This is a genomic window from Arthrobacter sp. AFG20, from assembly GCF_002892795.1.
Taxonomy (GTDB): Bacteria; Actinomycetota; Actinomycetes; order Actinomycetales; family Micrococcaceae; genus Arthrobacter.
Genome location: NZ_PJMC01000006.1, coordinates 55,522 through 112,806 on the forward strand (window position 1 = coordinate 55,522; position 57,285 = coordinate 112,806).

50 protein-coding genes, 2 tRNA genes and 1 riboswitch (2 of these 53 cut by a window edge) are annotated in these 57,285 nt (G+C 65.6%); of the genes, 41 read left to right on the forward strand and 11 right to left on the reverse strand.

Annotated features, from left to right (window positions below; all coding sequences use genetic code 11):
- Nucleotides 1-2,233: the 5' portion of a valine--tRNA ligase gene (gene valS, locus CXZ05_RS08995; RefSeq protein ID WP_102972270.1), read on the reverse strand. It extends 389 nt beyond the left edge of the window; 2,233 of the gene's 2,622 nt are visible here — the first part of the coding sequence; its start codon is at nt 2,231-2,233; the stop codon falls past the left edge of the window.
- An 83-nt stretch (nt 2,234-2,316) separates the two neighbouring features.
- Between valS and CXZ05_RS09000 the strand changes: the two genes are divergently transcribed.
- Together CXZ05_RS09000 and CXZ05_RS09005 are read left to right on the forward strand one after the other, a co-directional pair.
- Nucleotides 2,317-2,691 (forward strand): DUF488 domain-containing protein, encoded by a 375-nt coding sequence (locus CXZ05_RS09000; RefSeq protein WP_102972271.1) that lies wholly within the window; start codon nt 2,317-2,319, stop codon nt 2,689-2,691.
- 43 nt (nt 2,692-2,734) lie between these two features.
- Nucleotides 2,735-3,526 carry an SDR family oxidoreductase gene (locus CXZ05_RS09005; protein WP_102972272.1) on the forward strand — a complete coding sequence of 264 codons (792 nt, stop codon included), beginning with the start codon at nt 2,735-2,737 and terminating at the stop codon, nt 3,524-3,526.
- Between the two features lie 18 nt (nt 3,527-3,544).
- Here CXZ05_RS09005 and CXZ05_RS09010 read toward each other — a convergent pair whose 3' ends face one another.
- Complete coding sequence (locus CXZ05_RS09010) at nt 3,545-4,663, reverse strand: endonuclease/exonuclease/phosphatase family protein (protein ID WP_102972273.1); 1,119 nt, start codon at nt 4,661-4,663, stop codon at nt 3,545-3,547.
- A 328-nt stretch (nt 4,664-4,991) separates the two neighbouring features.
- On the opposite strand from CXZ05_RS09010, the gene ileS reads away from it, so the two are divergent.
- The 4 genes from ileS to ndk are packed head-to-tail and all read left to right on the forward strand — an operon-like array spanning nt 4,992 to nt 10,602.
- Complete coding sequence (gene ileS / locus CXZ05_RS09015) at nt 4,992-8,312, forward strand: isoleucine--tRNA ligase (protein WP_102972274.1); 3,321 nt, start codon at nt 4,992-4,994, stop codon at nt 8,310-8,312.
- Nucleotides 8,313-8,315: 3 nt separating this feature from the next.
- Nucleotides 8,316-9,677, forward strand: coding sequence for a folylpolyglutamate synthase/dihydrofolate synthase family protein (locus CXZ05_RS09020; protein ID WP_102972275.1), 1,362 nt, complete (start codon nt 8,316-8,318; stop codon nt 9,675-9,677).
- Nucleotides 9,677-10,141 carry a DUF4233 domain-containing protein gene (locus CXZ05_RS09025; RefSeq protein ID WP_102972276.1) on the forward strand — a complete coding sequence of 155 codons (465 nt, stop codon included), beginning with the start codon at nt 9,677-9,679 and terminating at the stop codon, nt 10,139-10,141. Before CXZ05_RS09020 ends, CXZ05_RS09025 begins: the two co-directional genes overlap by 1 nt.
- Before the next feature lie 41 nt (nt 10,142-10,182).
- Nucleotides 10,183-10,602: a nucleoside-diphosphate kinase gene (ndk, locus tag CXZ05_RS09030; protein WP_003803412.1), complete on the forward strand. Its 420-nt coding sequence runs from the start codon at nt 10,183-10,185 to the stop codon at nt 10,600-10,602.
- A gap of 147 nt (nt 10,603-10,749) precedes the next feature.
- Here the strand turns inward: ndk and CXZ05_RS09035 are convergent, their stop codons facing one another.
- Nucleotides 10,750-11,433, reverse strand: a complete 684-nt coding sequence (locus tag CXZ05_RS09035) for a vitamin K epoxide reductase family protein (protein WP_102972277.1) — start codon at nt 11,431-11,433, stop codon at nt 10,750-10,752.
- A gap of 457 nt (nt 11,434-11,890) precedes the next feature.
- Between CXZ05_RS09035 and CXZ05_RS09040 the strand changes: the two genes are divergently transcribed.
- The 18 genes from CXZ05_RS09040 (at nt 11,891) to CXZ05_RS09125 (ending at nt 30,985) form a co-directional block, all read left to right on the forward strand.
- On the forward strand, nt 11,891-15,226 hold the full coding sequence (locus CXZ05_RS09040) for an Rne/Rng family ribonuclease (protein WP_102972278.1): 3,336 nt from the start codon (nt 11,891-11,893) through the stop codon (nt 15,224-15,226).
- A gap of 240 nt (nt 15,227-15,466) precedes the next feature.
- Nucleotides 15,467-15,563, forward strand: a riboswitch (TPP riboswitch).
- Nucleotides 15,546-17,129, forward strand: a complete 1,584-nt coding sequence (locus CXZ05_RS09045) for a bifunctional hydroxymethylpyrimidine kinase/phosphomethylpyrimidine kinase (RefSeq protein WP_180987332.1) — start codon at nt 15,546-15,548, stop codon at nt 17,127-17,129. (Overlaps the previous riboswitch by 18 nt.)
- Before the next feature lie 327 nt (nt 17,130-17,456).
- Nucleotides 17,457-17,765, forward strand: coding sequence for a 50S ribosomal protein L21 (gene rplU, locus CXZ05_RS09050; protein ID WP_102972279.1), 309 nt, complete (start codon nt 17,457-17,459; stop codon nt 17,763-17,765).
- Between the two features lie 57 nt (nt 17,766-17,822).
- Nucleotides 17,823-18,086 carry a 50S ribosomal protein L27 gene (gene rpmA, locus CXZ05_RS09055; RefSeq protein WP_003803426.1) on the forward strand — a complete coding sequence of 88 codons (264 nt, stop codon included), beginning with the start codon at nt 17,823-17,825 and terminating at the stop codon, nt 18,084-18,086.
- A 117-nt stretch (nt 18,087-18,203) separates the two neighbouring features.
- Nucleotides 18,204-19,793 (forward strand): GTPase ObgE, encoded by a 1,590-nt coding sequence (gene obgE, locus CXZ05_RS09060; protein WP_102972280.1) that lies wholly within the window; start codon nt 18,204-18,206, stop codon nt 19,791-19,793.
- 64 nt (nt 19,794-19,857) lie between these two features.
- Complete coding sequence (proB, locus tag CXZ05_RS09065; protein ID WP_102972412.1) at nt 19,858-20,955, forward strand: glutamate 5-kinase; 1,098 nt, start codon at nt 19,858-19,860, stop codon at nt 20,953-20,955.
- Between the two features lie 26 nt (nt 20,956-20,981).
- Nucleotides 20,982-22,331 carry a glutamate-5-semialdehyde dehydrogenase gene (locus CXZ05_RS09070; RefSeq protein WP_102972281.1) on the forward strand — a complete coding sequence of 450 codons (1,350 nt, stop codon included), beginning with the start codon at nt 20,982-20,984 and terminating at the stop codon, nt 22,329-22,331.
- 100 nt (nt 22,332-22,431) lie between these two features.
- The gene (locus tag CXZ05_RS09075) at nt 22,432-22,656 is read left to right on the forward strand and encodes a hypothetical protein (RefSeq protein ID WP_102972282.1); all 225 of its coding nucleotides are present in this window, start codon (nt 22,432-22,434) and stop codon (nt 22,654-22,656) included.
- A 40-nt stretch (nt 22,657-22,696) separates the two neighbouring features.
- The gene (nadD, locus tag CXZ05_RS09080) at nt 22,697-23,326 is read left to right on the forward strand and encodes a nicotinate-nucleotide adenylyltransferase (RefSeq protein WP_258006512.1); all 630 of its coding nucleotides are present in this window, start codon (nt 22,697-22,699) and stop codon (nt 23,324-23,326) included.
- Between the two features lie 7 nt (nt 23,327-23,333).
- Nucleotides 23,334-24,614, forward strand: coding sequence for a hypothetical protein (locus CXZ05_RS09085; protein ID WP_102972284.1), 1,281 nt, complete (start codon nt 23,334-23,336; stop codon nt 24,612-24,614).
- A gap of 48 nt (nt 24,615-24,662) precedes the next feature.
- Complete coding sequence (gene rsfS / locus CXZ05_RS09090) at nt 24,663-25,064, forward strand: ribosome silencing factor (RefSeq protein ID WP_102972285.1); 402 nt, start codon at nt 24,663-24,665, stop codon at nt 25,062-25,064.
- Between the two features lie 130 nt (nt 25,065-25,194).
- Nucleotides 25,195-25,267, forward strand: a tRNA-Ala gene (locus CXZ05_RS09095).
- 189 nt (nt 25,268-25,456) lie between these two features.
- Nucleotides 25,457-25,532: transfer RNA gene (locus tag CXZ05_RS09100), tRNA-Ala, on the forward strand.
- Nucleotides 25,533-25,666: 134 nt separating this feature from the next.
- Nucleotides 25,667-26,197, forward strand: coding sequence for a hypothetical protein (locus CXZ05_RS09105; RefSeq protein ID WP_102972286.1), 531 nt, complete (start codon nt 25,667-25,669; stop codon nt 26,195-26,197).
- A 236-nt stretch (nt 26,198-26,433) separates the two neighbouring features.
- Nucleotides 26,434-27,081, forward strand: a complete 648-nt coding sequence (locus CXZ05_RS09110; protein ID WP_102972287.1) for a hypothetical protein — start codon at nt 26,434-26,436, stop codon at nt 27,079-27,081.
- 191 nt (nt 27,082-27,272) lie between these two features.
- Nucleotides 27,273-28,403, forward strand: a complete 1,131-nt coding sequence (locus CXZ05_RS09115) for an NAD(P)-binding domain-containing protein (protein WP_102972288.1) — start codon at nt 27,273-27,275, stop codon at nt 28,401-28,403.
- Between the two features lie 57 nt (nt 28,404-28,460).
- On the forward strand, nt 28,461-29,609 hold the full coding sequence (locus CXZ05_RS09120; RefSeq protein WP_102972289.1) for a class I SAM-dependent methyltransferase: 1,149 nt from the start codon (nt 28,461-28,463) through the stop codon (nt 29,607-29,609).
- A gap of 122 nt (nt 29,610-29,731) precedes the next feature.
- A complete protein-coding gene (locus tag CXZ05_RS09125) occupies nt 29,732-30,985 on the forward strand; it encodes an ROK family transcriptional regulator (protein WP_258006513.1) in 1,254 nt (417 codons plus the stop codon).
- Nucleotides 30,986-30,988: 3 nt separating this feature from the next.
- On the opposite strand, the gene CXZ05_RS09130 is transcribed toward CXZ05_RS09125, so the two are convergent.
- The gene (locus tag CXZ05_RS09130) at nt 30,989-31,186 is read right to left on the reverse strand and encodes a hypothetical protein (protein WP_102972413.1); all 198 of its coding nucleotides are present in this window, start codon (nt 31,184-31,186) and stop codon (nt 30,989-30,991) included.
- Between the two features lie 91 nt (nt 31,187-31,277).
- Entirely contained in the window at nt 31,278-32,360 is a 1,083-nt protein-coding gene (locus CXZ05_RS09135) for a hypothetical protein (RefSeq protein ID WP_102972291.1), read from the reverse strand.
- A gap of 684 nt (nt 32,361-33,044) precedes the next feature.
- Between CXZ05_RS09135 and CXZ05_RS09140 the strand changes: the two genes are divergently transcribed.
- Both CXZ05_RS09140 and metE read left to right on the forward strand, forming a co-directional pair.
- Nucleotides 33,045-34,010, forward strand: a complete 966-nt coding sequence (locus CXZ05_RS09140) for a methylenetetrahydrofolate reductase (protein WP_102972292.1) — start codon at nt 33,045-33,047, stop codon at nt 34,008-34,010.
- Between the two features lie 116 nt (nt 34,011-34,126).
- On the forward strand, nt 34,127-36,457 hold the full coding sequence (gene metE, locus CXZ05_RS09145) for a 5-methyltetrahydropteroyltriglutamate--homocysteine S-methyltransferase (protein ID WP_102972293.1): 2,331 nt from the start codon (nt 34,127-34,129) through the stop codon (nt 36,455-36,457).
- Between the two features lie 66 nt (nt 36,458-36,523).
- Here metE and CXZ05_RS09150 read toward each other — a convergent pair whose 3' ends face one another.
- Together CXZ05_RS09150 and CXZ05_RS09155 are read right to left on the reverse strand one after the other, a co-directional pair.
- Nucleotides 36,524-37,033 (reverse strand): DUF2004 domain-containing protein, encoded by a 510-nt coding sequence (locus CXZ05_RS09150; RefSeq protein WP_102972294.1) that lies wholly within the window; start codon nt 37,031-37,033, stop codon nt 36,524-36,526.
- 45 nt (nt 37,034-37,078) lie between these two features.
- Complete coding sequence (locus CXZ05_RS09155) at nt 37,079-37,996, reverse strand: LysR family transcriptional regulator (protein ID WP_102972295.1); 918 nt, start codon at nt 37,994-37,996, stop codon at nt 37,079-37,081.
- A 126-nt stretch (nt 37,997-38,122) separates the two neighbouring features.
- Here CXZ05_RS09155 and CXZ05_RS09160 point away from each other — a divergent pair, with 126 nt between their 5' ends.
- The 11 genes from CXZ05_RS09160 (at nt 38,123) to CXZ05_RS09210 (ending at nt 49,297) form a co-directional block, all read left to right on the forward strand.
- Complete coding sequence (locus tag CXZ05_RS09160; RefSeq protein ID WP_180987333.1) at nt 38,123-39,505, forward strand: NAD(P)/FAD-dependent oxidoreductase; 1,383 nt, start codon at nt 38,123-38,125, stop codon at nt 39,503-39,505.
- On the forward strand, nt 39,502-40,227 hold the full coding sequence (locus CXZ05_RS09165; RefSeq protein ID WP_102972296.1) for a DUF1365 domain-containing protein: 726 nt from the start codon (nt 39,502-39,504) through the stop codon (nt 40,225-40,227). Before CXZ05_RS09160 ends, CXZ05_RS09165 begins: the two co-directional genes overlap by 4 nt.
- Nucleotides 40,224-41,582 (forward strand): cyclopropane-fatty-acyl-phospholipid synthase family protein, encoded by a 1,359-nt coding sequence (locus CXZ05_RS09170; RefSeq protein WP_258006514.1) that lies wholly within the window; start codon nt 40,224-40,226, stop codon nt 41,580-41,582. Before CXZ05_RS09165 ends, CXZ05_RS09170 begins: the two co-directional genes overlap by 4 nt.
- 453 nt (nt 41,583-42,035) lie before the next feature.
- The gene (gene nrdH, locus CXZ05_RS09175; RefSeq protein WP_076802586.1) at nt 42,036-42,281 is read left to right on the forward strand and encodes a glutaredoxin-like protein NrdH; all 246 of its coding nucleotides are present in this window, start codon (nt 42,036-42,038) and stop codon (nt 42,279-42,281) included.
- 54 nt (nt 42,282-42,335) lie between these two features.
- Nucleotides 42,336-42,842 (forward strand): class Ib ribonucleoside-diphosphate reductase assembly flavoprotein NrdI, encoded by a 507-nt coding sequence (gene nrdI, locus CXZ05_RS09180; RefSeq protein ID WP_258006515.1) that lies wholly within the window; start codon nt 42,336-42,338, stop codon nt 42,840-42,842.
- 26 nt (nt 42,843-42,868) lie between these two features.
- On the forward strand, nt 42,869-45,025 hold the full coding sequence (gene nrdE, locus CXZ05_RS09185) for a class 1b ribonucleoside-diphosphate reductase subunit alpha (RefSeq protein ID WP_102972297.1): 2,157 nt from the start codon (nt 42,869-42,871) through the stop codon (nt 45,023-45,025).
- 96 nt (nt 45,026-45,121) lie between these two features.
- Nucleotides 45,122-46,096: a class 1b ribonucleoside-diphosphate reductase subunit beta gene (nrdF, locus tag CXZ05_RS09190; protein WP_102972298.1), complete on the forward strand. Its 975-nt coding sequence runs from the start codon at nt 45,122-45,124 to the stop codon at nt 46,094-46,096.
- 171 nt (nt 46,097-46,267) lie between these two features.
- Nucleotides 46,268-46,936 (forward strand): nicotinamide riboside transporter PnuC, encoded by a 669-nt coding sequence (gene pnuC / locus CXZ05_RS09195; protein WP_102972299.1) that lies wholly within the window; start codon nt 46,268-46,270, stop codon nt 46,934-46,936.
- A gap of 1 nt (nt 46,937) precedes the next feature.
- Complete coding sequence (locus CXZ05_RS09200; protein WP_102972300.1) at nt 46,938-48,047, forward strand: AAA family ATPase; 1,110 nt, start codon at nt 46,938-46,940, stop codon at nt 48,045-48,047.
- Nucleotides 48,044-48,790 carry an NUDIX domain-containing protein gene (locus CXZ05_RS09205; protein WP_102972301.1) on the forward strand — a complete coding sequence of 249 codons (747 nt, stop codon included), beginning with the start codon at nt 48,044-48,046 and terminating at the stop codon, nt 48,788-48,790. The genes CXZ05_RS09200 and CXZ05_RS09205 overlap by 4 nt, the downstream gene beginning before the upstream one ends.
- A gap of 42 nt (nt 48,791-48,832) precedes the next feature.
- The gene (locus CXZ05_RS09210) at nt 48,833-49,297 is read left to right on the forward strand and encodes a DUF5956 family protein (RefSeq protein ID WP_102972302.1); all 465 of its coding nucleotides are present in this window, start codon (nt 48,833-48,835) and stop codon (nt 49,295-49,297) included.
- A 414-nt stretch (nt 49,298-49,711) separates the two neighbouring features.
- On the opposite strand, the gene CXZ05_RS09215 is transcribed toward CXZ05_RS09210, so the two are convergent.
- Complete coding sequence (locus CXZ05_RS09215; protein WP_146033078.1) at nt 49,712-50,164, reverse strand: hypothetical protein; 453 nt, start codon at nt 50,162-50,164, stop codon at nt 49,712-49,714.
- Nucleotides 50,165-50,694: 530 nt separating this feature from the next.
- On the opposite strand from CXZ05_RS09215, the gene CXZ05_RS23390 reads away from it, so the two are divergent.
- Nucleotides 50,695-50,826 (forward strand): hypothetical protein, encoded by a 132-nt coding sequence (locus tag CXZ05_RS23390; protein WP_258006516.1) that lies wholly within the window; start codon nt 50,695-50,697, stop codon nt 50,824-50,826.
- Nucleotides 50,827-50,864: 38 nt separating this feature from the next.
- On the opposite strand, the gene CXZ05_RS09220 is transcribed toward CXZ05_RS23390, so the two are convergent.
- Nucleotides 50,865-51,866, reverse strand: coding sequence for an alpha/beta fold hydrolase (locus CXZ05_RS09220; RefSeq protein WP_102972304.1), 1,002 nt, complete (start codon nt 51,864-51,866; stop codon nt 50,865-50,867).
- A complete protein-coding gene (locus tag CXZ05_RS09225) occupies nt 51,863-53,257 on the reverse strand; it encodes a DJ-1/PfpI family protein (RefSeq protein ID WP_180987334.1) in 1,395 nt (464 codons plus the stop codon). The genes CXZ05_RS09220 and CXZ05_RS09225 overlap by 4 nt, the downstream gene beginning before the upstream one ends.
- A gap of 174 nt (nt 53,258-53,431) precedes the next feature.
- Here CXZ05_RS09225 and CXZ05_RS09230 point away from each other — a divergent pair, with 174 nt between their 5' ends.
- The gene (locus tag CXZ05_RS09230; RefSeq protein ID WP_102972306.1) at nt 53,432-54,388 is read left to right on the forward strand and encodes a helix-turn-helix domain-containing protein; all 957 of its coding nucleotides are present in this window, start codon (nt 53,432-53,434) and stop codon (nt 54,386-54,388) included.
- 102 nt (nt 54,389-54,490) lie between these two features.
- Entirely contained in the window at nt 54,491-55,747 is a 1,257-nt protein-coding gene (locus tag CXZ05_RS09235; RefSeq protein ID WP_102972307.1) for a hypothetical protein, read from the forward strand.
- Here the strand turns inward: CXZ05_RS09235 and CXZ05_RS09240 are convergent.
- A complete protein-coding gene (locus CXZ05_RS09240; RefSeq protein WP_180987335.1) occupies nt 55,744-56,769 on the reverse strand; it encodes a GTP pyrophosphokinase family protein in 1,026 nt (341 codons plus the stop codon). The two genes, CXZ05_RS09235 and CXZ05_RS09240, sit on opposite strands and share 4 nt — an antisense overlap.
- A 187-nt stretch (nt 56,770-56,956) precedes the next feature.
- Here CXZ05_RS09240 and CXZ05_RS09245 point away from each other — a divergent pair, with 187 nt between their 5' ends.
- Nucleotides 56,957-57,285: the 5' portion of a ChaB family protein gene (locus CXZ05_RS09245; protein WP_102972309.1), read on the forward strand. It continues 97 nt past the right edge of the window; 329 of the gene's 426 nt are visible here — the first part of the coding sequence; its start codon is at nt 56,957-56,959; the stop codon falls past the right edge of the window.

Sequence of the window (57,285 nt, forward strand, 5' to 3'; positions counted from 1 at the left end):
TGGTGGCCAGGGCAGCGAGCACGGAGGCCTGCTCGGTCTCGCCGGCGGCACCGTAGGCGCGGTCCTTGATCAGCTCGACGTAGTCGTCGGTGAACTGCCAGAAGAACGATTCGCTGATCTGCAGTGCGCGGGCGTAGTCGTAGTTGTCGAACGCCTTGGTGGCCTGGGCCACGACGTCCGAGAGCTGGGCCAGCAGGGCGCGGTCCAGCGGGTTGGTCAGGACGGACAGGTCCGTGGACACAACGGAGTTCTCCGTGGCGCCAAGGTTCAGGACGAACTTCGAGGCATTCAGCAGCTTGATGGCCAGGCGGCGGCCGATCTTCATCTGCGCGATCTCGTACGCGGTGTCCGCACCAAGCTTGGCAGAGGCGGCCCAGTAGCGGACGGCGTCGGAGCCGTACTCGTTCAGGACATCCGTCGGCACCACCACGTTGCCCTTGGACTTGGACATCTTCTTGCGGTCCGGGTCCAGGATCCAGCCGGAGATGGCCGCGTGTTTCCACGGCGCGACGTCCTGCAGGGCGTCGGCACGGACGGCGGAGGAGAACAGCCAGGTGCGGATGATGTCGTGCCCCTGCGGGCGCAGGTCGAACGGGAACACCTTGGCGAACAGGTCCTCGTCCCGGCTCCAGCCGCCAACGATCTGCGGCGTCAGGGAGGAGGTGGCCCAGGTATCCAGCACGTCAGCGTCACCGGTGAAGCCGTTGGGCTGGTCGCGCTGGGACTCGTCGTAGCCCGGTGCGGCATCGGCCGCCGGATCCACCGGCAGCAGGTTGTCAGACGGCAGGACAGGGTTGTCGTAGTCCGGGTTGCCCTGGGCATCCAGCGGGTACCAGACCGGGATCGGCACGCCGAAGAAGCGCTGCCGGGACACCAGCCAGTCCCCGTTGAGGCCGGCGATCCAGTTCTCGTACCGGGAGCGCATGAAGGACGGGTGGAAGTCGATGTCCTGCCCGCGGCCGATCAGGCGTTCGCGGCGGTCCTCGTCGCGGCCGCCGTTGCGGATGTACCACTGCCGGGACGTGACCACCTCGAGGGGCTTGTCACCCTTTTCGAAGAAGTTCACCGGGTGGGTGATCTTCTTGGGCTCGCCGTCGAGCAGGTCCGCTGCCGTGAGCAGCTCCACCACGGCCTCCTTGGCGGAGAAGACGGTCTTGCCGGCGATCGCGGCGTAGGCCTCGCGGCCGGCATCCGTGGTGATCCACTCCGGGGTCTCGGCGAGGATGCGGCCGTCACGGCCCACGATCGCGCGGGTGGGGAGCTGGAGTTCGCGCCACCAGGTCACGTCGGTCAGGTCGCCGAAGGTGCAGACCATTGCGATGCCCGAGCCCTTGTCCGCCTTGGCCAGCGGGTGGGCCTTGACCTCGAGTTCGACGTCGAACAGCGGGGACTTCACGGTCTTGCCGAACAGCGGCTGGTACCGCTCGTCGTCGGGGTTTGCCACCAGGGCGGCGCAGGCCGCGAGCAGTTCGGGGCGGGTGGTTTCGATGAAGATCTTCTCGCCGTCGGCGGTGAAGAACGGGTAGCGGTAGTACGCGCCCGGCACGTCGCGGTCCTCGAGCTCGGCCTGGGCCACGGCGGTGCGGAACGTGACGTCCCAGAGGGTGGGGGCCTCGGCCATGTAGGCGTCGCCGGCGGCCAGGTTGGCGAGGAACGCGCGCTGGGACACGGCGCGTGAGGTGTCGTCGATGGTGCGGTAGGTGAGGTTCCAGTCGACGGACAGGCCGAGGGTCTGGAACAGGTTCTCGAAAACCTTTTCGTCCTCGACCGCGAGTTCCTCGCAGAGTTCGATGAAGTTCTGGCGGGAGACGACGTCGAAGTCCCGCTGGTTTTTCGCCGGCTGGGCCGGCGGCTGGTAGTCCGGGTTGTACGGGATGGCGGGATCGCAGCGGACGCCGTAGTAGTTCTGGACGCGGCGCTCGGTGGGCAGGCCGTTGTCGTCCCAGCCCATGGGGTAGAAGACGTTCTTGCCGGTCATGCGCATGTAGCGGGCCTGCACGTCGGTCTGTGTGAAGGAGAACATGTGGCCCACATGGAGGGAACCGGAAGCGGTGGGCGGGGGAGTGTCGATCGAGTAGACCTGGTCCCGGGTGGTGTCCGGGTCGAACCGGTAGGTTCCTTCCTCGAGCCAGCGCTGCGTAAGGGCAGCCTCCAGGCCCTCCAGAGCCGGCTTGTCGGGAACGTTGATGGGGGCGGTGGCGGGCGTGTCTGTACCCTGCGTTGATTCAGCCATGGGCCAATTGTTTCATGCCGGGCATTTGTTTCCTGCCGGGAGGTGCCTGCCCGCTGCCGGAGGCCGGGAGTAGCATGCGGCCTATGGGCAAAGCAGGCGCTTCCTTTGCGATCAAGCGCATCTATGAGGAACCCGCGGACGACGACGGCTGCCGGGTTCTGGTGGACAGGCTCTGGCCGCGCGGGGTCAGCAAGGACCGGGCCAAGCTGGAGCTGTGGCTCAAGGAAGTGGCGCCGTCGCCGCCGCTGCGGCAGGAATTCGCCCACATGCAGGAGCGGTTCGAGGACTTCCGTACCCAGTATGAGGACGAGCTGGCGGACAATCCCGCGGTGGATCAGCTCCTGGAACTGGCGGCCAGGCACCGGAAAGTAACGCTGCTGTACGCGGCCAGGGATCCGGAGGTGAACCATGCAAAGGTACTGCTGGAGTTCCTGGCAGCACGGGGTTCGCGGGAGTAAACATTAGGCTGGCCCACCCTGCGGTTGGCGCTAGGGTGGTGCCATGACTGAGGTTTCCGCAAGCTCTGACGTGTCCACCAGCAAGTCCACCAAGAAGGCAGCCCTCGTTACCGGTGCCAGCTCAGGCATTGGCGAGGCCACCGTCCGTGCGCTCCGTGCAGACGGCTGGACCGTGTACGCCGTCGCCCGCCGCCAGGAACGGCTGGCCGCGCTGGAAGCCGAGACCGGCGCCGTCGCCCTCGCTGGCGACATTTCCGAGGACGGGGACGTGGCCCGCCTGCTGGCAGAGGTGACCTCCGCCGGCGGGATCGACACGCTGGTCAACATCGCCGGCGGCGCCCGCGGGGCGGACCGGGTGGGGCAGGCCGTGACAGAGGACTGGGAGTGGATGTACCGCGTGAACGTCCTCGGCACCATGAAGCTCACCCGCGCCTTCCTGCCGATGCTGCGCGAGAACGGCGAGGGCACCGTCCTGAACCTGACGTCCACGGCCGGGCTGGATGCCTACGAGGGCGGGGGCGGCTACAACGCCGCCAAGTTCGCCCAACATGCCCTGACCGGGGCGCTGCGGCTGGAAGAGGCCGATCACAACGTCCGGGTCATCGAGATCGCCCCCGGTCTGGTCCAGACCGAGGAGTTTGCCCTGAACCGGCTTGGTGACGCGCAGGCGGCCGGCAAGGTCTACCAGGGCGTGGAGAAGCCGCTGACCGCCGGGGACGTGGCCGATGTGGTGCGCTACGCCGTAAGCGCACCGCACCACGTTAACCTCGACCAGATCGTCATCCGCCCGGTGGCGCAGGCCTCGACCTTCAAGCTCATCCGCAAGCAGGCCTGAGCAGGCTAACCGTAGCCTTTACCCTGCCGTCGGAACCTCCAGCGTGGCCAGTACGGCCGCGTGGTCCGTCCCGGGGACGCGGTGCACGGCGTAGCCCGAGGCCGGAATGCGCGGGCTGGTGACCAGATGGTCGATGGTGATGCCGGGTAGCGCCTGGCCGTCCATCGGCCACGTGGGCATGAACCGCGCCCCCGACGCCGTGCCGACGTCCACCAGCTTCCGGCCGCCCGGGCCGCCGTCGAGAAGCCTTCGGAACTCCGCGTGGTCATAGGTGGCGTTGAAATCCCCGAGCAGGAGTTGGTTGCCCGTCATTTGGTTGCCTTGGCCGTCCGCCCAGTTGCGGGCAACCAGCCGGCCCAACGATTCCAGGTCGCTGCGCCACTGCCCCACGCGGACGTCCACCGGCGGGAGGGTATGCACGTTGGTGACCTCGAGCGTGGCGGCTGCTCTGCCCGGGCTTGTGTTGCCCGCACGCGCACTGCCGGCAGCCGCAACGGGCACCGTCAGCCGGAAGCTAGGCATCTGAAATGGTGTGTCGGGAATCAGCCCGATGGCTTGCATGGGGTGTTTTGAGTACGTTGCGCTGCCGGAGCCGTTCTCGGTTGGGCTGCTGATCCTGTTGGGCAGGAGACTCCCCAGCCTTTCCGCCGCCAGCCGGTCCTCCAGCGCCTGGGTGTGCTCCTGAATCGCGAGAACGTCCACCCCGTTGTTCCGGACCAGCCGGACGATTTCGGCGGCGTCGGCCCTGCCGAAGCGGGAATTGATGCTCATCACCGTCAGCGGAACGGTGCTGCTGGTACCGGAGGCTCCGGAGTCCGCCCGGCCTGCACCAGCTTGTCCTGCGTCTGCTGTCCCCTTATCCGCCCGACCAGCGTCCGGCGCCCAGAGCCAGAAAAGCTGGGCTCCCAGGAGCAGCACGGCAGCGGCCGTGACCAGGTTCCGCCGGCCCAGCAGCGCAAGGGCCAGCGCAAGGGCGGCAGGCATCACCAGCCACGGGGTGAAGGACAGCAGCTGGACCACCAGCGTGGGCCACTCGGCCGGGATGGCACGGAACACCGAAAGCGAAGCGACCGGCAGGAGGATGGAGAGTGCCAACACCAGCCAGACGGTTTGCGCGCGGCGGGCCGAAGCAGTCATGGATCGAGTCTAGGCTCTGGCCGCCGGATGGTTGTGGCCGCCCCGGCCTCAGCAGTTAGACTGGAGCCAACAGCTTTGACCCGGCCATCACCGGTGAGCTTCCGGAAGAACACCTTCCCGCGGTGCGGACAACCGATCGAGGGGACCAGGCCAGTAGAACCGGACGGGTAAGCCCGTCACAGCAGCAATGAGCGGCCGTTCGTCGAACTCCCTTGGAGTTGGGCAGCGGTAAGTGAGGTGGTACCGCGGTGCCGGTGCAGTCGCAGGACTGTACGCGCGCCGTCCTCGCATCCTGAATTTGTTCACCAGCTCAACCCAGGATGTCGAAATGACGTATTACCCCAAGGCCTCAGCAGCCCCGTCCGGTCCGGGCTCCTCTGCAGGAGTGTCCGCCTCCGTGAAGTTCCCGGAGATCGAAGAGCGGATCCTCAAATACTGGGACCAGGACGGCACTTTCCAGGCAAGCATCGACCAGCGCAGCGCCGACCTTCCCGGCGGCGCCCCCGGCAGCAACGAATTCGTCTTCTACGACGGCCCGCCCTTCGCCAACGGCCTGCCGCACTACGGCCACCTGCTGACCGGCTACGCCAAGGACCTCGTGGGCCGCTACCAGACCCAGCGCGGCAAGCGAGTGGAGCGCCGCTTCGGCTGGGACACCCACGGCCTTCCCGCCGAGCTGGAAGCCATGAAGCAGCTGGGCATGACGGACAAGACCCAGATCGAGGCCATGGGCATCGACAAGTTCAACGACGCCTGCCGCGCCTCCGTGATGAAGTACGCCAACGAGTGGCAGGCGTACGTCACCCGCCAGGCCCGCTGGGTGGACTTCGACAACGACTACAAGACGCTCAACGTCGAGTACATGGAGTCCGTGCTCTGGGCGTTCAAGCAGCTGCACGAGAAGGGCCTGACCTACAACGGCTACCGCGTGCTGCCGTACTGCTGGAAGGACGAGACGCCGCTGTCCAACCATGAGCTGCGCATGGACGACGACGTCTACAAGAACCGCCAGGACCAGACCGTCACGGTGACGTTCCCCGTCAAGGCGGGGGAGTCGGAACTGTCGAAGCAGTTGGCCGGTGTGCAGGCGCTCGCCTGGACCACCACGCCCTGGACGCTGCCCACCAACCTGGCGCTCGCCGTCGGGCCTTCCATCAGCTACGCCGTGCTGCCCGCCGGACCGACCGGCGTCAAGGCTGCCTCGGCGGAGTCGCCCGTCACCGGCAGCTTCCTGCTGGCCGAGGACCTGCTGGGCAGCTACGCGAAGGACCTGGGGTACGAGGACGCCGCCGCGGCAACCGCCGCCGTGGTCTCCACCCACACGGGCGCCGAGCTCGAAGGACTCACCTACGAGCCGCTCTGGCACGACTTCGCCGACACGGAAAAGTACGGCACCCAGAACGCCTGGCAGTTCCTCGTGGCGGACTACGTCACCACCACCGACGGCACCGGCATCGTCCACCAGGCCCCGGCCTACGGCGAGGACGACCAGAAGGTGTGTGAGGAAGCCGGCATCCCCGTGGTCCTGTCCGTGGACGAGGGCGCCAAGTTCCTGCACCTCTTCGCCCACGGCGACCTGCACGACATCGTCGGGCTGCAGGTCTTCGAAGCCAACAAGCCCATCACCCAGGTGCTCCGGGCCCAGGGCCGCCTGGTCCGCCAGGCCAGCTACGAGCACAGCTACCCGCACTGCTGGCGCTGCCGCAACCCCCTGATCTACCGCGCCGTCTCCTCCTGGTACGTGGAGGTCACCAAGTTCCGCGACCGGATGTCCGAGCTGAACCAGGAGATCAACTGGATCCCCGGCAACGTCAAGGACGGCCAGTTCGGCAAGTGGCTGGCCAACGCCCGGGACTGGTCCATCAGCCGCAACCGCTACTGGGGCAGCCCCATCCCGGTATGGCAGTCCAGCGACCCCGAGTACCCGCGCACGGACGTGTACGGCTCCCTCGCGGAAATCGAGGCCGACTTCGGCCGGCTGCCGCTGAACAAGGACGGCCAGGTGGACCTGCACCGGCCGTTCATCGACGAGCTGACCCGGCCCAACCCGGACGACCCCCGCACCCCCGAAGAAGGCCAGTCCGTCATGCGCCGCGTGGAGGACGTGCTGGACGTCTGGTTCGACTCCGGCTCCATGCCCTACGGCCAGGTGCACTACCCGTTCGAGAACGAGGCCTGGTTCGACACCCACAACCCGGCTGACTTCATCGTGGAGTACATCGGACAGACCCGCGGCTGGTTCTACATGCTGCACATCCTGTCCACCGCGCTGTTTGACCGCCCGGCCTTCCGTAACGTCATCAGCCACGGCATCGTGCTGGGCTCCGACGGCCAGAAGATGTCCAAGAGCCTGCGCAACTACCCGGATGTCTCCGAGGTGCTGGACCGCGACGGCTCCGACGCCATGCGCTGGTTCCTCATGTCCAGCCCCATCCTGCGCGGCGGCAACCTCGTGGTCACCGAACAAGGCATCCGCGACGGCGTGCGCCAGGTCATCCTGCCTCTCTGGAACGTGTACAGCTTCTTCACGCTGTACACGAATGCCGCGAAGGGCGGCAACGGGTACGACGCGCAACTGCGGTACGACGGCTACATGGACACGCTGGACCAGTACCTGCTGGCCAACACCGGCGACCTCGTCCGGAACATGACCGCCCAGCTGGACACCTATGACATCTCCGGCGCCTGCGATGAACTCCGCAGCTACCTGGACATGCTCACCAACTGGTACGTCCGCCGCAGCCGCCAGCGCTTCTTCGACGAGAACGCCGACGCCTTCGACGCCCTGTACACCGCCCTCGAGGCCGTGTGCCGCGTGGCCGCCCCGCTGTTGCCGCTCGTCTCCGAGGAGATCTGGCGCGGCCTGACCGGCGGCCGCTCCGTGCACCTCGCCGACTGGCCGGACCCGGAGCTGTTCCCGTCCAACGCAGCCCTGGTCGAGGCGATGGACCGCGTGCAGCAGATCTGCTCCACCGGCTCCTCGCTGCGGAAGGCCGCCAACCTGCGCGTGCGCCTGCCGCTGCAGGAACTCACTGTCGTGGCACCCGGTGCAGATACGCTGGAAGGCTTTGCCGCCGTCGTCGCCGACGAACTGAACCTGCGCTCGGTCCGCCTGCTGGACGCCGCCTCTGCCTCCCCGGAGGAGTTCGGCATCGAGCAGAAACTCGTGGTCAACGCCCGGGCCGCGGGTCCGCGCCTCGGCAAGAACGTGCAGCTGGCCATCAAGGGCTCCAAGTCCGGCGACTGGTCAGTCTCCGACGCCGGCGTGGTCACCGCGGGCGGCCTTGAGCTGGAACCGCAGGAATACACGCTGGAGACGGTGGTGGCCGAGTCCGAAGGCGGTTCGGCTTCCGTCGCAGTTCTGCCGGGCGGAGGTTTCGTCGTGCTCAACACCGAGGTCACCCCGGAGCTTGAGGCCGAAGGCCTGGCCCGTGACATGGTCCGTGCCATCCAGCAGGCGCGCAAGGACGCCGGGCTGAACGTCAGCGACCGGATCCGGACCAGCGTCACGGCGTCGATGGATGTTGTCGAGGCCGTGAAAGCGCACGAAAACCTTGTGGTCACCGAGACGCTCACCGTGGAACTTGGCTTGTACTCCAGCGGCGACGACACCGGGCTGCAGATCACTGTCGAAAAAGTGGGGGCCTGAGCAATGACCGACGAATTCTCCGTGGAGAGCGTCTACGCCGAGCTGCTGGGCCGGGCGCCGGAAAACAAGATGGAGCCCCGGCTTGCGCCGCTGTTCCGCGCCATGGATGTGCTGGGCGAGCCGAACAAGGCCTACCCGATCATCCACATCACCGGGACCAACGGCAAAACGTCCACGGCCCGGATGATCGAGGCCGGCCTGCGCGCCCACGGCCTCAGCACCGGTCGCTACACCAGCCCGCACCTGTCCAAGGTCACGGAGCGGATCAGCCTGGACGGCGAGCCCGTCTCCGACGAGACGTTCGTGCGCATCTGGGACGAGATCCGGCCGTACCTGCAGATCGTCGACGACGAACTCACCGCCGAGGGCCAGCCCCGGCTGACGTACTTCGAGTGCCTGACCATCCTGGCCTTCGCCGTGTTCGCCGACCAGCCGGTCAACGTGGCCATCATGGAGGTGGGCCTCGGCGGCATCACCGACGCCACCAACGTGGGCGACGGCCAGGTGTCCGTGGTGACTCCCATCTCCCTCGACCACACCGACCTGCTGGGCGACACCACCGAGGACATTGCCTACGAGAAAGCCGGCATCATCAAGCCCGGCGGCTTCCTTGTCAGCGCAGTCCAGCCGCTGGATGCCGCGCAGGTCCTGCTGGAGAAGGCCAAGGAGGTGCAGGTGCCGTTCCGCTTCGAAGGCGTGGAATTCGGCGTCGAATCCCGGCAGGTCGCCGTCGGCGGTCAGGTGGTGACCGTCCAGGGCCTCGCCGGACGCTACCCGGACCTCATGATCCCGCTGCACGGTGCCCACCAGGCCGAGAACGCCGCCGTGGCCGTGGCCGCCCTGGAGGCGTTCCTTGGGGGCGGGGAAAAGGAGCTGTCCCTGGAGGTCCTGCAGGAGGCCTTCGCCACCGTCTCGTCCCCGGGGCGTCTGGAAGTTATGCGCACAGCCCCCACCATCATCGTGGACGCTGCCCACAACCCGGATGGCATCCGGGCGTCCGCCGAGGCGATCCAGGAGGCCTTCAGCTTCAGCAAGCTGGTGACCGTCGTTGGCGTGCTCAAGGAAAAGGACGCCGAGGAGATCCTGCGCCAGCTCAAGGAATCCCTGGGCGGCCTCGCGGAGGAGTTCTGCTTCACCCAGTCCAACTCCCCGCGGGCAGTGCCTGCAGCGGAACTGGCGGAGCTCGCCGTCGACCTCGGCTTTGGCGAGGAAAACGTGCACATCGCCGAAAAGCTGGACGATGCGCTGGAGTGGGCTGTTGAACGCGCCGAAGCGAACGACGACCTCGCTGGCGGCGTACTGGTGACCGGCTCCATCACGCTGGTGGCGGACGCCCGCATCCTGCTTGGCAAGGCAACCGCCTGATGGCCCGGCTGACCAAGGCCCAGCGTGAATGGCGCCCGGGCATGCCCAAGAAGCGGCGGTCCACCAAGGTCATGTTCGCCTCTACGGTCCTGCTGCTGGAAGCCTTCGTGGTCTTCTTTGCCACGCTGGCGGTGTTCGGCCTGCGCCGCGCCGAGATCTCCCCGGCGCTGATCCTCTCAGTGGGCATCGGACTGAGCGTGGTCCTGATCCTGGCCTGCGCCGTCCTGTCCAAACCGTGGGGCGTGGCGCTGGGCTGGATCCTGCAGCTGGTGCTCATCCTGAGCGGCTTCGCGGAACCCCTGATGTTCCTCGTGGGCGCGCTCTTCGCCGTTGCCTGGTGGTACGGCATCCGTGCCGGCATCCGGATTGACCGTGAATCTGCCAAGCGGGACCGCGAGCAGGCGGAATGGGATGCCGCGCACCCGGAGGCCGCCGGCAATGAAGGCACTGCCCAGACCCCGTAGACTTACCGTCGAAACCCACAACCAACCTCATTGGAGCAACTGTGAGCATTGAGCGCACCCTTGTCCTGATCAAGCCGGACGGCGTCACCCGCAACCTGACCGGTGAAATCCTCAAAAGGATCGAAGCCAAGGGCTACACCCTGGCCGAACTCAAGAAGACCAACGCCAGCCGGGAACTGCTCGAGCAGCACTACGAGGAGCACGTGGGCAAGCCGTTCTACGAGCCGCTCGTGGAGTTCATGCTCAGCGGCCCCGTGGTGGCGGCGATCTTCGAGGGCCACCGCGTGATCGAGGGCTTCCGGTCGCTGGCCGGCACCACGGACCCGACGACGGCGGCCCCCGGCACCATCCGCGGCGACTTCGGCCGCGACTGGGGCCTGAAGGTCCAGCAGAACCTCGTCCACGGCTCGGACTCGGTGGACTCGGCGGAGCGCGAAATCAAGATCTGGTTCCAGGCCTGACCCTCCCGGCAGGCTAACCGCGCCGGCAGGCTAGGCGCGAACGTACAGTTGTGGCCCCTCACTCCTCGGAGTGGGGGGCCACAACTGTTCGTTCGCGCAAACGAGCGGGGCTTAAGTGTACGTTCGCGCTGTTAGAAGTTCGAGCTGCTAGAAGCCTGACGTGCCGGCGAACACCTGGATGAACGCGAAGAAGATCGTGGCAACCACGGCTACGTAGAGCAGCGCCGTGATGATCCAGCCGGAATCGCCCAGGATGCGGGCCAGGCCTGCCGGTGCCGGGATCACGCCATGGACCACGTTCCGCACGGTGACCCAGACGAAGAGCGGGATCATCGCAGCCCAGACCACCATGCAGAACGGGCACAGGATGTGGATGGAGTACAGCGCCTGCGACCACAGCCACACCACGAAGATGAAGCCGAGGGTGATGCCGGCCTGCAGCCCGAGCCAGTACCAGTGCGCGAACCGGGCGCCGGCAAGCAGCGCCGTTCCCACTGTGGCCGTGATGGCGAAGGCGACAATTCCGATGAACATGTTCGGGAAGCCGAAGACCGAACTCTGCCACGTCTGCATGACCTGCCCGCAGGAAATCCAGGGGTTTACGTCGCACACGGTGGCATGGTTGGGATCTTTGAGGACCTCAAGCTTTTCCAGCACCAGAATGCCGGATGCCAGCCAGCCCACAACGCCGGTGATGACCAGCAGCCAGCCGAAGGGGCGGTCGCGCGTCATGGCCGGTACTGCGGCACCGGCCGAAGCCGCGGCGGCCCGGGCACCGTCCTGCTGGTCCTGTTCGTAGTCGGTGCCGGGGGAAGGCGAAGTGCGTGGCATGGGATGGCGTCCTTTGTCTGGGGTGCTCCTGCCCAGATTGTATCGCCGCCGGCTTGACGCAGGCTGTACCTGTAGCCAATCGCGGCATTGACCGGCTCTGTCACACAATTACGGCGTATTTGAACAGCAATATGAGAGAATAAACGTGGCTGGAGCGCGAACCACATTCGAACTCCAGTCCGGTGGCTTGTTCCCAAGACCGCCAATGAGCAGTGGTGCAGGCTTTGGAAAGAAGATCCAGCCCCCCACCTTCCATTGGACGGCACCTGGTTGTGGTTGTTAGAAACAACGGGTTCCAGTAACAATCCCGCCGGCCTGTCAGGCCTGCCGCACCCCACTGCCGGTGCGAGCCTGCTGGTATCCAATTGACTTCTGTCAATGCCTGCGGGTTTTGACAATATGTGCCCCAATGGGTGCCGAATGTGGCGGCATGTCAGGGGCAGGAGTGTTGCCACATATGGATAATGACCAAGTTATAGCCGTCAACGAAGAACCGGCTGCCACCGGCGAAGCCGCCGCTGAGGCCCCCAAGAAAGCCACCCGGACCCGCCGTAAGGCGACGCCCAAGGCCGCTCCGGAGAGCCTGACGGCTGAAGGCACAGCACCGGAAACTGCAATGCCGGAAACTGCAATGCCGGAGTCGGCTGTCGGAGAGGCCGCAGAAGCCCCGGCCAAGACCCCGGTCCGCCGGACCCGCGCCCGGAAGAAGGTCGACGAAGAACCGCTGCCCGCGTTCGCCGAAGCTGCCGGGGCCGAAGTTGATGTGCAGGAAGCTGGCGCGCAGGTAGCCGCCACGGAGCCGGCAGTCGAGGCTGCGGCCGTTCCGGCCACCAATGAGCCGGCGGATGCAGAGCCGGCCGCCGAGTCCAAGCCTGCGCGCCGCCGCCGGGCAACAAAGCCCAAGGCCACGGACTTGGCCGAAAGTCCCGCTGAGTCAGCGCAATCTGCCGAGTCACCCGCTGCGGCCGCTACCGGAACAGCGGCTGAGGCGCCTTCAGGCGGACAGGCTGAAGAGCCCGCCGCTGCCATCGGCACCCCTGATATGCAGGCAGCGCCAGCCGACGCAGCCCCTGCCGCGCCGGCGGCTGCACAGGAAGCCGCTGTCGAGGAAGAGGCCGAGGAAGAGGCCGCAGCGCAGTCGCCTCTGGGCTCGCTTTTCCTGGAACCGTCGTCCGTGACGTCGATTATCTTCCAGGCCCCTGACCTGAACACGGTGGCCCGACCTGTGGCTTCCGCGGCGAAAGAGGAAGCGGCCGCCGAGGACGGCGAGGACGAGCTGGAGGACGACGACGGCAGTCGGCGCCGGCGGCGCAGCCGCGGACGCCGCGGCCGCAGCCGGACCGACCGTGAAGTCACCGACGGCGATGAAGGCACTGAACTTTCTGACGAGGCCGGCGAAGACGACGGTGCGCCGCTCGAAGATGGCGTGACGTCCCGCCGTCGCCGTCGCCGCCGCCGCGGCGACCAGGATCTGGAACTGACCGGCGGCGGAGAAGACGATCCCCCCAACACGGTCACCCGCGTCCGCGCCCCCCGGACCATCAGCGAAGCCCCGGCGAGCAACCGCGTCACCAGCGTCAAGGGCTCCACCCGCCTGGAAGCCAAGAAGCAGCGCCGCCGCGAATCGCGGGACACCGGCCGCCGCCGCACGGTGATCACCGAGGCTGAGTTCCTGGCCCGCCGGGAATCCGTGGACCGCCAGATGATCGTGCGCCAGCGCGACGACAGAATCCAGATCGGTGTCCTGGAAGACGGCGTCCTGGCAGAACATTTCGTCTCCAAGACGCAGCAGGACTCCCTGATCGGCAACGTCTACCTGGGCAAGGTCCAGAACGTTCTGCCGTCCATGGAAGCTGCCTTCGTGGACATCGGGCGCGGCCGCAACGCCGTGCTGTACGCCGGCGAAGTGAACTGGGAAGCCGTCAACCTTGAAGGCAAGCAGCGCCGCATCGAGAACGCGCTGAAGTCCGGCGACTCCGTCCTGGTCCAGGTCACCAAGGATCCGGTGGGCCACAAGGGTGCGCGGCTGACCAGCCAGATCTCCCTGCCCGGCCGTTACCTCGTGTACGTCCCCGGCGGGTCCATGACCGGCATCTCCCGCAAGCTGCCCGACGTCGAACGCAACCGCCTGAAGCGAATCCTCAAGGACCGCCTCCCCGAGGACGCCGGCGTCATTGTGCGCACGGCCGCCGAGGGGGCCTCCGAGGAGGAACTGACCCACGACATCAACCGCCTGCGTGCCCAGTGGGAGGGGATCGAGAGCCAGGCGAAGTCCACCAAGGTCCTCGCCCCCGAACTCCTCTACGGCGAACCGGACCTGACCATCAAGGTTGTGCGCGACGTCTTCAATGAGGACTTCTCCAAGCTGATCGTCTCCGGCGACGAAGCGTGGGACACCATCGAGGCATACGTCACCTACGTTGCCCCGGACCTGGTGGGCCGGCTCGAAAAATGGACCAAGGACGAGGACATCTTCTCCGCCTGGCGCATCGACGAGCAGATTCACAAGGCTCTCGACCGTAAGGTATTCCTGCCGTCCGGTGGCTCACTGGTCATTGACCGGACCGAGGCCATGACGGTGGTTGACGTCAACACCGGCAAATTCACCGGCAGCGGCGGCAACCTTGAAGAGACCGTCACCAAGAACAACCTTGAGGCTGCCGAGGAAGTTGTCCGCCAGCTGCGGCTGCGCGACATCGGCGGCATCATCGTCATCGACTTCATTGACATGGTGCTGGAGTCCAACCGCGACCTGGTCCTCCGCCGTCTGGTGGAATGCCTGGGCCGCGACCGGACCAAGCACCAGGTGGCCGAAGTGACCTCCCTGGGACTCGTGCAGATGACGCGCAAGCGCATGGGCACCGGCCTTCTGGAAGTCTTCGGCGAGCAGTGCGAGGCATGTGCGGGCCGGGGCATCGTAACCCATGACGAGCCGGTGGAGCACCGCCGCGCCAACACCGTGGCCGCGGAGCACCACGTGCACCGTGCCGAGGTCCAGCCCCCTGCCCGGTCAGAGCGGAAGCGCCGCCGCGGCAAGGGCGGACAGCCGTCCTCCGAGGCGATCCCGGCCGCCCCCGCCGCGCTGCACCACCCCGAACCGTCGGACGCGGAGCGCCACGCCAAGGCTGAAGCGACCCGCGCTGCCCTCGCCAACATCGCCGCAGCGGCCCACGCCGCGCACGTGCATGAGGAAGAAGCAGCGCACAGTGCCGCAGCGTCGGGCGAGTCCGCCCGGCCCGCCGCACCCGCTGCCGCCGCGCCGGAAAGCCCCGTGGTGCACCGCGCTCCGGAGACGGAAAGCGTCTCCGGACGGCCCGGCGCAGTGCTCACCTTCGGCGGGGAGAAAGTGGTTCTTCCGTTCGTCGATCACAGCGAGGAACCGGTCAAGGAAACGCCGGCCCTGACGCTGGACCGCCTGGAGGAAGCCTTCGCGCACCTCGGTGCTCCGCTTGCCCCTGCCGAAGAGGAGGAGGCCAAGGACGAGGCTGCCGTGCCGGCCCGCCCGGAAAGCCAGCCCGCGGGTCAGCCCGCGGCACGGCAGCCGGTGGAAAGCCCCGCAGCACCGTCCCGCAGCCGCCGTCCGCGCCGCAACCGCAGTGCCAGCCGCGCCCAGGGTGCAGCCAACGAGACATCCGTGGAACACCACGAGGTTTCTCCGGCTGCAGCCGCCGGGCACTCGCACGCGGCCAAGGCGCCGGAAACGGGCAATGCGCAGGAAGCGCCTAAGGTTACCCGGCAGCCGGCCAGCGAACCGATCATTCTGGGGGTCGGGGTGCCCGCCTCAGAACTGTAGGACTAGCGGACCCTGAGCTGCCCGGATTCTGGGGTGGCTGACCTCCGGGCCCGCCAATAAAAGGTCCGGCACCGCGGCTGCGGTGCCGGACCTTTCTGGTTCCGGGCATTCGTCGGCCTGCAAGGGCAGAAGGCAAAGGGCGCAGAAGGCAAAGGGAAAGGGCGGGGGACAACAGGGCCCGCGGAAGCCTGTCGCAAACGCCAAATTTGGCGCCGGGCGCCGAACGAACGGCTAGGCTGGAGGACTGACACGGGGTGCCGCGCATGGGCCGGCTGAGATCCAAACCCGTTGAACCTGTCCGGTTAGCACCGGCGAAGGGATGTCTTCCTTGTCATCAGCATCACTCCTGCCCGCACCTGTGGCTGCCGCCAGTTCCCTTCTGGAAATCGATGAGCCGGCCATTCAGACCCCCCGCGACGTGCCCCGGGTCCTGGCCATCGCAGGCTCGGATCCCTCCGGCGGTGCAGGCATCCAGGCCGATCTGAAAAGCATTGCGGCCCACGGCGGCTATGGGATGGCCGCAATAACAGCCCTCACTGCGCAGAACACCACGGGCGTGCGCGGCGTGCACGTTCCGCCGGCTTCCTTCCTGTCAGCCCAACTGGACGCTGTCAGCGACGACATCCACGTGGATGCCGTGAAGATCGGCATGCTGGGCGATGAACGTGTTATCTCCGCCGTCCGTGACTGGCTCGAAAAGGTAAGGCCCGGCGTCGTGGTTCTCGATCCGGTGATGGTGGCTACCAGCGGTGACCGACTCCTCCAGGAGTCTGCAGAGGCAGCCCTCCGGAAACTGCTGCCTCTGGCGCACCTGGTCACCCCCAACCTTCCCGAACTGGCCATGCTGCTCGGAGAGCCGGAGGCCGCGGACTGGGCGGCCGCCCTTGAGCAGGGCAGGCGGCTCGCTGACCAGACCGGTACAACGGTCCTCGTCAAAGGCGGGCACCTGAACGGCTCAACCTGCCCGGACGCGCTCGTGAACACGGCCGGGCTGCTCTCGGCCGAGGTGGTGGAGATTGCGGGCGAACGGATCACTACGCGGAACAGCCACGGCACCGGGTGCTCGCTCTCCTCGGCCATGGCCACGGCGCAGGCGCGCCTGGGTGACTGGGAAGCGTCACTGCGGGCGGTCAAGCCCTGGCTGGCTGGAGCCCTCCGCACATCCGGGCAGCTGGAGGTCGGCGCAGGCAACGGACCGATCAACCATTTCCACCACGTGGCCCAGACGGAAACGACACCCCAGCCCGAGCCCAGGGACGGGTTCGCGGAACTGCTGCGCGCCGAGACCGTTGCCCACCTGCAAGATATCTACGGCCTGGGGTTCATCCGTGGGCTTGCCGACGGCACCCTGACGGAGAAGGAATTCGCGTACTACCTGGCCCAGGATGCCATTTACCTCAACGGCTACTCCCGGGTCTTGGCCAGGGCCAGCGCGCTAGCGCCAACCGAGTCCGAGCAACTGTTCTGGGCGCGCTCCGCCCAGCAATGCCTGGAAGTTGAATCGGAACTGCACCGCAACTGGCTCAGCACGCGCACCGTGCAGACGGAGCTTGGCCCGGTCACGAAGGCATACGTCGATCATCTGGTGGCGGCTTCGGCGGGCGGCAGCTACGCGGTGCTGGTCGCTGCGGTCCTGCCTTGCTTCTGGCTGTACGCCGAGGTGGGGGAGACCCTGCACGCCGAATACGTGGCCGCCGGGGCGCAGGCCGGGCACCCGTACGCGGAGTGGCTGCGGACGTACGCCGACGAGGACTTCGCCGCTGCCACGTTGCGGGCCATCGAAATCGCCGACGACGCCGGCCGTGCCGCGTCAGCGGGGGAGTGCGAGGCGATGATCACCGCTTTCCAGCAGTCCTGCCGGTACGAGGTGGAATTCTTCGACGCGCCGAGCCGCCACAGCTGAGCGGAAGCGGACCCGCTACCCGGTAAGATAGTCGCGCACGGCATCGGATGTCCGGAACGGCGGCCTCTGTGGCGCTTATCACGGACAACCCGCCGCTGCCAGCCTCATTTGCAGCCGACGACGGAATTAGCGTATTCTAGATCTTCGGTGCTTACGCCAACACTTGGGTTATGACCCGGGATCGTCCACTCGGACATGTTCCTGGGATAGCTCACGGGTTCCCCCGGGGAATCCACGGCGTTGAGGCACAGCGAGAACCAGTCCAATTCCGGACCCGGCTTCCGCACGCAAATTTAGTAATAAACGTCGAGAGAAGTGAGTTCCCAAGTGGTGTACGCGATTGTCCGCGCAGGCGGCCGCCAAGAGAAGGTTTCCGTTGGAGACTTCGTTACCCTGAACCGCGTCGCCGGTGGAGCTGGCAGCACGATTGAGCTGCCCGCGCTGCTCCTGGTAGACGGTGACAAGGTCACCTCCGCAGCTGCGGACCTGGCCAAGGTAACTGTTACGGCTGAGATCCTCAACGACCTCCGTGGTCCGAAGATCGTCATCCAGAAGTTCAAGAACAAGACCGGTTACAAGAAGCGCCAGGGTCACCGCCAGGAACTGACCAAGGTCAAGATCACCGGCATCAACTAACCCACCGGTTACTGTTCAGGTTTCCCGCAGTCTCAGAATTAAAGGCAGGCATTCCAAATGGCACACAAAAAAGGCGCGAGCTCCACTCGCAACGGTCGTGACTCCAACGCCCAGTACCTCGGCGTCAAGCGCTTCGGCGGCCAGGTAGTTTCCGCTGGCGAGATCATCGTCCGCCAGCGCGGCACCCACTTCCACCCCGGTGCGGGCGTTGGCCGTGGCGGCGACGACACCCTGTTCGCACTGCAGGCAGGTGCTGTTGAATTCGGCACTCGCCGCGGCCGTCGGGTCGTCAACATCGTTGCTGCTGCAGCTGCAGAGTAACAACAAGTTCTGAACCGGTGGAGCGGGCCATGATGGCTCGCTCCACTGTTCTTTTAACCGCATTACAATCGATTTGGACGTCCAGGACGGCCTGATCAGCAACAGAGGAGATTCAACGTGGCGAGCTTTGTAGACCGGGTAGTACTGCACGTATCCGGCGGTACCGGCGGCCACGGCTGTGTCTCCGTCCACCGTGAGAAGTTCAAGCCGCTGGGCGGGCCTGACGGCGGCAATGGCGGCAACGGCGGCGACGTCATCCTTCGGGTCGACTCGCAGACCACCACGCTGCTGGATTACCACCACGCTCCGCACCGGCACGCCACGAACGGCGGCCCCGGGATGGGTGACTGGCGCGCCGGAAAGCACGGCGAAACTCTGGTCCTGCCCGTTCCCGAAGGAACTGTCGTCAAGACGAAGGACGGCAAGGTCCTCGCTGACCTTGTGGGGGAGGGCACCGAATTTGTCGCAGCATCCGGCGGGATTGGCGGTCTGGGTAACGCCGCGCTGTCCTCGCAGAAGCGCCGCGCCCCGGGCTTCGCCCTGCTCGGCATCGAAGGTGAATCCAGCGACATCGTCCTGGAGCTGAAGTCCATCGCCGACATTGCCCTGGTAGGTTTCCCCTCCGCCGGCAAGTCCAGCCTGATCGCGGCCATGTCCGCGGCACGCCCGAAGATCGCCGACTACCCGTTCACCACGCTCATCCCCAACCTTGGCGTGGTCCAGGCCGGTGATGTCCGTTTCACCATCGCGGACGTTCCGGGTCTCATCGAGGGTGCCAGTGAAGGCAAGGGCCTGGGCCACAACTTCCTCCGCCACGTCGAGCGCTGTGCCGCTTTGGTGCACGTTTTGGACTGCGGTACGCTGGAATCTGACCGAGATCCACTCTCCGACCTCGCAATTATCGAAACCGAGCTCGAAAAATATGCGGTGGACATGAGCTACGCCGGCTCGAACGGCGAAGTTGTCCCGCTCAACCACCGCCCCCGGCTGGTTGCACTTAACAAGGTGGACCTGCCGGACGGCAAGGACATGGCAGAATTTGTCCGCCCTGAGCTTGAGTCGCGCGGCTACCGTGTGTTCGAAGTGTCAGCCACGAGCCACGAGGGACTGCGCCAGTTGGGCTTCGCCATGGCGGAGATCGTCAAGGCCGCCCGGGACAGTGTGGAGGCCACGCCGCCGAAGGTGCACGCACCGGTGTTGCGGCCCCGCGCCGTCAACGAGACCGGCTTCAAGATCCGCCGCGAGGAGAAAAACCTGGAGCCGCTGTTCCGCGTATTGGGCGAGAAGCCCGTGCGCTGGGTCAAGCAGACGGACTTCACCAACGAGGAAGCCATTGGCTACCTTGCCGACCGCCTGGCCAAGCTCGGCGTCGAAACCGAGCTGTTCAAGCAGGGCGCCAAGCCCGGCGACACCGTAGTGATCGGTGAGGACGACGGTGTGGTGTTCGACTGGGAGCCGACCATGATGGCTGGCGCCGAGCTGCTGGCTTCGCCGCGCGGCACGGACGTCCGGTTCGCCGATATCGGCGACCGTCCCACCCGGGGCCAGAAGCGCGAAGAACAGATCGAACGGCGCGACGCGAAGGCAGCGGCACGGGCCGAGCTGGAAGCCGAGCGCAAAGCCGGCATCTGGACCGAGTCGGTCAGCGCGCGCCGGGTAGCCCGGCCCCTCAAGGAGAGCGGACTTAACACCGAACATGAGGAGTGAACCCGCACACGTGACTGATACTTCCGCAATTGTCATCGAGGAACCCAAGACCGACGACCGCAGCATGCTCGCCAGGGCGCGCCGCATTGTGGTCAAAGTAGGATCGTCGTCCCTTACCAGCATCAAGGGCGGAATATCGGAGGAGGCGCTGACCGAGCTTTCGGACGCGCTGGCCGCCAAGTGCAATGCGGGCACCGAGATCATCCTCGTGTCTTCCGGCGCCATCTCGGCCGGTCTCGCGCCGCTCGGCCTGGCGAAGCGTCCGCGTGACCTCGCTACCCAGCAGGCCGCCGCCAGCGTGGGGCAGGGGCTCCTGATGGCCCGGTATACCCATGCGTTCGCCGCGCACGGAGTCACCGTGAGCCAGGTGCTCCTCACCGCTGATGACCTCATGCGTCGCAGCCACCACCAGAATGCGTTCCGGGCCCTCAACCGGCTGCTGAACCTCGGCATCGTGCCTGTGGTGAACGAGAACGACACCGTCGCCACCCACAAGATCCGTTTCGGCGACAACGACCGCCTGTCAGCGCTCGTGGCGCACCTGGTGCGCGCCGATGCACTGGTGCTGCTGTCCGACGTCGACTCCCTGTATGACGGTCCACCCGCCCAGGGCGCCAAGCGGATTCCGCAGGTGGACGGTCCGGAGGACCTCGACGGCGTCTCCATCGGCAAGCCCGGCAAGGCTGGCGTGGGCACCGGTGGCATGCAGACCAAGGTGGAGGCGGCCCTGATGGCCGCCGACTCGGGCATCCCTGCCCTCGTCACGTCCACCGCCAACGCCGCCTCCGCGCTGGCCGGCGAGGACGTCGGAACCTGGTTTACCGTCAATGGCGGACGCAAGTCCGTCCGGATGATGTGGCTCGCGCACCTCGCCCATGTGCAGGGGCGGCTGATCCTCGACGACGGCGCCGTCCGGGCCGTGCGGGACAACCGCACCTCGCTGCTGCCCGCCGGAATCAAGGCCGTTGAAGGCGACTTCGAAAGCGGCGACGCCGTTGAAATGGTTTCGCTGGATGGCACGGTGATCGCCCGCGGCCTGGTGAACTACTCCGCGGCCGAACTGCCGCAGATGCTCGGACGGTCCACCGTGGAGCTGGGCGTGGCTCTGGGCCGCGGCTTCGACCGTGAAGTTGTTCACGTTGACGACCTGGTTCTGGTCTAGGCGCCGGACTCGCCTAGACTTGAATGATGACTGAGGCACTGATGAACCAAGCAGCCGAGACATCCAACGACGCTACGACGGTCCCCACCCTGCCGGAAGACAGGCAGCCCACACCGGCTGAGATCGAGTCCGCCGTGTACGCGATCGCCGACCGTTCCCGCCAGGCCGCCCGCAGCATGGGCCGCGCCAACCGGGCCTGGAAAGACAAGGCCCTGCGCGCCATCGGGGACGCCCTGCTTGCGAACAAGCAGCGGATCCTGGCCGCGAACACCAAGGACGTGGAAGCGGGCCGCGCCAACGGTACGTCCGCCGCACTCCTGGACCGGCTGACCCTCAACGAAACCCGCATTGCCGCCCTCGCGGCCGCGCTGGAAAACCTGGCCGGTCTTCCCGATCCTGTGGGCAATGTGGTGCGCGGCCAGACCCTGCCCAACGGCCTGCGCCTGCGCCAGATCAACGTCCCCATGGGCGTGGTTGCCGCGATCTACGAGGCTCGACCGAACGTGACCGTGGACATCGCGGGTTTGGCGCTCAAGAGCGGCAACGCCGTGATCCTCCGCGGCGGTTCGGCAGCAGGCTTCACCAACGAAGCCCTCATCCGCGTGCTGCGCGACGCTCTGGAGTCGGTGGGCCTGCCGGCGGACGCAGTGCAGACCGTGGACCAGTTCGGCCGCGAGGGCGCCAACGTGCTCATGCGTGCCCGCGGACGCGTGGACGTGCTGATTCCGCGCGGCGGCCGTGAGCTGATCCAGACCGTCGTCAACAACTCTTCCGTGCCGGTCATCGAGACCGGCGAGGGAAACGTTCACATCTTCATCGATGAGTCAGCCAGTGAAGACATGGCGGTGGAGATCCTCCTCAACGCCAAAACGCAGCGCCCCAGCGTCTGCAACACGGTGGAGACGCTCCTCGTGCACTCCGGCTCCACGGTTCTGCCGGCGGTCGCCGCAGCCCTGAGCAAGGCGGGTGTCCGGCTGCACGCCGATGACCGCGTGCGGGCCGCGCTTCCCGCCTCGGTGGAGTCCCTGCCGGCTACGGACGACGACTGGGCCACTGAGTACATGGACCTGGACCTGGCCGTGGCCATGGTAGACAGCCTGGATGACGCCGTGAAGCACATCCGCACGTGGTCGACCGGGCACACGGAGGCCATTCTCACGAACGACCTGCGAAACGCTGAGCGTTTCATCGCGGAAATCGATTCCGCCGCGGTCATCGTGAACGCTTCCACGAGGTTTACCGACGGCGGCGAGTTGGGGCTGGGTGCCGAGGTTGGCATCTCCACGCAAAAGCTTCACGCCCGAGGCCCGATGGGGCTGACGGAGCTGACAACCACCAAGTGGATTGTCCAGGGCGAGGGCCAGGTCCGCGGCTAACATCGCGGAAACCGCTCCTGACATAGCGGTAACATAGTAAAGAAGTCCGGACCGGCGGGAATCTCCGCCGTTGTCATCCTTATTATTCCTAGGGGAGAAAATGCTGCTCCAGCAGATTGCCGCGTCAGTTGCCGAACACGAAGAGAGGGCGCCCTTGCTGGCCGAGCCATGGGTCTTCGGCATCTCGATGTTTGGCATCCTTGTGGTGCTGATGCTCGTTACCCTCTCCTACGGCAACCTGGGCAAGCGTCACTCTGCGGTCGACGAGCACGCCGACCCGCACCGCCAGCACCCCAACAAGCACGACCACGGCCAGGGCCACTAGCATTTCCGCCGCACTGCACCACAAGGATACGCAGCGCCGGTTGCGGCTGGGCGTGATGGGCGGGACGTTTGATCCCATCCATCACGGCCACCTTGTGGCCGCCAGCGAGGTGGCCGCCAAGTTCGGGCTCGATGAAGTCGTGTTCGTCCCCACCGGCCAACCGTGGCAGAAGTCCAGCAAGAAGGTCAGCGAACCCGAGCACCGTTATCTGATGACGGTGATCGCGACGGCGTCCAACCCGAGTTTCACGGTGAGCCGGGTCGACGTGGACCGGCCCGGTCCCACGTACACCATTGACACGCTCCGCGATCTGCGAACGCAGCGGCCCGACGCCGACCTGTTCTTCATCACCGGCGCCGACGCCCTGGCACAAATCCTGTCGTGGAAGAACATCGACGAGCTCTGGTCGCTGGCCCACTTCGTGGGAGTTACCCGGCCAGGCCATGAGCTCGACGGCATGGGCCGAAAGGACGTTAGCCTGCTCGAGGTCCCCGCCATGGCGATCTCGTCAACAGACTGCCGCGCCCGCGTTGCTGCCCATAACCCCGTCTGGTACCTGGTGCCGGATGGAGTGGTGCAGTACATCGCGAAATACGGACTCTACGCCGCACCGGCCGGGAACAGCAGCTCCGAAACTACCGAGACAAACGATCCAGCCAGCACTGAATGAGTTTGAGATGAGTCAGGAACAGCAACCGATCCGCAGTCGCCGAGAACTGCGCAAGGCCCGGGATGAAGCCCTGGCCCAGAACCGGAACGCCGCGCCCCCGGGTGCCGGCGAGTCAGCCCCTGCCTCCAAACCGCCTGCTTCAAAGGCTCCCGCTCCAAACCCGGCGACCTCGAAGCGCCCGGCCCCCGCAGGCACGGGCACGCCAGCTCCTGCCGGCCCTGATTCCCCGCTAGTCGGCTCAGCCGCCGAACGCTCGTCGCAGATCCGTGCCCGCGACAGGGCCGCCCTGCGAACCATCAAGGAGCTTTCTGAAAAGGAAGAGCAGCTTTCCGGTGGCGGCCCGCCGACGCGCCGCCAGCTGCGGCTGATGCAGCTCAAGGAGCAGGCGGTTACCTCGGCAATGCCCGTTGTGCCCCCGGCCGAGGGCGGCGCCCCCAGCGGGAAATCGCCCGCTTCTTCGTCTGACTCTTCGTCCGGTACGGCCGGCAAACCCGCTCCAGCCACCGGGTCGAAGCCTGCAGGCCAGCCCTCCAGCGGCCCGGGTCCGCGACCCGCGACGCCGGCCGGGGACGAGCTGCCCGGGGGCATGACCGTGGAGCAGGCCCTTGAAGCGCGTACCCTCCTCGCCGAACAGGCCAAGAACCAGATCGCCAAGATGGAACACATCGCGGCGACGGACCCTGAAGCCGTGGATCCGGACATCCTGGCCCAGCAGATTGCCCTGGCCGAACGGGCCGCTGTGCTCAACAAGCGGGCCATGGCCAAGCAGAAGCTTGCCGAACAGAACACACCGCAACAGAGCGGACAAAACGGTCCGTCCACCGCCAGCAACCTCGCCATGGTGACGCCGCTGGAATTCGAACAGGTGCCTGGTGTGGACCGTCCCGTCATGAAGCGGCCGGCCACCTCGCATGTTCCCGTGGTGACCAACCCTGGTCCGCGGGTTCCGGCGCGTGGCAACCGGACAGCCAAGGCGTCCCGCCCAAGCACGCCGTCCACCGGCCGGTCGCGGGTCATTGCCCGGGCGGAAGCGGCGGCGCGGTCGGCAGCGGCGCCTCCGGCCGGGGCGCGCCAAAACGCGGCCTGGACAGACGAGTCCGGCGAAGACGTGACGGCGCTGCCGCCAGTGTCTGCCAAATCGGCCTACGGGCTGGAACCCCTGGACGCAGCTACCGCCGGACTCGCCCGGGCCAACCGGTTGAGGCTGATTCAGCTTGGCGTCCTGGCGCTCGGTGCAATCGCCCTCGTTGCCGGCATCATCATGATCATCAGCGGCCTTTCACGCTGACTTCAGCCAATACCACCACCTACGCTTTTCATCACCACAAGGAGTCCCGTGACCGCATCCGAATCGTCCGTCACCATAGCCCGGCACGCAGCCAGGGCCGCGGCGGACAAGATCGCCCACAACATCGTCGCCCTCGACGTCAGCGAACGCCTGGCTTTGGCGGACGTGTTCCTCGTTGCCTCAGCACCCAGCGAACGCCAGGTCAACGCCATTGTCGACGGCATTGAAGAGGAGCTCATCAAGCAGGACCTCCGCCCGGTCCGCCGGGAGGGCCGCTCGGCCGGCCGGTGGGTCCTGCTGGATTATGCAGATGTTGTCATCCACGTTCAGCATGAGGAAGACCGTGTCTTCTATGCCCTGGAACGTCTCTGGAAGGACTGCCCGGTGGTGGACCTGCAGCTGGGAGACGACGCTTCGGCCAAGGCCGCCGCTGCCGCCGAGCAGGAGTAGCGCGCGACCAAATATGCCCGATTTGGAATTTTCGGAAACGCTGTTCTAAGATATTTGAGTTGCTTCGGAGAGATCCGGACAGAAGTGCGGATGCCACAGGCATGACGTGGGCCTGAAGCAGCAAGAATACGGGGCTGTGGCGCAGCTGGTAGCGCACCTGCATGGCATGCAGGGGGTCAGGGGTTCGAGTCCCCTCAGCTCCACCGGGCGATCCGCCGGAATCGAAAGATTCCGGCGGATTTTTCTTTGCCCTAAAGTGGCGCCGGACGGGCTTTGGGTGCCCGGGGGAGCGTGACGGAAGCCACATGCCGCCGATTCGCATCTTGGCGGTTTCTGGACTACGCTGGTCGGGTTGCTTCGGGAAAACGCAAAGATTCCTGAGGGAACAGCTTGGGGCTGTGGCGCAGCTGGTAGCGCACCTGCATGGCATGCAGGGGGTCAGGGGTTCGAGTCCCCTCAGCTCCACCAAGTAGCCGCCTGATCATAGACTGACCGTGATCCGGCGGCTTTTCTCTTTAAATCCACTGCCGGTACCGCGATCTTTGACGAATCTTGGATATTCCTTGGACGCGTCTTTTCCGTCATGCCCCTACAGTGGAGCCATGAAGACGGGAGCTGCTCTGGTGCTGTCCGTTGCAGGCATACTCGCAGCGGGCTCGGCCGCACTTGCCGTCAATACGCAGGTGCTGAACGTCTCGCCCCCGGGCACCGGAAATGCCAACATCGTCCTCCTGCCCAATGGTGCAGTGCCGCCCATTTCTGGCACCAGTGACGGACCGAAGGCCACACCACAGGCAACTGGCACGCCGGCCGGTGCGCAGAAGGCGGCCACTCCGGCGAAATCCAGCTCCGCAAAGCCGGGGTCCGCGAAGTCCAGTGCAGCGGCTTCAAACGCAGCGAAATCGAATCCGGCAAAATCTGCCCCGGCCGCCGCGCACGGGATTGCCGGCGGTTCCGCGGCAGGACCGTCTTCTTCCGGCCCCGGTGGCGGGTTGGCCGGTGGAGCGGTGACCGTTCAGCCCGTGCCCGTCCCGGGCAGCGTGATCCCCGTTGAGCCAGGGGATGACAAGGGCGGCCTGCGGAAGGCGCCGGAGCCCGGCGATGACAGCGGCGGCCACGGCGCCGACGACTGACCAGCAGGTCGCATCTGTTCCCGCCTGGGCACCGTTTCCTGCCCGCCTTCTGACCTGCGTTCCTCCCTGCCTGACCTGTGTCAGCTGACTGGGCATTCCGTCCTGTGCCGATGCGGCTGGCCGCCGCGCGGCCGCGGGACGGCGGCCCGGGTGGGGGAGAACCCCGTAGGCAATCTTGGACAAGTCTTGGATTTCCTTTGCACCTATCCTCGACGGCGAGTTCCTAGTGTGGAGCTATGAAAACAAGAGCAGCCCTCGCATTATCCGTCGCCGGCGTTCTCCTCACCGGAAGTGCCGCCTTCGCCACCACCCAGTCGCTGAGCAAGACCGGCACGGGTACCAGTGACGACGCCAGGAACGTCCTCGTAACGGACGACTCTGCCACCAGAACCTCCGCCCCCGCCGTCAGCTCCGCCGGAACCACCCCCAAGTCAGCCGCTAAGTCCAGCGACGATACCCAAGCCGACGACAAGAAGGCACCAGCCGCCAAGAAAGCGTCCAAGCCTGCGGAAGCGGGCGACGACAAGGGAGGGCTCCGGACCACCCCTGAGCCCGGCGACGACAAGGGCGGAACCGCGGCAGCGCCTGCAGAAAACTTCGTCGGCAGCGGCTCCCTCTCCGTTGAACCCGGTGACGACAAGGGCGGCCTCCGGACTGCCCCCGAGCCCGGTGACGACAACGGCGGTCTCCGCTCAAACCAGGCGCCGCGGGTTGCTGAACCCGGCGATGACCACGGTGGACTGCGGACGGCTTCCGAACCCGGCGACGACAAGGGCGGCGATCGTAAGGCCGTTGAACCCGGCGACGACAAGGGCGGCGACCGTAAGGCCACTGAGCCCGGCGACGACAGCGGAGGCAGCGGCGGCCACGGCAGCGACGACTGAACGAGACGACAGAGCAAGCAAGCAATCGACTAATAGCCAGAAGGCCCTCCTGCACCTCGGTGTCATGGAGGGCCTTCCGTCTGCCAAGGACGCTCGGAAGCCGGGCCGGGACGAGCCTAGGATGAAGACATGAAGCGGATCAGCGAGCCAGGGGAGCGGCACTATTGAGCGGTGGCACTGTAAACGGTGGATTGAGCCGCAATGCCGACGTCGTGGTCATCGGCGCAGGGCAGGCAGGCCTCTCCGCGGCCTTCCACCTGGCCCGCCGCGGCTTCACGCCAGCCCCGGCCGCAGAACAGCCAGATGGTGCAATGACGGCAGCCGGTCGAGGGCGGACGTACGCGGTGCTGGACGCCGAGGAGGGGCCGGGTGGAGCCTGGCGGCACCGCTGGAAGAGCCTGCTCATGGCCACCGTAAACGGCATCAGTGACCTTCCCGGGATACCGCAGCCGGATGTCGACCCGGCGGAACCAAGCTCGGCATTCCTCAGCCGCTACTTCGCCGCCTACGAGCGGCAGGTCGGGCTGGCTGTCGAGCGGCCCGTCAAGGTGCTCGCCGTCGAACGTGCGGACGCTGACCCGGCGGGGCGGCTAAGGATCACCACGTCCGACGGCGGCTGGACGGCCCGGGCAGTCATCAATGCCACCGGAACCTGGACCAGGCCTTTTTGGCCGATCTATCCGGGCCAGTTCACGTTCGGGGGCCGCCAGTTGCATGTCGCCGACTACGTGTCCGCAGAGGAGTTCCGCGGGCTGCACGTCGTCGTGGTGGGCGGTGGCATCTCCGCCGTTGGGCTGCTGGACGAAATCTCCAAGGTCACAACGACGAGCTGGTTCACGCGCCGCGAGCCTGTATGGCGGGACGGGTTCAACCGGCAGTCCGGGCACGACGCCGTCGCCCTGGTGGAAGACCGGGTACGGCGGGGGCTGCCGCCGCAAAGCGTCGTCGCTGCCACCGGTCTCATCTGGACTCCGGCACTACGGGCGGCAGCGGCGCGCGGCGTACTGGACCGCCGGCCGATGTTCACGGCGATAGAACCCGGCGGCGTCCGGCTCGCGGACGGCGGGTTCCTCGAGGCGGACGTGATCCTGTGGGCCACCGGGTTCCGCGCCGAGCTGGAGCACCTGGCGCCGCTGCACCTGCGGGGACCAGGCGGCGGGATTGCCATGGAAGGAACGCAGGTGGCCGCGGAACCCCGGGTGCACCTGGTGGGCTACGGCCCGTCGTCGTCGACCATAGGCGCAAACCGCGCTGGGCGGGCCGCCGTGACCGAAATCCTCAAACTCCTGTCAGCCTCCGCAGCCGTGGCTGATCCGCGGTAGATTTGCACGGGCGGATTTCTGCCCGGGCAACCAGTAAGGAAAAGGCGGCGGCAACACGTGACGGAAAACGGTCTTGGGCAGGTCCTCCGATTGCTTCGAAGGCACCCCGATGTCGAGGCCGCCAACCTCCAGGCGTGGGACGCCACGGACTCTCTCCTTTTGGATGCCGCTTCGGATCTGCTCACCCCGGACAGCACGGTTGCCGTCATCGGGGACAATTACGGGGCGCTCACGCTCGGGCTGCTGGCCAGCGGTTCCGGCCCGGTTCCGGCCGAGGTGAGGGTGCACCAGGACCTGGTCACAGGGGAGCGGGCACTGCGCAACAACGCGGCGGCACTGGGAGTTTCGGGAGGCTTTGCACAGCTGCCGCTCGGCGCCGAACTGCTGGCCGGCGCGGACCTGGTGCTGGTGCAGCTTCCCAGGACCCTCGCCGAACTCGAGGAAATTTCCGATGCCGTTGCCCGGCACGCGCCTGCCGGCGCTGTCTTGCTTGCCGGCGGCCGGGTCAAACACATGTCGCTGGGCATGAACGCCGTGCTGGGCAAATACTTCGGCACGGTGCAGCCGCAGCTGGCCCGGCAAAAATCACGGCTGCTCCTCGCCAGCGGCCCGAAGCGTGCGGACGGCGAACCGCCCTACCCCGTGACGGAACACAACGCCGAACTCGACCTGGACATCTGCGCGCACGGCGCCGTTTTCGCAGGCACCCGGTTGGACATTGGAACTCGCTTCCTGCTGTCATTCCTGCCGCAGATCCCCGCCGCAGCCAAGGCCGTGGACCTGGGCTGCGGCACCGGGATCCTGGCAGCAATGTATGCCCGCCGGTACCCGGGAGCCGAGGTCATCGCCACGGACCGGTCTGCGGCCGCAGTCGCGTCGGCCAGGGCAACTGCCCGGGCCAACGGCCTGGCTGCCAGCATCACGGCTGTCCAGGATGACGCGATGAGCACCCTTCCGGCCGGGAGCGCGGACCTCATCCTGCTGAACCCCCCGTTCCACCTCGGTTCCAGCGTCCACGCCGGGGCCGGGCTGAAGCTCTTCGAGGCAGCTGGCCGGGTGCTGGCGCCCGGAGGGCAGCTCTGGACGGTTTTCAACAGCCACCTGCGCTATGTGGCGGCCCTGGAGCGGCTGGTTGGTCCCACCACCGTGAGGGGCCGGAACCCCAAATTCACGGTGGCCGTCAGCGTCGGGCGGGCTGTCACCTGAGCCCCGCCGGCCGTCGTCGAACGCGCCTGCGCAGCCCTGAGCGTGGGGGCGTACCCGTTCACCGGGGCGTAACGTACGATTCAGACATTGATAGTGGCCAACAGAAGATGTAAGGGGAATCCTTGACCGAGATCCGCCCGCCCTCGCCGAGGCGCGGAACCAACCTGCCGCGGATGGGCGACTTCAACCTGACTGTCATTCTCGATGCCATCCGCCGTGCCACCGGAGGGCTCAGCCGCGTTGAACTTGCCCAGATCGTTGGTCTGTCCCCGCAAACCATTTCGAACATTTCCCGCCGGCTGCTGGACCAGAACCTCATTGTCGAGGCGGGCAAAGAGGGCAGCGGACCCGGCAAGCCGCGAACCATCCTTCGCCTGAATCCTGCCGGCATGTATGCGGTCGGCGTGCATCTGGACCCTGCTGTGGCAACGTTCGTCGTCCTTGATCTGGTGGGTGCAGTGGTCCTGCATTCGAGCGTGAAAACGCCGGACAGCTCCCGGCCCGAGGCGGTCATTACGGCCATTGCCGCCGAAATCGACAAGCTGATCGAGGCCTCGGGTGTGGATCGCGCCAAGATTGCCGGCCTGGGCGTCGCGGCACCCGGACCCATCGACCATGACAACGGCACGGTGGTGGAGCCGCCGCTCATGGACGGATGGGACAGTGTTCCGCTCCGGGATGCGCTGGCTGAGGCGACAGGACTGTCTGTGCTGATGGACAAGGACGTCACGAGCGCTGCGGTCGCGGAAACCTGGGCCGGCGGAGCCAGCGGCGCCGGCAGCTTTGTTTTTATGTACATGGGCACCGGCATCGGCTGCGGCATTGTCCTCAATGACGAGGTGGTCCGCGGCACGTCAGGCAACGCCGGCGAAATCGGCCACATCATCGTTGACCCTGACGGAGCCCCCTGCGACTGCGGCCTGCGCGGCTGCGTCAAGTCCACCTGCATACCCCAGGTCCTCGTCGCGCAGGCCCAGGCTGCGGGCATTCTGGATGAGCCCGGCGCAGCCACCAGCAACTCTGCCGTCCAGGAAAGGTTTGCCATGCTCTGCGAAGCAGCCGACGCCGGCAACAGCGAAGCGGCTGCCATCATCGACAAATCAGCCGAACTCGTGGCCCGGGCGGCGTCAGCGGTGGCCAACACGCTGGACGTGGACCGGGTGGTGTTTGGCGGCCCCTTCTGGCCGCTGCTGTCCGCGCGCTACCTGGCGAAGATCCCCGGCCTGATCCAGCAGAACAGCGACGCCGGCAACATCCACGCCGTCGAAGTCGTGGGCACGGGCGTGGGAGAGGACGTGGGAGCCGTGGGCGCTGCATGCCTGGTCCTCGAGCACACCCTTGCGCCCCGGGCCCAGCGGCTGCTGCTGGAGGGCTGAGCCCTAGTCGATGTCCTCGACGATTGTCCCGTAGGGAATCGTATCGTCGAGGTGTGCCTGGTGCCCCCGGGGGATGTACAGCACCCGGACGCCATGCAGCTGGTCCGCTGCCGACTGGAGGAGGATCGGACGGACCATGTCGACGAAGCTTGGGTCCTTGCCAACGAGATATTCCTCGTAGCTGGCTGGTAGCTGGATCATGGCATCAGAATAGACCTGATCGTGGGCTAAGGGGAGGGTGCCCGGTAACCTCCCGCCGGGCACCCTTTCCGGTATTGGACGCTCGTACTGGCTAGTAGCCGGGCTGAACAGTTGGGCTGTCGCCCGTAGCCGGGCTGCTGGCAGGCACAGACGTTTCAGTGGCAACCTCAGCCTTGTCCGTCTTGGCATAGACGTTCTTGCTGACCTGGTAGGCATGTTGGTCCAGCTTGAGCGCCTCCTGGTTGATTTCCTTCAGCTTGGCGTCGGTGAGCTGTTCGATCTTGGCGAGCTCCAGCGTCTCCTGGCTGTCGCCGCCCACAGCAGTCACCTTCACCAAACCCGTTCCGGCCGAGTAGAACTTCCGCTGGTGGCCCACCGCAGGCTCCAGCGGGTTGCGTTCGTCAATCACCAGCACATCGTCATAGCAGCCCGTGGCGACGCACACATGCTCGTTCTGCTTGAAGACCTGCCCGCAGTCCAGGAAGTCGATGTTCGCCGCGTGGGCCTGGACATAACTGGACGTGTTGGTCTGGGGGTCCGCCTGCATGGCGATGCCGGCCTGGGCCTCGTCCAGGCTATGGATGAAGGTGGCAGGCGCGCCGGTGAACTTCCCGCCTTCATATTCCTCCGGGTATTCCCCGAACAGCCAGACGTCGCCGCTCTGGGTCTGGGCGAAGAAAGCCAGTTCGGATTCCACGAGCTCACCGTCGGCGTAGTCCCGGTCCCACATGACCTGGGTCTTCACGCCGTCGATGACTTTGGTCAGGCCCGTTATTGAGTGCACCACCGTCCGTTTGATGTCTCCCTCGGCACTCTTGACGTCGCCTGTTGTGGTGTACTGCATGCCCGGCTTGAGCGGGAACCATTTGTTGTCGACGTTGGGCGATGACTGGAATTGGGACGCGTCAAAGTTGATCGCAGAGCCGGGACCGCAGAGTTCGTCCGCGCCGGCTGTCCCGGTTGAACCGGGGGTGGTGGATCCCGAAGCCGCAGATCCAGTTGGCGAGGCTGCGGCCGACGTCTCTGTCGGTGCGGCGGAACCGGAGGTAGCCTGCGGGGCGGTATTTTGCTGTGGGGCGCAGGACGTAACTGTGGCCAGCGCGACGAGGAGTACAAGGGCGGAGCCCGGGGCGGACGGTGATTTGGAATGGGATGGTTTGTGAAGCTGGAACATCTCGGTGGCCTTTCGCCGTGGGGATTTCTGGCTTTCAGCAACTCCACCGCGGCATCAGTGCCGTGCCCGGCCGCAGCAGAACGCTGGCTAACCGCGCCCTGCCGGCGGGCGAATCATGGGAGGGTGCGGGCTCCGGCGGGCGCGGATTTTTTCTCGGGACGATTCACCGAGGAAGAACCAGAAGAAGCATCCAGCCTCCTCAACCTGAGACCTTGCCGAGTCCGATACGACGTGACAAAAGAATGGACTAATTTCCCCGGTTTGAAAAGGGGCATGCCTGGGCTGGCTCACCGCACGTCTCCGGGCTACCAAGAACGCTGAGCTCCCTTTTGGCGAAAATAATTCTGAACGGGCAATCCAATCAGGCGTAAAGCAGCGTCTTAATTCGGCGTCAACTTGAAGACGTCCCCCGACGGCTTCTAGAGTTCTATACAAGTTACCCAGGTAACGTGTCAGCGATCCTCCGCTGCGGATGTGCCGCCTGCCGGCCGCCAAGGAGGGTGTGGGTGCCCCCATGTGGGCCTGACATTTGCTCACGGTGGACTTCTTTACAGGCGTAACAGTCGCGGCTGCGCCCTGCCGAAGTCCGTCCCGTGTTCCCCAAACTCAATTCATTGACCGCATGCTGCCGGGGTTTTCCGTCACGGCAGCGCAGCCTTCAATGGCCCAAAGCCAAGGACGCAAATGTCACCACCAAGCCTTATTGAAACGCATCCAAATCTCTCCGACACCGCGCCGGTGGCGCTTTCCTATGAGCTGTTTCCGCCCCGTTCGCCCGCCGCCGCGGAGACCCTGTGGAACACCATCCGGGAACTGGAAGCCACCGATCCCGACTACGTATCGGTCACCTACGGTGCGAGCGGCTCCAACCGGGACACCGCCGTCGAACTCATCAACCGCCTGGTGCTGGAGACCACCCTCCGCCCGCTTGCCCACCTGACATGTGTGGGCAACACCCCAACCGAGCTCGCGGAAATCATCGGTGAACTGCTCGACGCCGGTGTCCGCGGAATCCTCGCCCTCCGTGGCGACCTGCCCAAGGACAGCGGCGAACCGGTCAGCGGCTCGCTGCGCTACGCCCAGGACCTGATTGAGCTCATCCGCCGGGTGGAGCAGCGGCGCTCGGCACTGCTGTGCGCCGGGAAGGTTGCGGTTGGCGTGGCGGCCTACCCCACGCGGCATCCGGAATCGCCCAGCGAGGCCCATGACGTGGAAGTGCTGCTGGCCAAGCAGCGGTCCGGTGCCGACTTCGCGATCACCCAGGTGTTCTTCCACACGGAGCAATACGCGGACCTCGTGACCAGGGCACGCAGGGCCGGCGTCACCATCCCCATCATCCCCGGCGTCATGCCGCTCACGAGCCTGCGGAGGCTCAAGCGCCTCGGCGAGCTGACCGGCGTCGAACCCGCCCCGGAGCTCATCGAGCGGATGGCTGCCGCGGATACCGACGCCGAGCGGCTCCGGATCGGCGTCAGCGCAACGGTGGACCTGGCCAACGCGGCCCTGGACGCAGGCGCACCCGGACTCCACATCTATACATTCAATGAGCACCAGAGCGCGCTGGAGGTGCTGGACAAGCTGTCGCTTGCCCGGCCAGCACGCCCGTCGACCCGCCTGAACGCGCTCGCCCGCCGCCAGCTCGCCAGCTGACCGGATTCGTCCGCCGTCAGCTCGTGAGCTGACCGGATTCGCCTGCCTTCAGCCTGCCAGCTGACCGCATTCCTCCCCGACATTGACAACTTTTCGCAACCATTCAAGGAACTGACATGACTGAACAGAACACCGCGTTCCCGTCCGCCTCCGTCCTCGGCTACCCCCGCATCGGCCGCCGCAGAGAGCTGAAGAAGGCCGTTGAAGCCTACTGGTCAGGCAAGATCGACGCCGCTGCACTGGACGCTGCCGTCAAGGAGATCCAGCTGGGCACCGCCAAGCGCCTCCAGGGCCTCGGGCTTACCGACGCCGCAGCAGTTCCGGGCACATTCTCCTTCTACGACCAGGTGCTCGACGCCGCAACCCACGTCGGCGCCGTTCCCGCCCGTTTCGGCAACCTCCTCGACGCCGAGGGACAGCTGGACATCGACGGCTACTTCACCCTGGCCCGCGGCAACAAGGAACAGCAGCCGCTGGAAATGACCAAGTGGTTCGACACCAACTACCACTACCTCGTGCCGGAAATCGGCCCGGAGACCAACTTCTCCCTGACCTCCAACCGCATCGTTGAAGAGTTCGAATACGCCCTCGCCAATGGCGTGGAGACCCGCCCGTACATCGTCGGCCCCGTCACCTTCCTGCTGCTGAGCAAGGCTTCCGACGACGCCCCCGCCGGATTCAGCCCGCTGTCCCGCCTCGAGGACGTCCTGCCGGTCTACACCGCGCTGCTCGAGAAGCTGGCAGCTGCCGGCGCCAGCTGGGTCCAGCTGGACGAGCCCGCCCTGGTTGTGGACCAGGACACCCCTGAGCAGGAGGTCCAGGCCGCCGTGGCCCGTGCCTACGAGGTCCTCACCGCTGCCGGCAGCCGCCCGCAGGTGTTCGTCTCCACTCCGTACGGCGCACTGAACGGCCAGCTCGGCACCCTTGCCGCCACAAACATCGATGCCCTGCACATCGACATCTTCAAGGGCGAGGTTCCCTCCGCCGCAGCACTGGCTGCGCTGGGCACCAAGACCCTCGTTGCCGGCGTCGTGGACGGCCACAACATCTGGCGCAACGACCTTGCCGCCTCGGCCCACAAGATCGCCGAGCTGCAGAAGAGTGTCGCCAAGCTGGCCATCAGCACCTCCACCTCCACCCAGCACGTCCCGCACGACGTCGAAGAAGAGGCCCAGCTGTCCGAGCAGCTGCGCAGCTGGCTGGCTTTCGCCGACCAGAAGGCCGTTGAGGTTGTGACCCTCGCCGGCCTGCTGACCGACGCCGCCGCAGTCCAGCCGGCCATCGACGAGGCCACCCGCGTCATCGCCTCCCGTGCGGAAGCCGAGGGCGTCCGCCGCGCCGACGTCCGCGCCCGCACCGAGGCCCTGACCCCGGCCGACTTCAACCGCTCCGAGTACGCGGTCCGCGAAGCCGCCCAGGAAGCAGCACTGCACCTGCCGCCGTTGCCCACCACCACCATCGGCTCCTTCCCGCAGACATCCGAAATCCGTTCGGCCCGCGCCCGCAACAACAAGGGCGACCTGACCAACGAGCAGTACGAGCAGCTCATGAAGGACGAGATCAAGCGCGTCGTCGACCTGCAGGAAGAGCTCGGCTACGACGTTCTGGTGCACGGCGAGCCCGAGCGCAATGACATGGTCCAGTACTTCGCCGAGAACCTGGAAGGCTTCGACGTCACGGTCCACGGCTGGGTCCAGTCCTATGGCTCCCGCTGCACCCGTCCGTCCATCCTCTGGGGCGATGTCACCCGCAGCGCCCCCATCACCGTGAAGTGGGCCGAGTACGCCCAGTCGCTGACCAACAAGCCGATGAAGGGCATGCTGACCGGCCCGGTCACCATCCTTGCGTGGTCCTTCGTCCGCGATGACCAGCCGCTGGGCGAAACCGCCAACCAGGTGGGCCTGGCGCTGCGCGACGAGATCGCCGACCTCGAAGCTGCCGGCATCAAGATCATCCAGGTTGACGAGCCGGCCCTGCGCGAACTGCTCCCGCTGCGCAAGGCCGACCAGCCCGCCTACCTGGACTGGTCCGTCAACTCCTTCCGCCTGGCCACCGCCGGTGCGGCTGACGGCACGCAGATCCACACCCACCTGTGCTACTCCGAGTTCGGCGTGATCATCGACGCGATCGACGGCCTGGACGCCGACGTGACCTCGATCGAGGCCGCCCGCTCCCGCATGGAGGTTGTCCACGACCTCGAGTCCCACGGCTTCGGCCGCGGCGTCGGACCCGGCGTTTACGACATCCACTCGCCGCGCGTCCCGGGCGAGCAGGAAGTCACCGAACTGCTGAGCACCGCCGTGAAGCACGTTCCGTCCCGCCAGCTCTGGGTCAACCCGGACTGCGGCCTGAAGACCCGCGGCTACGCCGAGACCGAAGCGTCCCTGCGCAACCTGGTCACGGCCACCAAGACGGTCCGCGCCGAACTCCTCGAAGCAGCCAAGTAACACCACCAAGCACGACTGCGCCCGTCACCGGGAAGGTGACGGGCGCAGTCGTTCGTTAATCAGTGTTCAGGACTCCCAGACGATTTCGTCGTCGACGACGCCGTCCTCGTCCGCGGACGCCACCAGGACCTCGTCGGTGAAGTGCTCGCCCAAAGTGAAGTCCAGGACGAAGTAGCGTTCGGGCTGGCCGGGGTAGATTCCCACGTGGCCGAGCTTCAGGGCCTTGAGGAACACCGCATTGGTGAGCTGGCTCTTCTCCTGCACGCCGAAGACCTTCTGCAGGTGCTCGTCCTTGATGGCGTTGCAGTGGAAGCGGAGGTATTCCTGCGGGCTGGTGCCCTCCTGCTCGAGTTCCTCGGCAATCATCTCCCTGACCTCGTCCACGAGCTCGGGGAGGTACCGCAGCCGGTAATCCACCTTGTGCATGGCCGCTTCGTCGAAGTGGTCATGGGCATTGATGTTCAGGTCCAGCTCAAGGCGTTGGCCGGCCAGCTCGTGCTCCGCGGCAACGTTATGGTCCCTGCCGTGGTTCAGCTCGATTACTCCGAAGTGCTGGCTCGCTACCTTGGTGGTCATATCTTCAACATAGACCCGAAAAGCAGAGCATTCCAGCATCGGGGATCATTTAACTGACTGCCCCAGGCCGCCCATCGTTTCGGCCAGCAGGTCAACGAACAGCTGCACCCGGGCCGTCTTCTTGTCGTTGATGAGCAGCGCGAAGACGTTGCGCGCCAAACGGATTTCGGGGACGTCCAGCACCACGACGCTGGCCGGCCGGTGCAGCAGCGCAAGTTCCGGCACCAGCGCCGCCCCCAGCCCGGCGCCCGCCATTTCAAGGCTGGCATGGAAGTCGTCGCTGTACGCCACCACGCGGGGGTGGAGATTGCAGCCGGCGAAGAGCCGCTCAATGACGGTGGCATCGCTTGTGCCGGGGTGGTGCATGATCCACGGCATGTCCGACAGGTGGTCCGCGGCCACCTTCGCCTCGGTGCGGAATCCCCAGCCCGCGGGGAGGACCACGCGGAAGTTGTCGTCACCGATCCACTGCCGGTTGATGGTGTGGGGCCAGGCCAGCCCGGACTGTCCCACCTGGTACACCAGCGCCACATCCGTGTCGCCGCCGGTTCGCAGCCCCTGGATGGTCTGGGCGGGTTCGGCGACGGACACCCGCAGGTCGATGCCCAGGTCCTTCCATGCGGGACTGCGCAGGATGCGCGGCAGAACATAGGTGGCGAGGCTCGGGAAGATACCCAGCCGGAGCTCCTGGCTCGTGGCGTCCTGCGTTCTGGAGGCCGCGGCCATCAGCGCCTCGATGTCCGTCAGGACCTTCGCCGCGTGGCGCGCCATCACCATCGCCGCGTCTGTAGGAACCACGCTCCGGGCGGAGCGCTGGAACAGGCGGACGCCCGTGTCCCGCTCCAGGGCGGACATCTGCTGGGACACGGCTGAGGCCGTGTAGCCAAGCCGGGTCGCCGCCGCCGCGAAGGAACCCAGCCGCGTCACTTCAAGGAGCGTTCTCAAATGCACCGGGTTGACCACCAGCCAACCTTACTGCGGCTGCTTTGGGACGGGAAAACAACTCCGCACCCATCCGGCACGCAGTACTGCTCCGAATAGCCGTTGACTACCCAAATCAGCGGCAACAGTTCAGCAGAGGAGCAAAGATTGCCACCGAGCCCAGCATGGAATGGAGACGACAAACGGCACATCGCCGTCGTCGGAAGCGGAGTGGCGGGCCTGACGGCCGCGCATATCCTCAGCCGCCGGGACAACGTGACCCTTTTCGAGTCGGATGACAGGGCGGGCGGGCATGCCCACACGCACGATGTCCGGCAGGAGTCAGGGAGGCTCGCCGTGGACACCGGCTTCATTGTGCACAACAACCGCACCTACCCGAACCTCATCCGGCTGTTCGCTGAGCTCGGCGTCGAGACGCAGGATTCGGACATGACCATGAGCGTCCGCTGCGACGGCTGCGGCCTGGAGTACGCCGGGGCCAAGGGCGCTTCCGGCGTCTTTGCCAGGCCTGCCAACCTCGCACGGCCGCGGTTCCTGCTGATGCTTGCCGATGTCCTGCGGTTCTGGCGGAAGGCACGCGCGCTGCTGGCCAACACTGCGGACGCCGGGGGACCGGAGGAAACGCTGGGCGAGTTCCTTGAACGCGAACGCTTCAGCGACTACTTCACCTCGCACTTCATGGCGCCCGTGGTCAGCGCAGTCTGGTCCTGCGACCCCACCACCGCGCTGGCCTATCCCGCCCGGTACCTCTTTACCTTCCTCGAACACCACGGCATGCTCGGCGTCAAAGGCTCCCCGCAGTGGAAGACGGTGAGGGGAGGATCGCGGCGCTATGTTGACCGCGTGGTCGAGGGGCTCCAGGATGTCCGTCTCTCCAGCCCTGTGCTCGCCGTGCGCCGGATCCCCACGGGAGTGGAGATTACGACGGCGGCCGGAACCGAGCACTTCGACGCTGCGGTCATCGCCGCCCACCCCCGCGAAGCACTCGCCATGATGGCTGAACCGACCCCGGCGGAGGTCGAGGTCCTGGGGCATATTCCGTATTCCGTGAACCACATCAAGTTCCACCGCGATCCTGCGGTCCTTCCACGCAGCGGCGCCGCCCGCGCGTCGTGGAACTACCGGCTGCCGTCCTGCGCAGCTCGCCCCGGGCATGTCCTGGTCAGCTACGATCTCACCCGGCTGCAGCGGCTCACCCCCGACGACGGCGGCAGCTACATCGTGAGCCTCGGTGAATCGGAACTGATCGAGGCGGACTCAGTGCTGCAGGACCTCGTGTACGAGCACCCCCAGTACACGCCCGAATCGATGGCCGCCCAGAAACGCCTGGGGGAGCTGGGCGACCACCGGCTGGCCTTCGCGGGGGCCTACCACGGCTGGGGTTTCCACGAGGACGGCGCCGCCTCCGGTGTCCGGGCGGCAGCGCAGCTGGGCCGCGAGTGGGAGGATCCCTTCGCCGAGGTGCCGGAGCCCGCTGCCGGTGCCCGGCAGGCCACGGACGCCGGGCAGGCCGCGGAGCTCGTGCCATGACCGCGGCCATCTACCGGACCAGCATCCGCCATGTGCGGCAGGACCCGCTGAAGAACGCCTTCACCTACCGCAGCTACAGCTGGTACGTCGACCTCGATGACATGCCAAAGCTGCCCTGGTGGCTGCGGCCGCTCGCCGGATTTCATACGAAGGATCACCTGGGTGATCCCGCGGCGAGCATCCGCGAAAACGTGGACCACTTCCTCGCCGTGAACGGTGAAAAGCCCGACGGCGGCACGGTCACCATGCTGGCCAACGCCAGGGTCCTGGGCCACCTCTTCAACCCGATCAGCATCTTCTGGTGCCGCGGCGCCGACGGTGCCCTGCGTGCTGTCATCGCCGAGGTTCACAACACCTACGGCGAACGGCACTGCTACCTTCTGCACCCGGACGGCGCCGGCCGCGCCCGGACCAGCAAGGAATTCTTCGTGTCCCCGTTCAACGCTGTGGACGGCAGCTACCGGATGAGCCTGCCCGAACCGGCGGGAAAACTCGCCGTGGCCGTAGTGCTGGAGCGTTCCGGACGGAAGCCTTTAACCGCCACCATGACCGGCGTCCGCCGGACTGCGACTCCGCGCAGTATCCTCGCCGCCGCGCTCGCCGTTCCGCTCGCGCCGCTCCGCGTTGTCCTGCAGATCCGCTGGCAGGGAATCAAACTCTGGGCCCGGGGGCTGCCCATCATCAACCGCCCCCGCCACCCAGCACAGGAAGCCGTCTCATGACACTCACAGACCCGGTCTACACCAGTCCCGCTTACACGGATCCTTCACACCTGGGACACGCGCCAGACGGGGCCGTCAGGGTTCCGCCGGCGCCGGCGGCCATCGACGCGGAGGTGTGGCCCGGCGTCGCCCGTCCGCCGGCGGGGATAAAGGCGCAGGTGGCGGGCAGGGCGGCCGATGCGCTGTTCCGGGCGGCGGTCCGCCGCCTGCCGCTCCGGGTGGAATATCCCGGCGGCACGGTGCTGGGCACCGGCGGTGCAGACGAGCCGGTGATGACCATGGTTCGTCCGGGGGACTTCGCCGTGCGCATCGGCGACAACGGCCTGATCGGGCTGGGGGAGTCCTTCATGGCAGGGGACTGGGAGGCATCAGACCTCGCCGGCGTCCTGGAGGTCTTTGCCTCCTCGGTGGACACGCTCATCCCCGCGCCGCTGCAGAGGCTCCGGAGCTTGTACCTGCCGCGGGCGCCCCGGCAGGAGCGCAACACCGAGCAGAATACCCGTGGCAACATCTCCCGGCACTACGACCTCTCCAACGAGCTGTTCGGCAGCTTCCTGGACCGGACCATGAGCTACTCCTCGGCGCTCTTTCCGGCCTCGGCGGGCCAGTTGGCAGAGGTGGGCTGGGACGCCCTGGCGGCAGCGCAGCACGCCAAGATCGACAGGCTGCTGGACAAGGCCGGGGTGGGGGAGGGCACCCGGCTGCTGGAGATCGGCACCGGCTGGGGCGAACTGGCCCTGCGGGCCGCAGCCCGGGGCGCCACCGTGTACACGGTGACTCTCTCCAGTGAACAGCAGGCGCTCGCACAGCAGCGGATCGAGGAAGCCGGCTTCTCCGGGCAGGTCACTGTGGGCCTGCAGGACTACCGCGCCGTGGAAGGCGCGTACGACGCCGTCGTATCCGTGGAGATGATCGAAGCCGTGGGCTACGAATACTGGCCCGTCTACTTCCGGACCATCGACCGGGTGCTGGCACCCGGCGGCAAGGTGGCCATCCAGGCCATCACCATGCCGCACGGCCGGATGCTCGCCACCCGCAACGCCTACACCTGGGTGCACAAGTACATCTTCCCCGGCGGGTTCCTGCCCTCGGTGCGGGCGATCGAGAGCGTCACGGAGCAGCACACCACCCTCCGGGTCCGTGAGCGCCGGGGGATGGGCGACCACTACGCCGCCACGCTGAGACTGTGGGAGGAGCGGTTCCTGCAGCGTGCGCAGGAAGTGCGCGGGCTCGGTTTCGACGAGGTCTTCCAGCGGATGTGGCTGTTCTACCTTTGCTACTCCCGCGCCGGCTTCCAGTCCGGATACCTGGATGTGCAGCAGATCGTCCTCGACCGCCGGGAGGCACAGCTCTAGTCTGGCGTTCGCTTAATCACAGTGGGGGTCCCGAGGCTTGCTTCGGGACCCCCACTGCTGTGTTCCGGCCCACTCAAAAGGCGCTGCCGGAGGTGCCGCGACACGCCGTCTTCGGGACGACACGCAGGGGTTTAAATGTGGGCAACTACTCCACAGGGTGTGGATTCCGTCCATCAAAAACCCGGAAATCCGGACATTTTTAGGGCACCGGCCTGTGGATTAAGAGTGCATTAAATGACATACTTGTAATACATCATCTTGGGGTCCCATTCGGGGCCGCGCACTACATGTAGTATCGACATACAGATTGAGCGGGAGACCGGCGCAGCCAGTACTGGGCGGTAATGTCCGGGCAGAGTCCACCGCTACGATGCCAGAGATTTCAATACCGAGACACCAGCAAGGTCTCAGAAGAGTGCAGCAGCAGTGACTTCAACAAAGGGGACAGGAACCATGACCGTTACGGTTTACACCAAGCCGGCCTGCGTACAGTGCAACGCCACCTACCGTGCACTGGACAAGAAGGGTATCGCCTACCAGAGCGTGGACATCTCCCAGGACGCGGACGCCCTTGAGCGCCTGAAGTCGCTCGGCTACATGCAGGCGCCGGTAGTCGTCACGGACCAGGACCACTGGTCCGGTTTCCGCCCGGACAAGATCGAAGAGCTGGCGCTGAGCGCCTCCGCTTCTGTGGCCTAAGGCTGCGCCACGCCGTTTCCGGCAGAGAATTCCCAAGTAGATGAGGTGACTAGCATGGCCGCGCCGGCACTTGCCGATGCGCCGGCCGCAGCCCGTGCTGCGGACACGACGCCCGTCAACCAGACACCGCCCGTGAACCAGACGCACAGCCGCCTCATCTACTTTTCCTCGGCCTCCGAGAACACCAGCCGCTTCATTGGGAAGCTTGGTGCGGACGCAGCCAGGATCCCCCTGCATGCCAAGGATGAACCCCTCGTTGCCTGTGAGCCGTTTGTGCTCGTGGTCCCCACCTACGGCGGGACAGGCGGCGAGGGTTCAGTGCCGAAGCAGGTCATCAGGTTCCTGAACTACCCGCAGAACCGAAGCCTGCTTAGGGGAGTTATCGGGGCCGGAAACACAAATTTCGGGGACAACTACTGCATGGCGGGCGACATTATCGCCGCTAAATGCAAGGTCCCCCACCTATACAGGTTTGAACTCATGGGTACGCCGGAAGACGTCTCCCGTGTACAAGAAGGATTGGAAGAGTTTTGGACACGACTGTCGCAGACACAGAAGTAACCAGGCCCGGAGGAAAGGACGCGTCCATGGAGACGGCTGTTGACAAGCAGGAGAAGCCGGCGCTCCCCGCTGCCTATAAGGGCCTCGGCTATCACGAGCTGAACGCGATGCTGAACCTGTACGGTCCGAACGGCGAGATCCAGTTCGAGGCGGACCGCGAGGCGGCCCACCAGTACTTCCTGCAGCACGTGAACAACAACACGGTCTTCTTCCATGACCTCGAAGAAAAGCTCGAATACCTGGTCAAGAACGACTACTACGAGCGCGAAACCCTCGACCAGTACACGATGAACTTCATCCGTGACCTGTTCAACCGCGCCTACAAGAAGAAGTTCCGGTTCGAGACCTTCCTGGGCGCCTTCAAGTTCTACACGTCCTACACGCTGAAGACGTTCGACGGCAAGCGCTTCCTGGAGCGCTACGAGGACCGCGTGTGCATGGTTGCCCTGCACCTGGCCCGCGGCAACGAGCAGCTGGCCACCCAGATGGTCGACGAGATCATCGAGGGCCGCTTCCAGCCTGCTACCCCGACGTTCCTGAACGCCGGGAAGAAGCAGCGCGGCGAGCTGGTCTCCTGCTTCCTGCTCCGCATCGAGGACAACATGGAGTCGATCGGCCGCTCCATCAACTCCGCGCTGCAGCTGTCCAAGCGCGGCGGCGGCGTGGCGTTCGCCCTGACCAACATCCGCGAGGTCGGTGCGCCGATCAAGCAGATCGAGAACCAGTCCTCCGGCGTCATCCCCGTGATGAAGCTCCTCGAAGACAGCTTCTCCTACGCCAATCAGCTGGGTGCCCGCCAGGGCGCCGGTGCCGTGTACCTGCACGCCCACCACCCGGACATCTACCGGTTCCTGGACACCAAGCGGGAGAACGCGGACGAGAAGGTCCGCATCAAGACCCTGTCGCTCGGCGTCGTGATCCCGGACATCACCTTCGAGCTCGCCAAGAAGGACGAGGACATGTACCTGTTCTCGCCGTACGACGTCGAACGCGTCTACGGGATGCCGTTCTCCGACGTCTCGGTCACCGAGAAGTACTACGAGATGGTGGACGATTCCCGGATCAAGAAGACCAAGATCAAGGCGCGCGAGTTCTTCCAGACCCTCGCCGAGATCCAGTTCGAGTCCGGCTACCCGTACATCATGTTCGAGGACACCGTTAACCGGGAGAACCCGATCGACGGCAAGATCATCATGTCCAACCTGTGCTCGGAGATCCTCCAGGTTTCCCAGCCCACGACCTATCACGATGACCTGTCCTACGACGAGACCGGCAAGGACATCTCCTGCAACCTGGGCTCGCTGAACATCGCCAAGGCCATGGACTCGCCGGACTTCGGCCTGACCGTCGAGACGGCCATCCGTTCGCTCTCGGCTGTGTCGGACATGTCCAACATCACCTCGGTGCCGTCCATCGCCCGCGGCAACGACCAGAGCCACGCGATTGGCCTGGGCCAGATGAACCTGCACGGCTACCTGGCGCGGGAGCGGGTCCACTACGGTTCAGAAGAGGGCCTGGACTTCACCAACATCTACTTCTACTCGGTGGTGTACCACGCGGTGCGGGCCTCCAACCTGCTCTCCATCGAGACCGGACAGACGTTCGGCGGCTTCGAGAAGTCCAAGTACGCATCCGGCGAGTTCTTCGACAAGTACACCGAGCAGGAGTGGGTGCCGCAGACCGAGAAGGTCAGGGAGCTCTTCAAGAACGTGCACATCCCCACGCAGGATGACTGGCGGGCGCTGAAGGCCTCCGTCATGGAGCACGGCATCTACAACCAGAACCTGCAGGCTGTGCCGCCGACGGGCTCGATCTCCTACATCAACAACTCCACCTCCTCGATCCACCCGGTGGCGTCCAAGATTGAGATCCGCAAGGAAGGCAAGATTGGCCGCGTCTACTACCCGGCGCCGTACCTGACCAACGACAACCTGGAGTACTACCAGGACGCGTATGAGATCGGCTACGAGAAGGTCATCGACACCTACGCGGCTGCCACCCAGCACGTGGACCAGGGCTTGTCCCTGACGCTGTTCTTCAAGGACACCGCCACCACGCGCGACATCAACAAGGCGCAGATCTACGCCTGGCGCAAGGGCATCAAGACCATCTACTACATCCGTCTCCGCCAGCTCGCGCTGGAGGGGACCGAGGTTGAGGGCTGCGTTTCCTGCGCACTTTAGTTGTGGTTGCAACTAAATCGTGACCGTACGACGGCGGGTGCCCGCCCGCCGTCGTACGCTTTAAGTAAGAACCCACCCAACTTTTTAGGGGAAGACATGACCGAGAAGGTCAAGCTGCTGAGCCACGTCGAGGCCATCAACTGGAACCGCATCCAGGACGACAAGGACGTTGAGGTCTGGAACCGCCTCGTCAACAACTTCTGGCTGCCGGAGAAGGTGCCGCTGTCCAACGACGTCCAGTCATGGGCTACTCTGACCCCGGCCGAACAGCAGCTCACCATGCGCGTGTTCACGGGCCTGACCCTGCTGGACACCATTCAGGGCACCGTCGGGGCTGTCTCCCTGATTCCTGACGCGCTGACCCCGCACGAAGAGGCTGTCTACACGAACATCGCCTTCATGGAGGCCGTGCACGCCAAGAGCTACTCGTCGATCTTCTCCACCTTGTGCTCCACCAAGGAGATCGACGAGGCGTTCCGCTGGTCCACCGAGAACGTCAACCTTCAGAAGAAGGCCCAGATCGTCATGGACTACTACCAGGGCGACGATCCCCTGAAGCGCAAGGTGGCCTCCACGCTGCTGGAGAGCTTCCTGTTCTACTCGGGCTTCTACCTGCCGATGTACTGGTCCTCGCGCGCCAAGCTCACGAACACCGCAGACCTGATCCGCCTGATCATCCGCGACGAGGCTGTCCACGGCTACTACATCGGCTACAAGTTCCAGAAGGGCCTGGAGAAGGTCTCCGAGGCACGCCGGCAGGAAATCAAGGACTACACCTTCGAGCTGCTCTTCGAGCTGTACGAGAACGAAGTCCAGTACACCCACGACCTCTACGACGGCGTGGGCCTGGCCGAGGACGTCAAGAAGTTCCTGCACTACAACGCCAACAAGGCGCTGATGAACCTGGGCTACGAGGCCATGTTCCCGGCTTCCGTCACGGACGTGAACCCGGCCATCCTCTCGGCCCTGTCGCCGAACGCTGACGAGAACCATGACTTCTTCTCGGGTTCCGGCTCGTCTTACGTCATTGGCAAGGCAGTGAATACCGAGGATGAGGACTGGGACTTCTAGCCAACCAGGTCATTCGGCCCCGCACCATTTGGGTGCGGGGCCGTACTTGGTTTTCGCTTCCGCAGCCCCTCGCTGGTTGTAACTCGGCGGGCGAACATACGTTGTTGTCAGGGTGATAATAAGGATGCTATTGTACTTATTGTCAGCTTGATAATGACGAATGGAATCCTGATGAACGCCTTGCTCGACTGGATGAACTCCGCAGCCATCCCCAACCTTCTCGGCAATCCGGTGAGCTGGATCGAGATCATCGGCTTCGTCACCGGCGCGGTCTGTGTCTACGGAGTGGCCCGCCAAAAGCTCTGGAACTGGCCGGTCGGGATCCTGAACAACCTGGCGTTTACCATCCTGTTCCTAGGGGCCGGGCTCTACGGTGAAACCGTGCTGCAGGTCATCTTCGCCGCCGTTGCTGTTTACGGCTGGTACAACTGGATCCGCGGCAGCGTCGCCACCGAAGGCAGGAACGACCTTCCCATCCGTGACGCCTCCCGCATCGAGATTCTCCTCGGCCTCGGCGCGACCATCGTCGGCACCGCCGCCGTAGCCATGATCCTCACGCACGGAACCGACTCCCAGGTGCCGTGGCCCGACGCCTTCGTCTTGACAGCCTCCCTCGTCGCCACCTATGCGCAGGCCAAGAAGATCTTCCAGCACTGGCACGTCTGGATCCTCATCGATCTCGTTTCCATCCCGCTGTACTTCAGTCGCGGACTGACACTCACTGCCATCCTCTACGTCGGATTCCTCGCCCTGTGTGTCTACGGCCTCATCGACTGGAAGCGCACCCGCGGCTTCCAAACGCCGGCCAGCACTCCCGAAACCGTCACCGCAGGAGCCTGACATGTACAAGAACTCCATGGTCATCGGCAAGTTCTACCCGCCCCACGCCGGCCACGCCCACCTCATCGCCACCGCAGCCGCGCAATCCGAGAACGTCTCGGTCCTCGTCCAGGGCAACCGCTTCGAATCCGTCACGGTAGCCGAACGGACCAGGTGGCTGTCAGGAGAGTTCGCGGACACTGCAGGAGTGCAGGTCATCGGAATGCGCAACGACTGCCCCGAGGACTACCACTCGGATGAGATCTGGAAGGCGCAGAACGAACTGATGCGCCTGGCACTGAAGTCCAACGGGGTCACAGCCATCGACGCGGTCTTCAGCTCCGAGGAGTACGGAGTCCAGCTGGCGGAGGCCTTCGGTGCGGAGCATGTTCTTGTGGACTTGTCCCGAGCCACCTACCCCATCAGCGGGACGCTGTGCCGGGAAGACCTCGGAGCCGCCTGGCCCTACATCATTGCGCCGGCTCGGCAGGAATTGGCCACACGGATCATCGTCATCGGCGCTGAATCCACCGGCACCACCACGTTGGCCCAGGCGCTCATCGCGCACTACCGGCCCCGGTTCCCCCGGCTCGCGGATGTGCCCGAGTACGGCCGCGAGTACACGTACGAAAAGTTCGACGCGCTGCGCGCCGAGAAACCGGACGCTGTACTGGAGGAGATGGTGTGGACCGAACAGGACTTTGGCCGCATCGGTGCCCGGCAGAACGAGATGGAAAACGCGGCCGCCGACCTCTGCCCGCTGGTCATCGCCGACACCGACTCCCTGGCCACCACCCTCTGGGAGAGGTTTTACATCGGCGAACACAGCTACGGCTCCTACCATGCCGCAGGCCAGCTGCCCCACCGGGACCTGTACCTGATCACCGATCATGAAGGTGTGGACTTCGAAGACGACGGCTGGCGTGAAGGGGAACACCGCCGGGCCGAAATGACGGAATGGTTCAAGGAGACCCTGACCGAGGAAGGGCACTCCTGGATCTTGCTCAACGGCGACCATGACAGGCGCATGCAGACCGCGATCGAGATCATCGACCTTATCCTGGCCCAGCGGAGCGGTTTCACCTCCCCGCCCTGGGCCACGCGCACCGTCCTGGACGGAGCCCAGGCATGAACCGCGAACCGAGGGACGAGAAGGAATTCCTCGACGCCTATAAACCCAAGGATTACCCCTCGATCGCGTTGACCGCGGACCTGGTCGTCTTCGCGGTGGCCGGGGGAGTGCTGCACGCCGCCCTGGTTCGCCGCGGCGGCCACCCCTTTAAGGATGCGCTAGCCCTGCCCGGCGGCTTCGTCGGCCCAGACGAGTCGGCAGAGCAGGCCGCGCAGCGGGAGCTCGCTGAGGAAACCGGCCTGGACCTGGGACGCTTGCCGGTTCACGTCGAACAGCTGGCCACGTACAGCGACCCGGACCGGGATCCGCGGATGAGGGTAGTCTCTGTAGCCCATCTGGCCCTGCTGGCCACGGACGGCCAGACCCTACCGGATATCTCGGCCGGCACCGACGCCGCGGCCGCCGCATGGCATCCTGTTCACGATGTTCTCCACGGCACTGACCTGGCCTTCGACCACACCACGATCCTGACCAACGGACTTGACCGGCTGGCCGGAAAAATGGAGTACACGACCGTCGCTGCCCGGATGTTGCCCGAAGAGTTCACCATGACGCAGCTTCGCACCGTGTACGAGGCCGTCTGGAACACCACCCTCGCCGCCGGGAACTTCACCCGAAAGATGCTGCCCCAGCTCGAAGACACGGGCCGGAAATCCAAGGCTTCGACCGGGGCACCCGCGGCGCTGTTCACCGCCACCGACCGGCATATCCATCCACCCTTGGCGAAGCCGGTCAGCAAGTAGGAGCAGCTGGCGCAGGTATCTCGAATTTACGGAGGAAACAGCATGTGGGACTCGGTGCCTGAGGGCCTCCCGGCCAGGGGGTGGGCTGAACTTGATGAGACCGGCTGGGGCGCCCTGATTGGCTGGGCTGCCGGTTCGGAGAACCTCCGCCGGGGACCCCGGCAGGACGACAGCGCCAGGACGGTGGCCGTGACGAGGACCGACAGGGACGGAAACGTTGTGAAGTCCGTCGAAGCCTTTACCGCTGAGGACCGGCGCATCGTCGAGGAGGAAGCCAATGCATATCTGGCCGAGGCCGGTGTGGAGCAGCGCCCTCCGGGTTTCCGCTGGTTCGTCAGGCTCCCCACACAGTTCCTCAGTTGGGACGAGTTTTCGGCCGCCGCCACCCAATCTGTTTACGCCCTGGCGCCTCAGCCGATCCGCCCGTCCGAGATCGCACCCGTCATGAAGCAGGCCATTCATCAGCTGTACGGCGGTCAGACGGATGCGCACCGCAGGCGGGGCTGAAATAGTCCGCCGGGTCCGGATGCAAGGGGGGAATGCGTTCCGGACCCGGCGATCTGAAGCCCAGATTCGCGGCTACCTGTGCTTCAGTGACAAGACCCAGTGTGTACCCGGCACATTGTGAAATGCGTGGTCTACCTGAGAGCCGTCGCCCAATTCCACCCCCCTATTTGAGGGGGCTGGGGGCAGCCTCCGAGGTTTTCCCAAGCTGCGGTGACCGGTTCGGATCGTAACGAAGGGGTCCGCCGGCGGCGGACAGATCCGGCGCGAACGTCGCCCGAGATTGAGGCTAGGCTAAAGTCCATGACGCTGGGGACGCGGGGGAGCGGTGTGAGCCGACCAGCGCCGAACCCGCCGACCTGCGCCGGATTCCACCGGTCCCGAGCTCTGATTACGCCGCAAGAATTATCGCAGGCCTTAGGCGCCGGGGAACCGTGACCTGACGTCACCACCGGGGCACCGGTCCGCCTCCGTACCGTCAACGGTCACCTTCGCTGACCACTCGAACTTGTCCCCGAGTCCCTTCAGCTTGGCTAGCGGGTACCGGGCGCTGACCTGCTTGTTTGCGGCCACAGCTCCGTTGGTGATGTCTTCCTGCTGGCCGCTCCCGACGTCGGTCACGAAGTTAGCGATCTCTTTGCCGTCTTTAAACTTCACTCCCAACTGGTATTCCTTGCTGCCGTCCGCGCTCCACGCCCTCACGGAATACAAAACGGTCCCGGTGGTCGGGAGGTTCGCCACCGTGTTGAAGGTGGTAGACATCTCCGTGCCGTCGCTCTGTAGCCGAGCCTGGGCGAGGTCAACAACCTTCGACGCTGAGTCGCCCGCCTTGTCCTTGCAGATCGACTCGCCGCCCGTGGCCTTGCTCACGATGTTAGGTTCCGTGGCTGGCGTCGTTGCCGCCGACGGTTCCGGACTGGACTGCGTGCTGGAGGCGGATCCGCAACCCGTGAGCGCGAGCACTGCGATGGCCAAAATCCCGCAAGATTTCCTCATGCGCTTATCTAACCATGGGACGGGGCGGCAGCATATGGCCTCCGGGGCAGCGGTCAGATTGCGTTGGAGCGCCGTCGCATTCCTGCGCAGACGGGTAGCCGTATGGGCCGAAAAACAGGTAACGGCCACTGCTGCTCTATTTTCTCAAGGGGTGTTAACTATGAGACGGGCGGATAACAGTGTTGAAGCCCTCCGGACGGTCTGCCGGCGTCCGTCCGGGTCAGGTTAGCCGGGCTTGGCGCCACTCCCCCAGCAGGTGCCCGGCCCGGCTACCCGTCGGTTTCCGGTGGTGCGGCCTGCCGAAGCCTCCTCGCGACAAGACCTTCGCCTATCTTGCCTGAAACTTTCGCCGATCTTGCCCCAGCGGAGTGAGCATTAATTCGAGCCTAAGGGGGTGAACATCAATGGCTGACGACAAAGAGGTGCTGGACTGGCTGTCTCCCCGCAAGCAGCGGGAAATCGACAACCAGGCTGCGTTCCTGCGCTACCTGCTGGAGCGTGAAGACGCTGCCGCTGCAGGGGGTGACAAGTCGTAGGGCACGTGCGGGACGCTGCCAGGACTGAAGCGGCATCTTCAGGGCGCTCCGGACGTATTGGTGGTCAGGAAGGCGTTGATCTTGCTGGCCATTGCCGGCGCATGGGTCCAGTGCAGGTAGTGCCCGGCGGGGAGTGTCACTGTCTCGTGCTTTCGAACGTTTTGCAGCCGGCCTTCGTGTAGCGCAAGGTCCGCAGGGGTCTCCTTCGCCGAGGCGAGGAAAGTCAGCACGGGGACGTCGTCCGGGTAGCGCATTCCTTGCACTTTGCGTGCGTTGTCGGCGATCCGGTTGGTCTCGTCGAGGACGGCGGGGTTGCCGAAGTTCCAATTGGCAATCTTGAGCATCTGGTCCCGCTCACGGGACGTGTAAGCTGTGCCGTCCGGTTCTATCAAGCCTGGCGCTAGCATGGTGGCCCAGCGGAGCAGGCCGCTGGTGGCGATCATGCCTTCCCAGTTGATACCGCCGCCGGGAACGCTGGTCTCGTCGGCGTGCATCGTTCGGGCCGCGGGCACCGTGGGGTCTATGCCGATGACGGCCGAGACGTCGTTCCGGTACCGGTTGGCATAGGCGAGCGTGTAGAAACCGGCGATGGAGTGGCCAGCCAGAACGTAGGGTCCGGGAACATCCGCGTTTGCCAGGGCCTCATGCAGTTCGGTGGTGATGTTCTCGACAGTGCGCTCCACCGGGGCCTGATCGCTGTACCCGTAGCCGAAGCCTTCGACGACGACGACGTCGTAGTCCCCGAGTTCCCGGATGAGCGGAGCAAAGTCCAGCGCCGGTGCCGGTGTGCCGAGGCCACTGAGCAGCACGATGGACTGTCCTGTCCTGCCATTCCCTGGTGTGCGGACGACGTTGAGCGCACCGTGGCTTGTCTGCACCCTTTGTCCGTACGGAGCGGTCGCGGACCGCTCGGCCTGGTTCATGGCGAGGTTGGCGAATGTGGAGACGAGAAGGAGGCCAGCCACGATGGCAGCCGTGTAGCCCAGTGTGCGAAGCCGGCGGCGCGGTTTCTTGTTCCGGCGTGATGCAGTGGCGGTCATGACGGATCCCTTCGGGCCATGTGTTCGGGCTCTGGTGTGCGGGTCTTCCGGCCCCTGAAGTACGGGGCACGGCGAACAAGGCTGGGCAGGGCACCGGCGCTGGCAGCCAGGACAGCTGTAAGGAAAAGCAGCCAAATGGAGCGGGTGTCGGTGGCGTTGGCGTCCAGATGCAGCTGCCCCGTGGGGTAGTCGATGAACTTCGCAGTGGCTATTGCTGTTGCGTTCCCGGCGTGTCCGGCCAGCTCTTCGAGAGCCACGTCGAAGGCGGCGCGCTCCGGTGATTGGATCAGAGCCGTGGACGTAAGCTGTCGGCTCCTGGCCCAGGACAGGAGTCCGGAGTCGTGGGCGGCGTTCCCGGGAAGGATCAGCCTGTCCAGATGGGGCTCTTGTGATGCGAGGGGGGTGGTGAGCAGCACGAGCCCGTGCTTCGTTCGGACAGTTGGGGCTGCGGCGAGGGCAAGTGTGCGGGCGGCGCCTGAGATGGTGTAAACCTCGAACGCGGCTACGGCGTCGAGTTCGCCGATGCCGTCCGTCAGCCCTATTCCCACTGTCGGCCGGAACCAGGGCAGGACGGCGTTGAGGACCACGGGAGCGTCACCGGTGGTGAAAGTCTGATCGGCGATCGCCGTACCCCTGGCCGTTGACCAGCCGGGATAGCCGATCTCGGCGCCCACTCTTGCGGCCTCAGATTCACCGGCGAGATCGTGCACCAGCTGGAGGGCCCCGGGGATCCCGGAGGTGACGCCCGCCGTCGTCGTGATGCGGCCGTCCCGCACGAACCGCTGGCCGGTGACCCAGTGTACGGCGGGCCGGTTTTCGCGCAGCGAGCTGATGCGCGACCAGTGGGACGTCGCGCGGTGCCCATCGAGGACGCCGGCCTCGGCGAGCAGCATTGAGCCGGCGCAGACCCCGAGGATACGGATGCCGCGCGCCGATTGGCGGGCAATCCAGGACCGGGTTGCCGCTTCGCCGTCGCCGCCTGGATCCACCACGGCCGGAACCACCAACAGGTCCGGTGCCGGCGCCCTGCCGGCATCGATGTCACCGAACGTCACCGCCGGGACCAGGGCGGGAGCTCCAGCGAGCTGGACGGGCGACCGGTCGCCGGCGACGGTTGTGACCGTGAACCTCGGGGACGTGGCGAAGACTTCATAGGGTGCCAGCACGTCAGCTGCCTCGGTCCCACTGCTGCCCAGCACGAACGCGACCCGGATCTTTCCTGTGCCGTCGGCCGCCGCTGAGCCGCCGGGCCCCGTCCCCTCGGGAAGGGCGGGCCTGCTTTCCAGACCGTTGTCGCGCCCGACCGCGGCGATCCCGGCAACCAGGACTGAGGCAATGACGGCGGCCGCGAGCGCCGCAGCCAGCACAGCCCGCACCAGTCGCCGAGCCACCGTACTGGCCCTCCGCTTGGCGGGCGGGGAAGAAGCCGGTTGTGAATGGCGAACATTGGTCATGGGCTAAGACTGCCAAGCGTCAGCAGCGCGGGGGAGTGGTAAAAATCACCACTATGAAAAGGATCCTGCAGGCCGCGATCGGGGCGGTGGTCGCGTGGGTACAGTGGCCTCATGCATCGTGTTGTAGCGCTCGCCTTGCCGGACGTCGTCGCCTTTGACCTCGCCATTCCAGCGCAGGTCTTCGGCCATGAGGACGAGCGGCAACTGTACTCGTTTGCGGTCTGCGCAGCCGAACCCGGCCTGGTCCCGACCACCACCGGGTATGCCATTCACGCCGCGGAGGGGCTCGAAGCCCTGCTGTCAGCCGACACCGTCGTTGTGCCCGGGTTCAGCCCGCTTACGGACCCTCCGGCCAGCGTATGCGACGCGCTTCGCGCGGCTGCCGGGAACGGGGCCCGGGTGGTGTCCGTCTGCACAGGGGCTTTTGCGCTGGCGGCTGCCGGACTTCTTGACGGGAAACGCGCCACGACGCACTGGAGGAACGCCCAGCGCCTGCAAACCCTGCACCCGGCGGTCGCCGTCGACGCCGGGGTGCTGTACATCGACGAGGGACGCGTCAGCACCAGCGCCGGTGTCGCGGCAGGAATCGACCTATGCCTGCATCTGGTCCGCAGAGACTATGGCACCGAGGCAGCGAACCGCATCGCCCGCCGGATGGTTGTTGCCCCCCACCGCGAAGGCGGGCAGGCCCAGTTCATCGAGCGCCCGGTGGCCGCGCCGCTGACCCACTTCGCTGAAACTTGCGCCTGGGCCAGGCAACATCTGGCAGAGCCGCTGACCGTCGTCGACATGGCTGCTCACGCCGGCTGGGCACCGAGCAGCTTCGCGCGGAAATTCCTGGCAGACGCGGGGACAACGCCTTTGCGCTGGCTGACCAGCCAGCGCATTGCCGAGGCCTGCCGTCTGCTCGAAACGACCGACCTGACCGTGCAGGCGGTTGCGGCCAGGACAGGCCTGGGAACGGCAGCCAACTTCCGGCTCCACTTCATGCGCGAACTCAACACCACACCCTCCAGCTACCGCCGCCTCTACCAGGGGCGGAACCGCAGCCTGACGCGGGAGGCCTAGTGGCCAGGAGCACGCCCCTGAGTGCAGCGCGCCGGGTGGCACAGCGCGCAGATGGTAAGTACCGTCGTCGTAAGAACCAACGCGCAATCAGTCAGGGGCAGCATGAGCAAGAGCAGCAGGAACCGGAACAAGCGCAAGGGTCCCGCTGGCACCGGAAGTCCCGCCGCACGCGGCTCTTCGCCCGCTTCCCTGAGCTCGTTCCGGGCCGGGCGGGCCGTGGACTCGCTCGCACCGGCGTTTGTCCGGTGGTTCGACGACGGTGCTCCGGGTGCTGCTGCCACCGCCCTCGATTGCCTGGCAGCCATAGAAAGCGTCATGGGCCGGTACATGGACCGTGTGGCCGCTGCCGACCTGACACGCCTTGATCCTGTGATTCTGGCCGACGCTCTCGCTGCCGATCTCGCCGCCACAGCGGCAGTCGACGACGACGACGACCGTGGTGAGTTTGTCGTCGCCGCCGTGCACGGGTTCGTCGACTTTCTCGCGGAAACTGACCGGTGGTCAGGCCCAGCGGAACAGCTCGCCGACGTCGTTGACCTGCTCAGCGCCCTTCTGGGGGAGACGGAAGATTGGAAGCTCGTCGACGTGCCCGTTATTTCCGACGACGACGCCCTGAAGGTCTTCTCGGGGCTCCCGCTGATCCAGCGGACCACGGCATTGCTTCAGTGGATCGGCGATGCGAAGCCAGTGACCGGAACCGGTGCACTCCGGACGAAGGACATCGAAGCGGCGGCTGCGTGCGTCGGATTGAAAGCCAGGGGCGGCCCCAAACAGGCTGGGGTCCCGCAGGCCGGTAACGGCGGTTCGGAGCAGCCCGTGCCAACAGTCCGCAGCATGTATGAGGTGCCGCTGCTGGCGCAGGTGTGGGAGGCGCTGGCCCGCACTGAACTGATCGAGATCGGCTCCACGAAGGCGGCGCCGTCACCGGCCACGGCCGTCTTCCTGGCCGGCGGCACCGCGGACCGGCTGGAGGAGCTGGTGTTCTTCGTCGAAGAGTTCCTCTCGGCCTCCGTGCTCCGCTACGACCCGGAACAGCCGTGGGAAGTCCTCGTTGCCGCAACGGTGGCCTCGATCCTGCTGGCGGCGGCCTCGGAGGATCCTCCGCGGAGGGACACTGTGCTGGACCCGCGGACCGGTGCGTCACCAGAGGAAAGGGCGACGGTCGAGGCGCTGAAGGCCGCGGCCATGAGCCAACTGGAAGCACTCGCCGGGCAGGGGATCCTGGCGATCGACACGCATTTCCGGGTACCGCCTGCCCTGGTCCGGTGCATAGCGAGCACGTATGAGGACGCAACGGTGCTGGAGGACCTGGGTCTGCTGGACATTCCGGACCTCGATCTGGATTCCGAGGATGCCTAGGGAGACCCAAGCTTTTTGAGGCGAAAGCGGAGCTTTGATGCGCGAGCGGGGTCATCGCCGAGGGCTTTCGTTTCCTCTATGTACTGGTGCCCAAATTCCTTGAGGAGAAGGTCATCGACTATCCGCACGTGTCCGGCAGGAAACTTGTAGTCCATCCTTTCACGCACGAAATTCCAGTCCGCGCTGCCTATCAGGTCCACGGCTTCCTCCACCGTTGTGATGTCCACCGCGTTGAGCAAATTTACCAACCAGTCATATTGTTCTTTTTTACTTCGCGGATGGTCCGGGAGTTCGGCCACTAGAACCTCTGCCAACGCGTCCGGGGTTATGGGCTCGGCGCGGCTGCTTGCGTCGTCAGGAATACTCACGTCTTCCTGGGCAACAGCCTGATGGATTTTCACGAATTCGTTGTCTGCCAATTCAAGGAGGCCGGAAGCCAGCGTAAACGCGCGGTCGATTGCGGGCGGTATTGCACCAACAGCTTTGTACCGGATATCGTGCTCAAATTCTGCCCAAGCGTGCTGCAGAACAGTTTTCACCTGGACCTCGAAGCGCTGGCCTATACATCCGGCACATCCAGTGGGTGTGCTGTCCGCGTCTACCTCGAGGACCAGATGATGGGCCGCGTACCCGAGAACGCCCTTGTTGACCTGCTGTGCCTTCTTGTCCGTATTCTCCAAGACCCGGAACTGGCCAGTCAGGGCAGAAACAACATTGGCTACGTCGGGCTCAATGTAAGTGATCACGCGAACGGCCAAAATGTCATCCAGGTCGTCCAACCCGTTGGGGTATTTCAGGGTGCCTTCGGACCCGATCTTGCTGAGCTTTCCCTTGACCGATTCAGAACTCTTGACACGACCTTTGACGAGGTGGTAATTGAGGCCGTCGTCCCGTAAGCGGGCCTCGATAGCCGCTTGAATTGCCGTGAGTGAGGCGGACAAGTGAGCATGCTGCTCCGTCAGCCTCGCAACGTGGGCGTCGATGGCAACACCAATTTGGGAAGTACGTTCCTGTTCAGTCATGCGCGCCCCCATGTTCCCCCAACCCAGTAGGCGACAGCCTATCCAACGGCCTTCGCGCGCACTATCGGCCATACGGGAAAATTTTGAACAGGTCTCTCCTCACCACATGCCCATGCAAAAGCTAAGCATCAGTGCCAAGCTGGTTGCATCCGCATGAACCGGTAGTTTATGAAGGAGCGTTGGTGGCATGCCCAAGACCGGCAAAAACGATCACGCCCGCAAGGACGAGCTTCCGTCGACCCTGCAGCGTTCTGAGCAGAAAGCCCAGGACACTTTCGCCAAGACCTACGATTCAGCCCTTGAGTCCTATGACGACGACGAGGGCCGGGCTGCCCGGACAGCCTTCGCGTCCTTGAAGCACAGCTATGAGAAGGTGGGCGACCACTGGGAGCCGAAGGAGAAGCGCGGCCCCTCTGACCAGCACGCGGAAGAGGGACTGGGGTCATCTGCACCCACCGCAGGCGGCGTGGACGCGAATGCCTCGAAGGGACACCTCTACAAGCGGGCCCAGGAACT

Excerpts from the sequence above, each read along its gene's own strand:
- CXZ05_RS09135 (WP_102972291.1), bottom strand. The coding sequence starts at position 32,360 with ATGTTCCAGCTTCACAAACCATCCCATTCCAAATCACCGTCCGCCCCG.
- pnuC (WP_102972299.1), top strand. The coding sequence starts at position 46,268 with ATGAACGCCTTGCTCGACTGGATGAACTCCGCAGCCATCCCCAACCTT.
- CXZ05_RS09110 (WP_102972287.1), top strand. The coding sequence starts at position 26,434 with ATGAAAACAAGAGCAGCCCTCGCATTATCCGTCGCCGGCGTTCTCCTC.
- nrdI (WP_258006515.1), top strand. The coding sequence starts at position 42,336 with ATGGCCGCGCCGGCACTTGCCGATGCGCCGGCCGCAGCCCGTGCTGCG.
- CXZ05_RS09025 (WP_102972276.1), top strand. The coding sequence starts at position 9,677 with ATGGCCCGGCTGACCAAGGCCCAGCGTGAATGGCGCCCGGGCATGCCC.
- nrdE (WP_102972297.1), top strand. The coding sequence starts at position 42,869 with ATGGAGACGGCTGTTGACAAGCAGGAGAAGCCGGCGCTCCCCGCTGCC.
- CXZ05_RS09205 (WP_102972301.1), top strand. The coding sequence starts at position 48,044 with ATGAACCGCGAACCGAGGGACGAGAAGGAATTCCTCGACGCCTATAAA.
- CXZ05_RS09230 (WP_102972306.1), top strand. The coding sequence starts at position 53,432 with ATGCATCGTGTTGTAGCGCTCGCCTTGCCGGACGTCGTCGCCTTTGAC.
- CXZ05_RS09140 (WP_102972292.1), top strand. The coding sequence starts at position 33,045 with ATGTCACCACCAAGCCTTATTGAAACGCATCCAAATCTCTCCGACACC.
- CXZ05_RS09010 (WP_102972273.1), bottom strand. The coding sequence starts at position 4,663 with ATGACTGCTTCGGCCCGCCGCGCGCAAACCGTCTGGCTGGTGTTGGCA.
- CXZ05_RS23390 (WP_258006516.1), top strand. The coding sequence starts at position 50,695 with ATGGCTGACGACAAAGAGGTGCTGGACTGGCTGTCTCCCCGCAAGCAG.
- CXZ05_RS09235 (WP_102972307.1), top strand. The coding sequence starts at position 54,491 with ATGAGCAAGAGCAGCAGGAACCGGAACAAGCGCAAGGGTCCCGCTGGC.
- nrdF (WP_102972298.1), top strand. The coding sequence starts at position 45,122 with ATGACCGAGAAGGTCAAGCTGCTGAGCCACGTCGAGGCCATCAACTGG.
- CXZ05_RS09220 (WP_102972304.1), bottom strand. The coding sequence starts at position 51,866 with ATGACCGCCACTGCATCACGCCGGAACAAGAAACCGCGCCGCCGGCTT.
- CXZ05_RS09020 (WP_102972275.1), top strand. The coding sequence starts at position 8,316 with ATGACCGACGAATTCTCCGTGGAGAGCGTCTACGCCGAGCTGCTGGGC.
- CXZ05_RS09105 (WP_102972286.1), top strand. The coding sequence starts at position 25,667 with ATGAAGACGGGAGCTGCTCTGGTGCTGTCCGTTGCAGGCATACTCGCA.
- CXZ05_RS09240 (WP_180987335.1), bottom strand. The coding sequence starts at position 56,769 with ATGACTGAACAGGAACGTACTTCCCAAATTGGTGTTGCCATCGACGCC.
- CXZ05_RS09170 (WP_258006514.1), top strand. The coding sequence starts at position 40,224 with ATGACACTCACAGACCCGGTCTACACCAGTCCCGCTTACACGGATCCT.
- nrdH (WP_076802586.1), top strand. The coding sequence starts at position 42,036 with ATGACCGTTACGGTTTACACCAAGCCGGCCTGCGTACAGTGCAACGCC.
- CXZ05_RS09035 (WP_102972277.1), bottom strand. The coding sequence starts at position 11,433 with ATGCCACGCACTTCGCCTTCCCCCGGCACCGACTACGAACAGGACCAG.
- ileS (WP_102972274.1), top strand. The coding sequence starts at position 4,992 with ATGACGTATTACCCCAAGGCCTCAGCAGCCCCGTCCGGTCCGGGCTCC.
- CXZ05_RS09085 (WP_102972284.1), top strand. The coding sequence starts at position 23,334 with ATGAGTCAGGAACAGCAACCGATCCGCAGTCGCCGAGAACTGCGCAAG.
- CXZ05_RS09130 (WP_102972413.1), bottom strand. The coding sequence starts at position 31,186 with ATGATCCAGCTACCAGCCAGCTACGAGGAATATCTCGTTGGCAAGGAC.
- CXZ05_RS09075 (WP_102972282.1), top strand. The coding sequence starts at position 22,432 with ATGCTGCTCCAGCAGATTGCCGCGTCAGTTGCCGAACACGAAGAGAGG.
- CXZ05_RS09005 (WP_102972272.1), top strand. The coding sequence starts at position 2,735 with ATGACTGAGGTTTCCGCAAGCTCTGACGTGTCCACCAGCAAGTCCACC.
- proB (WP_102972412.1), top strand. The coding sequence starts at position 19,858 with ATGCTCGCCAGGGCGCGCCGCATTGTGGTCAAAGTAGGATCGTCGTCC.
- CXZ05_RS09000 (WP_102972271.1), top strand. The coding sequence starts at position 2,317 with ATGGGCAAAGCAGGCGCTTCCTTTGCGATCAAGCGCATCTATGAGGAA.
- CXZ05_RS09165 (WP_102972296.1), top strand. The coding sequence starts at position 39,502 with ATGACCGCGGCCATCTACCGGACCAGCATCCGCCATGTGCGGCAGGAC.
- rpmA (WP_003803426.1), top strand. The coding sequence starts at position 17,823 with ATGGCACACAAAAAAGGCGCGAGCTCCACTCGCAACGGTCGTGACTCC.
- CXZ05_RS09210 (WP_102972302.1), top strand. The coding sequence starts at position 48,833 with ATGTGGGACTCGGTGCCTGAGGGCCTCCCGGCCAGGGGGTGGGCTGAA.
- CXZ05_RS09150 (WP_102972294.1), bottom strand. The coding sequence starts at position 37,033 with ATGACCACCAAGGTAGCGAGCCAGCACTTCGGAGTAATCGAGCTGAAC.
- CXZ05_RS09200 (WP_102972300.1), top strand. The coding sequence starts at position 46,938 with ATGTACAAGAACTCCATGGTCATCGGCAAGTTCTACCCGCCCCACGCC.
- CXZ05_RS09045 (WP_180987332.1), top strand. The coding sequence starts at position 15,546 with ATGTCTTCCTTGTCATCAGCATCACTCCTGCCCGCACCTGTGGCTGCC.
- CXZ05_RS09040 (WP_102972278.1), top strand. The coding sequence starts at position 11,891 with ATGGATAATGACCAAGTTATAGCCGTCAACGAAGAACCGGCTGCCACC.
- CXZ05_RS09070 (WP_102972281.1), top strand. The coding sequence starts at position 20,982 with ATGACTGAGGCACTGATGAACCAAGCAGCCGAGACATCCAACGACGCT.
- metE (WP_102972293.1), top strand. The coding sequence starts at position 34,127 with ATGACTGAACAGAACACCGCGTTCCCGTCCGCCTCCGTCCTCGGCTAC.